This is a genomic window from Flavobacterium sp. PL11 (assembly GCF_035985025.1).
Taxonomy (GTDB): Bacteria; Bacteroidota; Bacteroidia; order Flavobacteriales; family Flavobacteriaceae; genus Flavobacterium.
This window is the reverse complement of the sequence record NZ_JAXCIA010000012.1, coordinates 1-57,671: the sequence shown is the minus strand read 5'-3', so window position 1 is coordinate 57,671 and position 57,671 is coordinate 1. Positions and strand designations below refer to the sequence as shown.

Annotated in this window: 48 protein-coding genes (1 of these 48 running past the window's edge); 23 read left to right on the top strand and 25 right to left on the bottom strand. The window is 31.5% G+C overall.

Annotated features, from left to right (window positions below; all coding sequences use genetic code 11):
• The 8 genes from RCH18_RS08220 to RCH18_RS08185 all read left to right on the top strand — a co-directional run.
• A protein-coding gene (locus tag RCH18_RS08220) for a DUF262 domain-containing protein (RefSeq protein WP_326936271.1) crosses the window boundary here: on the top strand, positions 1 to 21 show its end. It extends 1,401 nt beyond the left edge of the window; 21 of the gene's 1,422 nt are visible here — the last part of the coding sequence; its start codon lies beyond the left edge, outside the window; its stop codon occupies positions 19 to 21.
• Between the two features lies 1 nt (position 22).
• On the top strand, positions 23 to 1,966 hold the full coding sequence (locus RCH18_RS08215) for a DUF262 domain-containing protein (protein WP_326936270.1): 1,944 nt from the start codon (positions 23 to 25) through the stop codon (positions 1,964 to 1,966).
• A complete protein-coding gene (locus RCH18_RS08210) occupies positions 1,959 to 4,988 on the top strand; it encodes a type I restriction endonuclease subunit R (protein ID WP_326936269.1) in 3,030 nt (1,009 codons plus the stop codon). Before RCH18_RS08215 ends, RCH18_RS08210 begins: the two co-directional genes overlap by 8 nt.
• 120 nt (positions 4,989 to 5,108) lie before the next feature.
• A complete protein-coding gene (locus tag RCH18_RS08205) occupies positions 5,109 to 5,507 on the top strand; it encodes a hypothetical protein (RefSeq protein WP_326936268.1) in 399 nt (132 codons plus the stop codon).
• 256 nt (positions 5,508 to 5,763) lie between these two features.
• Positions 5,764 to 6,333, top strand: a complete 570-nt coding sequence (locus tag RCH18_RS08200) for a hypothetical protein (RefSeq protein WP_326936267.1) — start codon at positions 5,764 to 5,766, stop codon at positions 6,331 to 6,333.
• Positions 6,330 to 6,536 (top strand): hypothetical protein, encoded by a 207-nt coding sequence (locus tag RCH18_RS08195; protein ID WP_326936266.1) that lies wholly within the window; start codon positions 6,330 to 6,332, stop codon positions 6,534 to 6,536. Before RCH18_RS08200 ends, RCH18_RS08195 begins: the two co-directional genes overlap by 4 nt.
• 48 nt (positions 6,537 to 6,584) lie before the next feature.
• A complete protein-coding gene (locus RCH18_RS08190) occupies positions 6,585 to 7,160 on the top strand; it encodes a hypothetical protein (RefSeq protein ID WP_326936265.1) in 576 nt (191 codons plus the stop codon).
• Between the two features lie 78 nt (positions 7,161 to 7,238).
• Positions 7,239 to 8,135, top strand: a complete 897-nt coding sequence (locus RCH18_RS08185) for a helix-turn-helix transcriptional regulator (RefSeq protein ID WP_326936264.1) — start codon at positions 7,239 to 7,241, stop codon at positions 8,133 to 8,135.
• 256 nt (positions 8,136 to 8,391) lie between these two features.
• Here the strand turns inward: RCH18_RS08185 and RCH18_RS08180 are convergent, their stop codons facing one another.
• A complete protein-coding gene (locus RCH18_RS08180) occupies positions 8,392 to 8,763 on the bottom strand; it encodes a hypothetical protein (RefSeq protein WP_326936263.1) in 372 nt (123 codons plus the stop codon).
• A gap of 78 nt (positions 8,764 to 8,841) precedes the next feature.
• A complete protein-coding gene (locus RCH18_RS08175; RefSeq protein WP_326936262.1) occupies positions 8,842 to 9,369 on the bottom strand; it encodes a hypothetical protein in 528 nt (175 codons plus the stop codon).
• A gap of 328 nt (positions 9,370 to 9,697) precedes the next feature.
• On the opposite strand from RCH18_RS08175, the gene RCH18_RS08170 reads away from it, so the two are divergent.
• Positions 9,698 to 11,236: a Fic family protein gene (locus RCH18_RS08170; RefSeq protein WP_326936261.1), complete on the top strand. Its 1,539-nt coding sequence runs from the start codon at positions 9,698 to 9,700 to the stop codon at positions 11,234 to 11,236.
• 1,143 nt (positions 11,237 to 12,379) lie between these two features.
• Entirely contained in the window at positions 12,380 to 12,556 is a 177-nt protein-coding gene (locus tag RCH18_RS08165) for a histone H1 (RefSeq protein WP_326936260.1), read from the top strand.
• Positions 12,557 to 13,106: 550 nt separating this feature from the next.
• Here RCH18_RS08165 and RCH18_RS08160 read toward each other — a convergent pair.
• The 6 genes from RCH18_RS08160 to dapF all read right to left on the bottom strand — a co-directional run bounded on the left by RCH18_RS08160 (position 13,107) and on the right by dapF (position 21,128).
• Positions 13,107 to 14,099: an OmpA family protein gene (locus RCH18_RS08160; RefSeq protein ID WP_326936259.1), complete on the bottom strand. Its 993-nt coding sequence runs from the start codon at positions 14,097 to 14,099 to the stop codon at positions 13,107 to 13,109.
• Positions 14,100 to 14,103: 4 nt separating this feature from the next.
• Entirely contained in the window at positions 14,104 to 16,461 is a 2,358-nt protein-coding gene (locus RCH18_RS08155) for an outer membrane beta-barrel protein (protein WP_326936258.1), read from the bottom strand.
• A 931-nt stretch (positions 16,462 to 17,392) separates the two neighbouring features.
• Complete coding sequence (locus tag RCH18_RS08150) at positions 17,393 to 18,034, bottom strand: peptidoglycan-binding protein LysM (protein WP_326936257.1); 642 nt, start codon at positions 18,032 to 18,034, stop codon at positions 17,393 to 17,395.
• A 645-nt stretch (positions 18,035 to 18,679) separates the two neighbouring features.
• Complete coding sequence (gene mltG, locus RCH18_RS08145; protein WP_326936256.1) at positions 18,680 to 19,720, bottom strand: endolytic transglycosylase MltG; 1,041 nt, start codon at positions 19,718 to 19,720, stop codon at positions 18,680 to 18,682.
• A 73-nt stretch (positions 19,721 to 19,793) separates the two neighbouring features.
• A complete protein-coding gene (locus tag RCH18_RS08140; RefSeq protein WP_326936255.1) occupies positions 19,794 to 20,327 on the bottom strand; it encodes a GNAT family N-acetyltransferase in 534 nt (177 codons plus the stop codon).
• 15 nt (positions 20,328 to 20,342) lie between these two features.
• The gene (gene dapF, locus RCH18_RS08135; protein WP_326936254.1) at positions 20,343 to 21,128 is read right to left on the bottom strand and encodes a diaminopimelate epimerase; all 786 of its coding nucleotides are present in this window, start codon (positions 21,126 to 21,128) and stop codon (positions 20,343 to 20,345) included.
• A 139-nt stretch (positions 21,129 to 21,267) separates the two neighbouring features.
• Between dapF and RCH18_RS08130 the strand changes: the two genes are divergently transcribed.
• The 3 genes from RCH18_RS08130 (at position 21,268) to RCH18_RS08120 (ending at position 27,405) form a co-directional block, all read left to right on the top strand.
• Entirely contained in the window at positions 21,268 to 22,668 is a 1,401-nt protein-coding gene (locus tag RCH18_RS08130) for a trypsin-like peptidase domain-containing protein (protein WP_326936253.1), read from the top strand.
• 158 nt (positions 22,669 to 22,826) lie between these two features.
• Positions 22,827 to 24,275, top strand: coding sequence for a glyceraldehyde-3-phosphate dehydrogenase (locus RCH18_RS08125; protein WP_326936252.1), 1,449 nt, complete (start codon positions 22,827 to 22,829; stop codon positions 24,273 to 24,275).
• Positions 24,276 to 24,573: 298 nt separating this feature from the next.
• Complete coding sequence (locus RCH18_RS08120; RefSeq protein WP_326936251.1) at positions 24,574 to 27,405, top strand: M16 family metallopeptidase; 2,832 nt, start codon at positions 24,574 to 24,576, stop codon at positions 27,403 to 27,405.
• A 204-nt stretch (positions 27,406 to 27,609) separates the two neighbouring features.
• Here RCH18_RS08120 and RCH18_RS08115 read toward each other — a convergent pair whose 3' ends face one another.
• The 9 genes from RCH18_RS08115 to RCH18_RS08075 form a co-directional block, all read right to left on the bottom strand.
• Positions 27,610 to 27,969, bottom strand: a complete 360-nt coding sequence (locus RCH18_RS08115; protein WP_326936250.1) for a hypothetical protein — start codon at positions 27,967 to 27,969, stop codon at positions 27,610 to 27,612.
• Positions 27,970 to 28,028: 59 nt separating this feature from the next.
• Positions 28,029 to 29,207: an AIR synthase related protein gene (locus tag RCH18_RS08110; protein ID WP_326936249.1), complete on the bottom strand. Its 1,179-nt coding sequence runs from the start codon at positions 29,205 to 29,207 to the stop codon at positions 28,029 to 28,031.
• A 345-nt stretch (positions 29,208 to 29,552) separates the two neighbouring features.
• Positions 29,553 to 31,049: a carboxypeptidase-like regulatory domain-containing protein gene (locus RCH18_RS08105; protein ID WP_326936248.1), complete on the bottom strand. Its 1,497-nt coding sequence runs from the start codon at positions 31,047 to 31,049 to the stop codon at positions 29,553 to 29,555.
• Between the two features lie 30 nt (positions 31,050 to 31,079).
• A complete protein-coding gene (locus RCH18_RS08100; protein WP_326936247.1) occupies positions 31,080 to 32,444 on the bottom strand; it encodes a CsgG/HfaB family protein in 1,365 nt (454 codons plus the stop codon).
• A gap of 1 nt (position 32,445) precedes the next feature.
• Positions 32,446 to 32,853 (bottom strand): curli production assembly/transport component CsgF, encoded by a 408-nt coding sequence (locus RCH18_RS08095; RefSeq protein ID WP_326936246.1) that lies wholly within the window; start codon positions 32,851 to 32,853, stop codon positions 32,446 to 32,448.
• Between the two features lie 11 nt (positions 32,854 to 32,864).
• Positions 32,865 to 33,611: a CsgE family curli-type amyloid fiber assembly protein gene (locus RCH18_RS08090; RefSeq protein WP_326936245.1), complete on the bottom strand. Its 747-nt coding sequence runs from the start codon at positions 33,609 to 33,611 to the stop codon at positions 32,865 to 32,867.
• Between the two features lie 2 nt (positions 33,612 to 33,613).
• Complete coding sequence (locus tag RCH18_RS08085; RefSeq protein ID WP_326936244.1) at positions 33,614 to 34,156, bottom strand: hypothetical protein; 543 nt, start codon at positions 34,154 to 34,156, stop codon at positions 33,614 to 33,616.
• Positions 34,157 to 34,238: 82 nt separating this feature from the next.
• The gene (locus RCH18_RS08080) at positions 34,239 to 35,087 is read right to left on the bottom strand and encodes a hypothetical protein (RefSeq protein ID WP_326936243.1); all 849 of its coding nucleotides are present in this window, start codon (positions 35,085 to 35,087) and stop codon (positions 34,239 to 34,241) included.
• A gap of 1,387 nt (positions 35,088 to 36,474) precedes the next feature.
• On the bottom strand, positions 36,475 to 38,664 hold the full coding sequence (locus tag RCH18_RS08075; RefSeq protein ID WP_326936242.1) for a glutamine synthetase III family protein: 2,190 nt from the start codon (positions 38,662 to 38,664) through the stop codon (positions 36,475 to 36,477).
• Positions 38,665 to 38,943: 279 nt separating this feature from the next.
• Between RCH18_RS08075 and RCH18_RS08070 the strand changes: the two genes are divergently transcribed.
• A complete protein-coding gene (locus tag RCH18_RS08070) occupies positions 38,944 to 39,894 on the top strand; it encodes a TerC family protein (RefSeq protein WP_326936241.1) in 951 nt (316 codons plus the stop codon).
• Between the two features lie 47 nt (positions 39,895 to 39,941).
• Here RCH18_RS08070 and RCH18_RS08065 read toward each other — a convergent pair whose 3' ends face one another.
• Entirely contained in the window at positions 39,942 to 40,451 is a 510-nt protein-coding gene (locus tag RCH18_RS08065; protein ID WP_326936240.1) for a hypothetical protein, read from the bottom strand.
• An 85-nt stretch (positions 40,452 to 40,536) separates the two neighbouring features.
• On the opposite strand from RCH18_RS08065, the gene RCH18_RS08060 reads away from it, so the two are divergent.
• Entirely contained in the window at positions 40,537 to 41,106 is a 570-nt protein-coding gene (locus tag RCH18_RS08060) for a DUF1543 domain-containing protein (protein ID WP_326936239.1), read from the top strand.
• 182 nt (positions 41,107 to 41,288) lie between these two features.
• Here RCH18_RS08060 and RCH18_RS08055 read toward each other — a convergent pair whose 3' ends face one another.
• From RCH18_RS08055 to RCH18_RS08035, 5 genes are read right to left on the bottom strand one after another with little or no spacing between them, the layout of a single operon-like run.
• Entirely contained in the window at positions 41,289 to 42,161 is an 873-nt protein-coding gene (locus RCH18_RS08055) for a helix-turn-helix domain-containing protein (RefSeq protein ID WP_326936238.1), read from the bottom strand.
• A 4-nt stretch (positions 42,162 to 42,165) separates the two neighbouring features.
• Positions 42,166 to 42,564, bottom strand: a complete 399-nt coding sequence (locus RCH18_RS08050) for a cytochrome C (RefSeq protein ID WP_326936237.1) — start codon at positions 42,562 to 42,564, stop codon at positions 42,166 to 42,168.
• Entirely contained in the window at positions 42,554 to 42,826 is a 273-nt protein-coding gene (locus RCH18_RS08045) for a hypothetical protein (RefSeq protein WP_326936236.1), read from the bottom strand. Before RCH18_RS08045 ends, RCH18_RS08050 begins: the two co-directional genes overlap by 11 nt.
• Positions 42,827 to 42,831: 5 nt before the next feature.
• Positions 42,832 to 43,845 carry a cytochrome c gene (locus tag RCH18_RS08040; RefSeq protein ID WP_326936235.1) on the bottom strand — a complete coding sequence of 338 codons (1,014 nt, stop codon included), beginning with the start codon at positions 43,843 to 43,845 and terminating at the stop codon, positions 42,832 to 42,834.
• A gap of 5 nt (positions 43,846 to 43,850) precedes the next feature.
• On the bottom strand, positions 43,851 to 46,007 hold the full coding sequence (locus tag RCH18_RS08035) for a cbb3-type cytochrome c oxidase subunit I (RefSeq protein ID WP_326936234.1): 2,157 nt from the start codon (positions 46,005 to 46,007) through the stop codon (positions 43,851 to 43,853).
• 356 nt (positions 46,008 to 46,363) lie between these two features.
• Here RCH18_RS08035 and RCH18_RS08030 point away from each other — a divergent pair, with 356 nt between their 5' ends.
• Both RCH18_RS08030 and RCH18_RS08025 read left to right on the top strand, forming a co-directional pair.
• On the top strand, positions 46,364 to 46,507 hold the full coding sequence (locus tag RCH18_RS08030; protein WP_326936233.1) for a DUF2683 family protein: 144 nt from the start codon (positions 46,364 to 46,366) through the stop codon (positions 46,505 to 46,507).
• Between the two features lie 53 nt (positions 46,508 to 46,560).
• Entirely contained in the window at positions 46,561 to 46,785 is a 225-nt protein-coding gene (locus RCH18_RS08025; protein ID WP_326936232.1) for a Txe/YoeB family addiction module toxin, read from the top strand.
• Between the two features lie 112 nt (positions 46,786 to 46,897).
• On the opposite strand, the gene RCH18_RS08020 is transcribed toward RCH18_RS08025, so the two are convergent.
• On the bottom strand, positions 46,898 to 49,591 hold the full coding sequence (locus RCH18_RS08020; RefSeq protein ID WP_326936231.1) for a valine--tRNA ligase: 2,694 nt from the start codon (positions 49,589 to 49,591) through the stop codon (positions 46,898 to 46,900).
• A 161-nt stretch (positions 49,592 to 49,752) separates the two neighbouring features.
• Here RCH18_RS08020 and RCH18_RS08015 point away from each other — a divergent pair, with 161 nt between their 5' ends.
• Complete coding sequence (locus tag RCH18_RS08015) at positions 49,753 to 50,139, top strand: DUF1573 domain-containing protein (RefSeq protein ID WP_326936230.1); 387 nt, start codon at positions 49,753 to 49,755, stop codon at positions 50,137 to 50,139.
• Between the two features lie 53 nt (positions 50,140 to 50,192).
• Here RCH18_RS08015 and RCH18_RS08010 read toward each other — a convergent pair whose 3' ends face one another.
• Positions 50,193 to 51,521 (bottom strand): aspartyl protease family protein, encoded by a 1,329-nt coding sequence (locus RCH18_RS08010; protein WP_326936229.1) that lies wholly within the window; start codon positions 51,519 to 51,521, stop codon positions 50,193 to 50,195.
• 127 nt (positions 51,522 to 51,648) lie between these two features.
• Between RCH18_RS08010 and RCH18_RS08005 the strand changes: the two genes are divergently transcribed.
• The 5 genes from RCH18_RS08005 to lgt all read left to right on the top strand — a co-directional run bounded on the left by RCH18_RS08005 (position 51,649) and on the right by lgt (position 56,943).
• The gene (locus RCH18_RS08005; RefSeq protein WP_326936228.1) at positions 51,649 to 52,854 is read left to right on the top strand and encodes a pyridoxal phosphate-dependent aminotransferase; all 1,206 of its coding nucleotides are present in this window, start codon (positions 51,649 to 51,651) and stop codon (positions 52,852 to 52,854) included.
• 407 nt (positions 52,855 to 53,261) lie between these two features.
• Entirely contained in the window at positions 53,262 to 53,933 is a 672-nt protein-coding gene (folE, locus tag RCH18_RS08000; protein WP_326936227.1) for a GTP cyclohydrolase I FolE, read from the top strand.
• A gap of 192 nt (positions 53,934 to 54,125) precedes the next feature.
• Positions 54,126 to 55,604 (top strand): cysteine--tRNA ligase, encoded by a 1,479-nt coding sequence (cysS, locus tag RCH18_RS07995; protein ID WP_326936226.1) that lies wholly within the window; start codon positions 54,126 to 54,128, stop codon positions 55,602 to 55,604.
• A 79-nt stretch (positions 55,605 to 55,683) separates the two neighbouring features.
• Positions 55,684 to 55,923, top strand: a complete 240-nt coding sequence (gene yidD, locus RCH18_RS07990; protein WP_326936225.1) for a membrane protein insertion efficiency factor YidD — start codon at positions 55,684 to 55,686, stop codon at positions 55,921 to 55,923.
• 66 nt (positions 55,924 to 55,989) lie between these two features.
• Positions 55,990 to 56,943 carry a prolipoprotein diacylglyceryl transferase gene (gene lgt / locus RCH18_RS07985; protein WP_326936224.1) on the top strand — a complete coding sequence of 318 codons (954 nt, stop codon included), beginning with the start codon at positions 55,990 to 55,992 and terminating at the stop codon, positions 56,941 to 56,943.
• Positions 56,944 to 57,671 lie beyond the last annotated feature (728 nt).

The window sequence follows — 57,671 nt, the reverse complement described above, 5'->3', positions numbered from 1 at the left end:
TTAACGATAAATAAGAAATAAAATGGATAGTAAATTTAAAACAGAAGTAGTAAGTTTAGAATCCCTTGATAATTATAACTTTTCAATTCCTACTTATCAAAGACCCTATGTATGGGGAGACGAGCAGTTAAAAAAAATGTTAGATGATTTCTATTCTACTTTTCAACATTCAAAAGATTCCATATATTATGTAAGTAACTTTTTGACTAAAGAAGAAGAAAACCATGCTGAATTAATCGATGGACAACAGAGGTTTACCACGCTATGGCTAATATCCTTTGTCATAAATACTATTAGGCCTGAATCTAATATTACAAAATTCTTAAAAAAGAATAACCAATTACGATTAGGATTTGAAATAAGAAAAGAAGTGAGTGAATTTTTGGAGTCTTTACTCGAAGATGAATCGGTTTCTAAAAAAATATACGATAATCAATTTATAATTGAATACCCTTACTTAAAAAACATAGCTAAAGCGTTGGTTTTCATTAATGGATATATGAAACAAATTCCCGAAAATGAAATAGAGTTATTTGGTAATTACATTTATACTAATGTCAAACTAATCAAAAACACAACTTCAAAAAACACCGATTTAAACAAGTTGTTTTCAACTATTAATAGCGCTGGAATTCAATTAGAACAAACGGATATTGTAAAGGCCAATCTATTAAGTCTTATTGACGACAAAGTGAAGTTTGGAAAAATTTGGGAAACATGTGAAAACATGAATAATTTTTTTGAAAGAAATGCTAGAACCTCTTTTCCATCGTCCGATTGGAGCAACATACACCTTGACAAAGTAGTTTCTTTTGATGATTCTATTTTTAAATATGAAAGTAATTTTGAAAACCTCGACATAAATTCAAAGATATTTTCAATTGATAATTTAGACATAAAATCTATTCCTCAATATCAATTTCCACAGAAAATACATTTAAGTGAAGGAAAAAGGGAATCTGACGAAATTTTCTGTAGATCAATTATAAGTTTCGGTCAATTACTTTTACATACTTATCGTATACATTTAAAGAAAGAAGCACTACAAGATTTTGATGGAACATTTCATGTCTCACGAATAATTGAAATATTCAAAGCTCTTGAAAATCGTAACAACCCTGATGAAATAAAACGTTTTATACTTCTATTGTGGGAAGTAAGACATGTATTTGATAAATATATAATTAAATGGATATCCGATGTTGATACAAAAACAGAATCATTGGAATTAGTTAACGTTAATAGAAATCAAGAAAATTATTACAGTAGATCTAAATATGAAAAATCTGCGAGTCTGATGTTACAAAGTATTTTATATTTTACAGGAGACTACTTGAGACAATACTGGCTTACAACTTATTTAGGTTATCTTTTGAACAAACATAATAATTTAGCTGCGACAGAAAACTTGCATTTGAAGTACTTAGAAAGAATTGATAATATTTTTTCAACTACAAAAAGTACAACGGATAAAGAATTATCTTGGAAATTACTCGAAGATAATGAAACTATCAAACAAGATTTTAACATTGAATTATACTTGGCATCAAGTTTAGGTACAAAATTTAAGCATTATTGGTTTCAGAAATTAGAATATATACTTTGGAAAAATTGGGAATTTGATAAAAATACGATGTTTAATAATTTCAGAATTATGTCTAAAAATTCTGTTGAACATATTTATCCTCAAGATCCAGAAAATAAAATGCAACATCCGGAAATAGATGATGTTTATTTACATTCATTTGGGAATTTGGTGCTTTTGAGTGTATCTCAAAATTCAGAATACAGTAATAAATCTGTAAATGTTAAGCGTTCTATGTTTAATGAAAAAGGAGATTCCTATGACACATTAAAATCTTTTTATATTTTTAACAGTTTTGATTCAGATTGGAATACCAATGAAATTGTAAAACATGAAGAAGAAATGATTAATAAGATATTTAAACATTACAAGAATGACTAACCAAACCAACGAAGCCGCTCTAGAATCTTCCATACAAAAAAAGCTTACAGGTACTTCTCTAGAAGAATTAAAGCAGGAAGGACAGATGCAAAGTCCACCGGAGTTATATCGTTCTGGAAATGGGTATTATATAGGTTTTGCAAATGACTTCAATCCAAAGTATGCGATTGATGAGGTTCGTTTTTGGCATTTTCTGGAAACAACCCAAGCAGAGGAGTTAGCCAAATTGCAAAAACAAAACGACTGGAAACTTAAAATTCTAGAGCGTTTGGATCGTTTGGTTAAAAAATATGGCATCTTGCGTCTGCTTCGCAAAGGTTTAGAGGTCGATGATGCGCACTTTACTTTATTATATGTGTTGCCTTTGGCAAGTAGTAGCGCTACTGCTAAAGCTAATTTTGATAACAATGAATTTAGCGTTTCGCGCCAAATCAGGTATTCGATAACCAATCCAGGAGAAGAAATTGATATGGTCATTTTTGTCAATGGTTTGGCTATCGCGACAATGGAACTCAAAAACCATTGGACAGGGCAAAATGCTAAAGTTCACGGACAGAATCAGTATAAATTTAAAAGAGATATTAGCCAACCCCTATTAAACTTTGGGCGTTGTATCGTGCATTTTGCAGTCGATACTGACGAGGTTTATATGACCACTAAATTAGATGGCGCAGGAACTTTTTTCCTCCCGTTTAATCTTGGACATAATTACGGTAAAGGCAATCCGCCTAATCCCTTTGGGCACAAAACGGCTTATTTGTGGGATGAAGTTTTAACACGTGAAAGTCTCTCAAACATTATCCAGCATTTTGTACGTTTTGATGGAAAAGAAAAAGATGCTTTAAGCAAAAAAAACTTGTTTTTTCCACGGTACCACCAAATGAATGTGGTTCGAAAACTAATAGCTGATGCAAGTAAAAACGGTGTGGGACAAACTTACTTAATTCAACATTCAGCTGGTTCAGGAAAATCAAATTCCATCACTTGGGCAGCCTATCAATTAATAGAAACCTATCCCGAAATTGAAACCACTCCCGGAAGCCGTGGAATTACAAATCCACTGTTTGATTCGGTTATTGTAGTTACTGACAGAAGATTATTAGACAAGCAACTACGAGAGAATATCAAAGAATTTTCGGAAGTCAAAAACATAGTAGCGCCAGCTTATTCTTCCAAAGAATTAAAAGAAAGTTTAGAAAGCGGTAAACGAATAATTATTACAACAATTCAGAAATTCCCTTTCATAGTCGATGGAATAGCCGATTTAAGTGATAAACGTTTTGCCGTAATTATAGATGAGGCCCATAGCAGTCAAAGTGGTTCAGCCGCCGATAATATGAACCGCGCAATGGGAAGTAATACTGTTGAGGAAGAAGAAGATCCACAAGACAAAATTCTTGAAATAATGCGTTCTCGTAAAATGAGTAAGAATGCATCTTATTTAGCATTTACGGCTACACCTAAATCCAATACGTTAGAAAAATTTGGAGAAATGCAAGAGGACGGAAAATTCAAACCGTTTCATTTGTATTCGATGAAACAGGCCACTGAAGAAGGCTTTATATTAGATGTATTAGCGAACTATACGACGTACAAAAGTTATTATGAAATAGAAAAATCTATAGAAGATAATCCTTTATTTGACACCAACAAAGCACAGAAAAAATTAAGAGCTTTTGTAGAACAGCACAAACAGACTATTGCTATTAAGGCTGATATTGTTCTAGATCATTTTATCACCAAAATTGTAAATACAAAAAAGCTAAAAGGTAAAGCGAAAGCTATGGTCGCAACTCAAAGTATCGAATCAGCAATTCGTTATTTCTTTGCCATACAAAACATTTTAAAAGAAAAAGGACAACCTTTTAAAGCTATAATCGCTTTTTCAGGAAAGAAAACAGTGGATGGAATTGAATATAGCGAAGACAGTATTAATGGTTTTGCCGAAAAAGAAACCCGCGATAAATTTGATACTGACGACTATAAAATATTAGTAGTCGCAAACAAATACCTAACAGGGTTTGACCAACCTAAACTAACAGCGATGTATGTGGATAAAAAACTGCAAGGTGTTTTAGCTGTACAAGCATTGTCAAGATTAAACCGTGCCGCTAATAAATTAGGGAAGAAAACAGAGGATTTATTTGTGCTGGATTTCTTCAATTCAACAGAGGAAATGAAAGAGGCATTCGATCCTTTTTATACAGCAACCTCATTGAATAAAGCTACTGATGTCAATGTATTACACGAAATAAAGGCAACTTTAGACGATGTAGGCGTTTATGAATGGTCAGAAGTAGAAGATTTTGTAGATAAGTATTTCAAAAAAGTAGATGCTCAACTTTTAAGTCCAATTATAGATTTGGCCGCCGATCGATTTAATTTTCAATTAGAATTGGAAGATAGTGACAAAGCTGATTTTAAAATCAAGGCCAAGCAGTTTGTCAAAATATACGGTCAGATGGCTTCTATCCTACCCTATGAAGTGGTCAATTGGGAAAAGCTTTTCTGGTTTTTGAAGTTTTTAATTCCAAAACTGATTATTATTGATCCAAGTAGCGATGCTTTGGATGAATTATTAAATTCAGTCGATTTGTCAACATACGGGTTGGAAAGAGTGAAACTGAATGCAGGTATTGGTTTAGACGATTCAGAAACCGAATTAGATCCACAAAATCCAAATCCTCGTGGAGCACACGGAACAGACAAAGACGAAGATCCTTTGGATTTAATCATCAATAGTTTCAATGAACGTTGGTACCAAGGTTGGGATGCCACACCAGAAGACCAAAGAGTAAAATTTGTTACGCTAGCTAAAAACATTCAAGCACATCCTGACTTTCTCGATAAATATTCTGAAAACGCCGACGCTCAAAATAGAGAAATTGCATTTAAGAAAATATTTGATGATGTCATGGCGCAACAACGAAAATCAGAATTAGATTTATATAGAAAAGTAACCCAAGACGATGCATTTAGAATTGCCATGCAGGATACCTTGAAGCGAATTTTGACAGCTTAAAATAATACTTTTACAAACTCCGAAGCAATATACTTCGGAGTTTTTTTTCCACCATCCAAAACTACTCCGTCGTATTATGGCAGTCAGCGCCTTTATCTTTGCACTATAAATCAAAGTAAAATGACTGTAGACGAAAATAAAGACGAAATTCTAAACACCTACTCCTCTTGGAAAAGTCTTGGTGACTCAATCGATGACGATAAATATGCCGAAATTGATGAAGGTTATATCAGAACACTAATTGCTACTTATTGTGAAGAACAAGGTTATGAAGTAGAAGGTTTTCCAACAGAAAAAAGAGAACTCGGTAAAACGAATGACTATTATGATGAAGACTATTTCACGTGGGAACGAGACGAAAAATACATTGATATTTTATGTTTAGAAAAAGAAGATGTGCTGGAATTACGCTTTTTTTATTACAAAACCTTTTGGTCCGATCAAGTGACTTCCAAAGAGCAAATAATTGAAGAAATCAATATTTCGTTAAAAAATAATCATTACGATACTGACTTTTAAAAGTAATAGATTAATTTCAAACCGACACCGTATGTCGTAACAACACCATTTCTTTGTATCAAATAAAAAGCTGATGATGATAATACCAATTGTGTTTTAAATTTACGGCTTTGTATCTTGTCAAATCGAGCCCTTCGTCTGCGCTCAGGACAGGCTTTTAGTCGAGATTATATATGACTTGTAAAAAGGGTTTCGACTCCGCTCAACCTGACAAAAAATCACAAGCTTATTACAGTATATTCAAAGATTAAATGGTATGACAAAAAATACACCTTTTAGATGTCATTCTGGTGGTGCTGTTGGTGCAGATATCCATTTTGAATATTTTGGGGCACTTTATGGTGTAAAAACTTTGGCTTATTCTTACCAAACACCTTATCATAAAAGCATCAATAAAGTGGAAATATCAGAAGCCGATTTTCAAGATGGAATTCAAAAAATAGCGCTGGCTAATCAATCCTTAAAGCGAAAAGTAAATGTAAAACACTTGAATTTGCTGGCTAGAAATTGGCAACAAATTAAAAATGCAGACCAAGTTTTTGCCATTAGTAAAATCATTTTCAAAAATATAGAATGTGTGTCGGGTGGAACGGGTTGGGCAATTCAAATAGCTATTGACCATCACAAAGAAATCTTTGTATTTGACCAAGTTCAAAACGCTTGGTTTGAATGGTCTTATTTGAACTCGAAATTCTGTATCTTAGAATCATGTCCTACAATTACAAGTTTGAATTTCGCAGATATTGGAATTCGGAAAATTACTTTAAACGGTATTAATGCCATCGAAGATTTATATATCAATTCATTTAATAAAGCACAATTATGAAACAACTACTGATCACCTTGACCGACGAACAACACGAAATGTTCACCCAAAAAATACAAAGCGAAGCCAGTAAAAATATGGAGCATAGTACCCTTACTGGATTTTCGATTACTTTAAAAGAAGCTTTTCCAGGAATGTCTTGGCTAACGGTTGACATGAATGGTGAATTGGATTTGGGTGATGTCGATTGGAAAATAATTTAAAAAGTATATATTAGGAAAAGTGATTAACTCATCTAATACATCTAGACTGTGCCTCAAATTAAAATCAACATTTTTGGAGAAGGAATCGAAATTAGGCATCTCCTGCTCGATCCTGAAATTTTAGAACAATGGAATGAAATCGCCTCACGAAAAAACAAAGTTATTACGGACCTAATAACTGATCCTTTTTTCTATCATGCATTACGGAATCCAAACATAAGATCTCTGGAAGATTTGAATGCAAACGTGGTCAAAGCGATGTTAGACACGTCAATGAGCCAAATAGAAATTTGGTTTCAACGTCATAAAGTGATCAAATTCAAATCACATGAATTATTCAACGAAATGGTTTTATTCCCTTTGTTTCAAATCCAAGAAAATCTTGTATTTGGTACAAATGAATTTCATGCTGGATTATATGCTATCAAAAAAGAAAAAGGTTTACTGCGTTCGATTTCGATAGAGACTTTAGATGAAGAACTCAATCTGGATGATTTTATTTTTGAAGTATCCTACTATCAAAACAATCGTATTTTAACTAATATTAATTATAAGAACCAACAATTACAATTGATCAAAAGCGATACTTTAATAATACATCAAAGTGCTTTTGAAATAAAATAATTTTAAATAATCCAATACATTCTGCCGTATTTTGTCGCTATTAAATAGTATTTTAGCAGGATTAAAATTACAATAGACATGGCAAAAGTAGGTTTTTACAAAAGGTATTTATACATCATCGAGCGACTTCAGACGGTTCCAACGAACTTTAAAGATTTACATCAGCATGTATTGAAAAAATTAGAAAATGATGATTTAGGATCTAATTTTGAATATTCAGCGCGCACATTTGATAGAGATAAAAAAGACATTGCAGATTTGTTTGGCATTTATATCAAATTCAATCGAAAAGACAAGGTTTATCACATTGATGAAGAAACAGAAGATCCATCAGTTTCCAGAATGATAGAGGCTTTTTCGATCCATCAAGCAATGAAAGAAAGTACCAAAATTACGCCCAGCATCTATTTGGAAAAAAGAAAATCGTCAGGTACTCATCTGATGAACGGCATTCTCTATGCGATTCAAAACCATTTACAACTGAGTTTTACACATACTAAGTTTTGGGATATGGAAATCACGGAGCGCACGGTAAAACCACTGGCGATCAAAGAATCGCAACACCGTTGGTATTTAATCGCGTGGGATAATAATACTGAAATGATTAAAAACTTTGGCTTTGATCGTATTACCAACCTACGCTTTTTAGATACGAAGTTCAAACCAATGACTGTCAATATTGAAGAGAAGTACCAGCATGCTTTTGGTGTCGAAACTTATTCAGAACCACAGAAAATAATCTTAGAATTTACTTGGCAACAAGGAAATTACATCAAATCATTTCCGTTGCATTCTTCGCAAAATATAATAAGCGATAGTGATGATAAATTAGTGATTGAATTATTCCTGCATCCTACTAATGATATCGCCATGGAATTATTGAAATATGGTGCAGAAGTGAAAATTATAGAACCCGAATCGTTGCGAAATGATATTAAGAATCGTGCAGTGGAAATGATGAAATTGTATGAATAAGAAATGTATTGTTGGAAATTTTTGATTAATGAATACAGCCCGAAACTGCTTTTGAAAATAACGAATTATTCTTAAATACTAATTTTGAGTAATAAGCCACACCATAACGACTATTTTGCTGTTTCGCTGCAAGATTTTGAAAACCTTGCAGGAATTAAGGTCTAATAAGACTTTAAAGTAAACAGATAAACAGTATTTTATTATAGCAATCCTAATTGCAAATTGTTTCGAATTTTATTCTATAAAAATTGAGATATCAAAATCCTGTCGCAAGAATATTAACTGCAATAGCATCTTCTAGCTTTAGATCCTCAGAAACTCCCAGAACAATGTTGGTACAATGACCAGTTTCATTTTGGATATAATCATTTATTTCCCCTATTTCATCAATTGTAATTTTCACTTTTCCAGAACTAATTGCCAATAGAATATTTCGTGCCCCTTCTATTTTGCTGTTTAATAATAGAGGTACTTTTAATGCCGAAATAACAGCCGCTTCTGCTCTTTTTGGTCCTGTGGCTTTTGCAGATCCTACGAAGACGTTAGCGCTATTAGATAATACTGCTCTTATATCATCAAAATCAGGTTCCTTATCATCATCTATTCTCGCTCTACTAAAAACAATCACATTTGCAATTATATTTTTAATTGCTTCATTAATAGTTTCATTAATTTTTAATGATTGCTCCTCAAAACTTAGATTTCCTTATACTTCCTCCAATCTATTAATATCAATAATAAGTAAAGAATCTAGCGAATTAGGCAGTGGACTATTTTGACCAAAAACTAGCTTTGACGTTTTTATGCCTCCTTGCTGTGCAGCTGCAGTCACAATCGCTAAACTAATAACCTCTTTATTTTTAGCAAATTCAGCTATTATTTCTACATTGCTTGGATCAGTATTTTCGGCAATAATGAGGATTATTTTAGTTTTTTCATCAATAATTTCATCCAGATTATTCCCTATATAATACTTTTTACCATTTAAATCGCAGTTCTCTAATACAGAGGTATTCACACCGATATTAAGCTGTGTTTTGTTTGATTTAATACCGCTTTTCGAAGAAACTACACTTGCGTCAAACACCGCTAAACCAAGTCCTATACAGCCAGTTTTGCGTAAGTGATTGATCGTGTAAACCCCTCTATCACCAACTCCTACTACCTTTATCATTCCACTTAGAATTTCGGGTATTTCAATTCCATTCGTTAAGTTTTCTAAGTAATTATCCATAATGTTTCTTTAAATTTTTTTAAAGCTACAATAGATGTCCGCCAAGAGATGACGTTTCAAAATATATTTATAAATGAATCATTATTGAACATAATTAAAACCATTAATATATTTTTTGCCTGTTTTGGGGTAGGCAAAAAAGTTTAATATTGTTTATTATCATTAGAATATTAACGAAATTGACTTCAGTTATTCTCATTTAATAGAATTAAAACTCTAAAACTCTAAAAATATTTATATTGTCTTTAATTTGAAAAAAAATAAGTGATTTTCATCAAGTATAAGTATATTTCACTTACTTTTGAGTAATCATTTTTCACAAATACACATGGATATTAATCATTTTTCACTTAAGATAAGTGTTTTTCACGGCTACAAAACACCCGAAGACGGAACTTTAGTGGGTTATGGTGCTTTAATGGAAGCATTTGCTTTACCGATACCATTACCTTCTCGCTTATCATTAATAAGTACTAAAAAACGTCAATATGAAACTGATCATTGGCAAGTGCTTACTTCACGTCATGAACCGGAAGATACACTCTATAAACAGTTAGTATTTGCTTTAAAATACGAAGGAATAAATTTATTATTCTTTAAAAAACTATTTGAAAAACTATCAAAAGAAACAATAACTTCATTAGTACAAATAGAACCATTAGGACAATACAGCCGTAAAATATGGTTTTTATATGAATGGCTTACTGGTCAGACTTTGGATATTCAAGATTTGAATAAAGGAAATTTCGTTACTTTAGTTGATGAAGATCTACAATTTGCTTTATCCATAAGTGTAAATTCCAGCAGACACCGTATAAAAAACAACTTACCAGGCACGGTTGATTTTTGTCCATTAATATTCAAAACTCCTAAGTTAAGTAACTATATAGCTGAAAATCTTTCGGGTAAAAACAATATGTTTTTAAACGCTATTCGAAAAGACGTATTACAGCGCGCATCAGCATTTTTATTATTAAAAGATTCCAAAGCATCCTTTACCATAGAGGGAGAAGTTCCTACTAATACTAGAGCAACTAGATGGGGGAAAGCTATAGGTCAAGCAGGTTCAAAACCTTTAGACAAAGAAGAACTATTGCGATTACAGCAAATAGTAATAGAAAATAGTCGTTTTCTAAAAATGGGTTTTAGAGATGAAGGTGGCTTTGTAGGAGAACATGACAGAACCAGCGGCGAACCTATACCGGATCATATTTCAGCAAAATGGGAAGATTTAGAAAAGCTAATTGACGGAATACTTGCAAGCTACAAAATTGTTGAGGAAACAGGATTCAATGCCGTTTTAGCTGCTGCAAAAATAGCTTTCGGATTTGTTTTTATTCACCCGTATGTGGATGGTAACGGTAGAATACATCGTTATTTAATACATCATATTTTAACCAAAATGCAATTTGCACAACAAGGAATAATCTTCCCTGTTTCGGCTTCTATTTTAAATCATATTGATGATTATAGAATAGTATTAGAATCCTTTTCCCATCCATTATTAGACTTTATAGAATGGAAAACTACCAATTCGAACAATGTAGAAGTTTTGAATGAAACGATTGATTATTACCGCTATTTTGACTCAACTAAACAAGCAGAGTTCTTATTTGATTGTGTTAATGATACTATTGTAAATGTAATTCCTAATGAGGTTAACTATCTCCAGAAATACGATGCTATGAAAAAATATTTGGATGATACTTTTCAGATGCCTGACAAAACAGTTGCCTTGCTCATTCGCTTTTTAGAACAAAATAATGGAAAACTTTCAAAAAGAGCCCTAGAGAAAGAGTTTAATGTCCTATCTGAAATTGAGATAAACGAAATAGAAGAAAATTACATTTCAATTTTTGATAACTAACTTTGTTCACTACCTTAATAAAACTGGCTTTAACTTTCTTTGTAATGTAGCATATCAACAAAAAAGAATGAGTGAGGAAAACTACAAAAAACAACTACAATTTAAAATACTATTTACTAGTTAATTAAAATTTGTATGTAAGATAGTGTTGGATTTCTTAAATCTAAAGTCACGGATTCAATCGCAGTCTTAGCTACAAGAAGAAACCCTTAAACATCAATTTTACAAGAGTTTTTTAATACGGTACATTTTCTTAAAAACTAGACCTCATTTAAGAGGAGTGACGTATTTCATTTTAAAGAAATGATTTTTTAGTAATATTCATTCAATTGCAGTTGCTGCTTTAGAGCTCATTGTATCTCTTTACACTACCCAATAAATTAATTAAAAAAGATAATTTTACTGGCTTTCGTAATTCTATTCCTCCAGTTTTTATCGTAAATTACTTTTGCAGATTTTTTCTAATCTTATAGTAATACCAATTGTGTTTTAAATTTACTGCTTTGTATCTTACCAAATCGAGCCCTTCTTCTGCGCTCAGGACAGGCTTTTAGTCGAGATTATATATGACTTGTAAAAAGGGTTTCGACTGCGCTCAACCAGACAAAAAATCACAAGCTTATTAAAGTATATTCAAAGGTGGAGTGGTATAAAATCTTAAAGCACTAATCATGACACTATTTATTGAAATAAATTCAAAAATAAGTTTAGAATGTATTAACTGCAATACTGCACTTCATTGATTCGAAAATTTACTGATGATTAAATGATAATTATGAAATGAATTTTAAGGAATTTTAAATAATCGGATTTAAGGTAATTAAGTAATTAGAATAAAATGATGTTGTTCTTTTTTACCATATAAACCTTATAAGTTTTCATTATAATCTTTTGTAAGTTTTCAATTTTATGTTAAAAGGTGGTCGATTATTGTTAAATTAAAAACAAATAAGTTAATAAACTACAAAAGCTAACTACGACAATAATTTGTTCCCATCACCTACAATATAGTAAACATTTTATAGAAATCATATTTTTCATAAATTTTATTCAATAAATGTATTAAATGGTAAAATTAAGTTCTTTTGATCTTTGAATTATGCAATCCTTACTGTATTTTTGTAAATCTAAATCAAAAAAAATATGAAAGATCTTATTGAAAAAATTAATGCCGAATTTGAAACATTTAAAACAGAAACTGATTCATTGACTGAAAAAGGTGTAAAAGCTGCTGGAGCAAGAGCTAGAAAATCAACTTTAGAACTTGAAAAAATGTTAAAAGAATTTAGAAAAGTTTCTATAGAGGAATCAAAAAAATAATTTTCAGAAAGTTATTAAATTATAAAGCTGACCTCCAAAGGGTCGGCTTTATTTTTTTCATTTCTATTAGACTTAATTTAAAATAATATATTATTTATCATAGTGATGATAATGAGTTCCTTCTCTTAAAATAGTATATTGAGATGTAATACGTAGCAGGTTTTGAATTTATAAAATTAAATTAATTTAAGTCTACGTTACTTACAAATTATACCGATTGCGCTTTAAATTTACTGCTTTGTATCTTGTCAAATCGAGCCCTTCGTCTGCGCTCAGGACAGGCTTTTAGTGGTGATTATATATGACTTATAAAAAGGGTTTCGACTGCGCTCAACCGGACAAAAAATCACAAGCTTATTACAGTATATTCAAAAGGTAAAGTGGTATTAATACTTCTAATTAGCGTTTATTTGGATAGAGCAAGGTGATTATCTTACAATATATAGTATATTATAAACATAAAAAAACCCCAACAATCTGTCGATGTTGAGGTTAATATATTTAATTATATAGCAATATGGCAAAACAGTTATCGCTTTATTTCAAAACTTTATCTTACAATAATAGACATTTCTACGCGTCTTGCCTTTTCAGCTGATGATTTAGAATCTTCGCCTTTAAAAGAGGTAATAATTCTACTTGCTTGTATTTTATTATTTATAAAAGCTTTTTCTACTGATTCAGCTCTACGCATTGAGATCTGCTTATTATAAGTCACGCTTCCTACCGGACTGGCCCAACCCTCAAGTAATATTTTAGCCTCTGGATATTCCATCATAATTTTTGTTAGCTCATCTATATATTTCAAATAAGCATCATCTAACATGTCTGAATTATTCGCAAAATAAACTTGCTGTCTAAAATATGTTTTATTTTCGTCAGAAACTTTAGCAGTAGTTTTAGAATTCATTTTTGATTCTAAACTATCCATTTTTCTTCTTACGTCAGTCAATCGACCTTTCATATTTCTCAAACTATCTCCAAAAGCACCATCTGCTTTCAATTTACTTTGATTCGAATCAATATTTTTTAAAGAATCAATTTTCTGCTGTAAATTTTTAATTTGAGCTTTATTAGATGGAATTAATGTAGTAGTACTGTTTCCATTTGGATTATAGCTTGGACTAACACCGCTATTATTTGGCATAATAATAGTGGACTTGTCCCTTGCCATCGATGGAAAACGATTGTTTCCATAATTAGGACTCATGTCATCTATTCTTTGATTCAAATAACGAATCTCGCGTAACAATTGTTCATTTGTAATATTATATTGAGTGTTACTTTCCATCATTGGTCGCTGCTGATATTTCAATCTCAAATCAGATAATTCTGATTTACTTTGCTTATTTTCTCTTTCTTGAAGCTGAGATCTTCTCGCATCTGCCACTGTACTCAAAAATGAGTTTAGTTCAGATTTTGTCATTACAATAGTGCCTTTTTTAGAAGCCTTCTCGTTTTGAGCGAGAAGGCTTACTGTCAATAACAGACAGAAAAAAAGCATTATTGTTTTTGACTTATGTGATTGAATTACTTTTATCATTCGATTAAAATTTTAATTTATATCCTACAGATATTCTATGAATATCAATAAAGTTATGAGCGGTATAATCTGCAAATAATTTACCTCCAAATACATTAAACGAAGTACCTAACACTAAATTTGGTGCAAATGTACTTTCTCCAACAGCGTCATTATAACCCAAACCTAAACCTACATAAGGTTGTAATATCACACCTGCGTCAACATCAAAAGGAATCACAACGTTAGCATTTATACCAAATCCTGTATTTTTTCCTGGCGCTAAATACAAATCAGGCATAAATTTGAAAGGTGAATTAGTAAATGCATAGTTTCCTCTAATTCCAATAATCATAGATACATCATTTGCAATTGCAACACCAGTAAATAAAGACATCCCTTCATTAACAACCCATCCAGTCGCATTTCCTGTATTGTTATTCTCAGATTTAATTACGGTATTACCGTTATCATCTGATGTAATTTTAGTTTGAGAGGGTTGGATAGTTTGTGGTGCAACCGTAGCTGCTTGACCTGAAGAAATTATTACTGTTTTATCTTCATTTTGTCCTTGCGGAACAATATTCAAATTATCCATTCTATCTGTATTTCTATCAATCTTTCTATCAAGTTCATTCAACTTATCTAAGATTTTTTGAGAGGCGTTTTCTTGACGTTCAGGTGTGAGATTTTCTCTGTAATTACCTGTATTAATCTCTAATAATAATTTCTCTAAACGATCCATACGTTGATCAGTTGTTTGAGGCTTACGAGAATCTTCGTCCACTCCTTGAATTACTTTTTCAATTAAATTTTCAAGTTCTTTTGGTGTCATTTCAACTCTAGATTCTTTACTCATTTTTTTATCATTAGATACGTCTTTAGATTCTTTAGTATCACGATCTTTATTGCTGCGTAATTTATCTTGCTTTCTATACTCTTGTTCAGTATCTTCTTGCTTTTCTTCTTTTAATTTACGTTGCAAGTCTTTTTTCTCTTCGATAACTTCTACAGCTTTTCTAGTGTCATTATTTTTGTAAGCTTCAGACAATTCAGACTCTAATTCATCAATTCTGTCTTGATATACTTCTGTTCTATCTTCCACTCTTTCATCTATTCTTCTTTGTAGAATTTCGTCTGTATTATCAGCAGTTTTACCTAGTTGAAAACGAACACCTACTGTGTACATAGTATGTTTTTTCAATTCATCTGGGGAAATAATGTTTTGTAAATCATCGCTATTTCTTCCTGAGGTGTATAGTAAGTTAGCATCTCCAAAAAGTTCTAAGTTTCTACCTAAAGGAACATTTAATCCTAGACCACCTTTAGCAAAGTATCCTGAAGCAGCTCCTGTTAGACCATCTTTACCAGTATAACTGTTTTGATTTACGTTTAAATAACCTCCACCAACACTAATATAAGGAACTAAACCACGTGAAACATTTAATTTTGCTATGAAATCACCACCATACATAGCCATGTCATCAAAGTCAAATGATATTTGCTCATCCTTAGTAGCTTGATAATAATATCCTCTAATACCAACATAATTATTCAAATCAAATCCAACTTTACCACCTAAGAAATAAGTATCGGCAAGATTTGTGCTGTTATCAAAATCCAGATAAGATCCAGAAGGTTCAAATATTAATTTAAAACCACCTAAGCCACCTGAAAATTTATTTCTGTAAGCTCGATCTAATGGGCTCATTTCTTCAGGAGAACGACCTCCTAAATAAAGTTGTAAACCTGCTAAAACTGACCAATTGTACATTCTGGTATTATCATTGTCATTTAACCAATTTTCAATGTCGCTTTGATTTTGTCCTACCTGATATAAAACCGAAGCTGGATTCATATTAAAAATGGTGTTCTTAGCCTCCAAATTCAAGAATAATCTATTCCCTAATTTGATTTGAGTACCTAATCCTACTCCAAGATAAATTTGTTCTGACTTTAATTCATTTGATGGTGTATTTACTGCCGCAACATCAACCTTTAATTTTTGAACACCAGCACCTAACGTTACATAAGGTACGAACGTGCCTCTTGTTGGTATATTGGCTTTAAATTCTCCACCAATACGCTCAACATCTACCGATCTTGAATTAAAATTATTTACGAAATCATTTGAGAATACGTTAAAACCATCTACTGTATTTTTCAAATCCGCTGATTTCTCGTAGACTCCTCTTAATTCAATTGCTTCACCAAAACCAAAACCTACGCGACCTCCATACATTACTCCGTCTTCGATAGCAGTGTTTTTATCAAACCAATTGTAACTAGCTGTTGGTTGCAATGTTACAGTAACGTCTTTCATTTGGGCTTGAACATTGGATCCAAATAGAGCCAAAGCACAAATAGTAATCATTTTTTTCATATCATTTGATTTAGATTAATAAAAAGATAATTCGATTATACTTATTTTTTATAGTATTTAGAGAACTATCAATTTAATTAGTTAGTTGCACATTAAAATAAAAATTAAAAGGAAATTATATTAAGTTATTTATTCTAAAAAAATTGGGATGGTTTAATTAAATAAATGTTTTCAACCCAAAATCAAACATTTTAAAAAGTGTATTATGGACTCTTTTTTATAACTATTGAAAACTTAAATATTCATTTATACCCCTATTTTAAGTACTCTACAAAGGTATTGGTTCACTGGATTTTGTGTCTTACATCATTATCCTAAATCCTTATAGAATTTACTTATATCACCTTTTTACATCAAAAATTCAAAATGGATTAACTGATTTTCCTAACCAATAAGATTAATAATTATTTATCAAAGCGTCACAATGATTATCAAATAATACACTTATTCATATGTTCGTAAATTGTGCATTAAGATATGTGTTAGTTAAGAAAAAAAATAGGCATTCTAATTCATAAATCAGTTAATATTTATATTTCTCATTAGAAATCAAATTTATAATCATTAGGAATGCAAATCTTAACGCTAAAGTGGAAATTGATAATGGTTATATAGTTGCTGGATAAGTTTTAATAAGAGAGATTAAAAAAGTTCATTAAAATGAATTGACGTACGAACCCTTCTTAGTGATATTATAGAATATAAATAAATTCTAAATTGCATTATTTAGTAATGATAATTATAAAATCCAAGGCAGAAAGAAATATTATCATTTATACCATCAATTAATCAGGATTAAATTTGATTACAATAAATAAAAATGTGGTAAAATTGAAAAAGAACTTTTTTAATTTTACCACATCGTAATTAGATCGCATTAAAAGCTTTTACAGCTACATTATAAAATAAGGTATCTATTTAAATAACCATTCTATATTGTTCTGGCTTTAGCATTGATATCTGGTTTTATAAATGAAGTGTCATAACCGCCAAACATTTTGATATAAGATTGAATTGAAGTACCGTATGCATCAGTGAAAGTGCGTTTCCCTTTATATTTAAAAAACTTTTTAACAGATCCTGCACCTCCTAAATGTGCAGCTGCCAAAATCCCTGATTCAGTGATATGAAGACCATTAATTACTTTGCCTTCATACTTTTTTATTTCTCTTTTTAACTTCCACTTATTTTTAGCTAAAAGAGCTAAAAATGCCTTTTCCTGCAACTCTGGACTATTTAAAAAAGTTGACTTATCATAAATTCCAACAGACTTTAAAGTTTCAATACCAAACTGGTATTTCCCCATATATCCTAAGGAATTAATCTTTTTATATTTACTTTGCGATTCTTTGTAACCTAACGCTTCTCTAAAACCTACAAAGAAATTTCCAGTAAAAGGGATGTTTAAGTTATCGTATTCTGCCTGTTCTTGAGATGGATATAGGTAGTGTGTACCATCTTGTTCATTAATAAGAAACCAAGGACTAGTTTCTAAATTTAAGGGTTTAAAACCTGAGCTTAAGAAAACTGTAATTACAGTCAAACTTGTATAAAAATACCACTTCTTTATCATAAATTGTTTTTCTTCAAAACGCTGTCCCGTTAAGAAATTTCTACGCGCAAAGATACAATAAAAACATTTACGCTGATTATCAGATAGTTAAAGTTTTCTAAAAATGGATTAAGTGCTATTTTTTATCGGTAGATCGTAAAAATAATAATTTATATATAAATATAATACCACTATTTAAATCGGAAAAAATTATTATAAATATTGAAGATACGCATTAAATCTTAATTAAATTTCAAATAAAAGTTTATAAATTAAGTAAATTTATGATTTAAAATTAAGTGAATATGTCACTATTTATGAAAATTGCATTAGCTGCAAAAGTCTATAAAAATCAATTATTAAATTACTTTATAAGTCTTGGGGAAAACAATTAAAAGCCAACAAGAAGATTATTACCCTATCATAATGCGCAACATAACATTAGTAAAAGCAATCCGTAAAGGACTTTTTACATAAATTTTTTTTTAGTTTTTTGATGAATGGTATATAATACGTTAAAAAAATTACAACTATTTAATTATAGATTTATACTATGTTTCTGTAGATAAAAATTCTCAGCAAATGTTATAATGGAAGAGTATTATATTTCAGAATGTTGCTGTAAAACGTAATTAGCATTAAATTAATATCTGTTAAATTTCAATATTATCGTTTCACCCCTTTACTGTTAATCCAATCTGAATATTTTTTTGCATTTTTATTATGTTCCTCTAAAGTTACCGCAAACTCATGGTAACCAAAGCGATCAATGCTTGCACAAAAATAAATAAAGTCATTTTTTTCAGGATTTAATACTGCTTCTAATGCCGTTATATCTGGCATTGCAATAGGTCCAGGAGGTAATCCGACGTTCATATACGTGTTATAAGGATGTTTCGTTAATAAATCATTGTAAAAAACGCGTTTAATTATTTGTTCAAAATCATTTGATTTCTTTTTAAGTGCATAAATAACGGTTGGATCGGCTTGAAGTGGCATTCCAGCTCTTAACCGATTCAAATACACACCTGCGATTCTAGGTCTTTCATCTTTTTTTACTGACTCTTTATGTACAATCGAAGCAAGGGTTGTTACCTCAATTGGTGTGAAACCTTGCTTTTCCGCTTTTGCAACTCTTTCTTCTGTCCAAAAATTACGATACTCCTTAATCATCTTATCGCGGAACTTTATTGCAGTTGTATTCCAGTAAACTTCGTAAGTATTTGGAATAAACATTGCCAAAATATTATCTTCATTAAACCCATTTTCATTCATAAAAATAGAATCCTTGATTGTATTTAATAATAAGGTACTGTCAGGTTCAATTTGTGAACCGATGCGACCGGCTAAATCCTCAATTCGCTCTTGATTATTAAAGGCTAATTTAACAGCAGAATTAAGCCGCATTGCCTTAACTAATTCATAGCTATTCATGTCCTTAGTTATTAAAAAACGGCCAGGTATTACATTAGTAGTGTACCCTCTTTTATCAGCTACCATATCAAAATGATCCATGTTGTCTATATATGGTGCAACTATATTCTTGACATCCGTATATCTCGAATCAGTAGGTACATAAACATATACTTCACGTTCCGTAAATTTAGTGTTTGGTGAAAAAATTTGTCGTAAAACCACAATTCCATAAATAAGTAAAATTGAAATTAAAACGACGGAGACTATTGTGATAATTTTTTTAATGTTCATGTTTTATATTTTTTAAAAAAAAATAATGATATTCTGTATTTATATTTTGGATGTTCTTGCTTGAAATTATAGCCTAAAAATAAGGATTAATTAATTGGTACATAGCTTCATCTTTATACTTTCCTTTAACTAAAATCCACCCTGTTTTAACGCCAATTTTTTTAAATCCAAATTTAGTAAAAAGTGCATTACTTGCTACATTTTCGGTGCCAATATTTGCGAATAATTGATGTAAATTTAAATTTGAAAAGGCATATTCAATTAATAGTGCTAATGCTTCTGATCCAATATTTTTATTTTTATTTTCATTCCCTCGGATTACAATACCAACTCCAGCCCTATTATTTTTTGGATCAAAATCAAATAAATCGACTAATCCAACTGCGGGAAAATCTTGATCCTGACAAATTGCTAAGCGTAATTGCTTAGCTTCATAAATATCTTGATGCGCATTTTCTAAATATTGTTTCACTAAAAACCTACTGTATGGCGTATGAGTATTACTTACCTCCCAAATGTTTTGATCATTTTCTATGGCATAGATAAATTCCAAATCATTAGGTTCCAATGCGCGAATATATATTTTCTTCCCCTTCAATGTATTCATTTTATGTTTTATGATTTAAGAAATGGAAATTACACCTTGGAATACATATTCAGCTGAACCTGTAAGAGTCACTTTGGTAAACACTGATTCATTTTTATCAAAAGAAACAATTAGTTTTCCACCTTCAACGTCCAAATTAATCGTAGTAGAGTTAGTTTGGCCTAAAACATTCATGGCAATTGCAACAGCTGTAGCGCCAGTGCCACAAGAAAGCGTTTCATCCTCTACTCCCCTTTCATACGTGCGCAAAGCAAATGTATTTTGATTAATTTGCTCGACAAAATTGACATTACTTCCTACTTGTCCGTACACGACTCCATATCTTATTCTTGCTCCATTATTTTTGACATTGTAATTTTTTAGGTCATTTACTAGCTCAACGTGATGAGGAGAACCGGTATTTAAAAAAACATATTTCTCATTTACTTGTACATTATCAACATCTATCATTTGTAATGAGACAAGTCCGTCATCGCTGATAGCAGCATGATGCAAACCGTCTGTTGCTATAAAAGTAGTACTACTTTCAATAATATTTAGCTTTTTCGCAAAAGCCACTAAACATCTTCCACCATTTCCACACATTGAACTTTGATTTCCGTCAGAGTTATAATAAACCATTTTAAAATCAGTTACTAAATCATTTTCTAATAAAATTAACCCGTCAGCACCTACACCAAAACGTCTATCACACAGATGCGCGATTAACTTATTATTTTCTTTTGGAAAAGAATTAATTCGATTGTCAATCATTACAAAATCGTTTCCTGTACCTTGGTATTTATAAAATTCTAATTGCATTTTAAATTGTTTTTAAAACCGTAAAAGTACAAACTATTAACTAAATGTTAATCATTGTTAAAGAGCGTTAAACTATATTTTAAAAAACGTTTTTAGTGTTAATTTTACAAATAAATAATTTTTTTAATAATAATTGAATATGAAAAAATTTTCAACACTCTTTTTGGTGTCGCTTTTAAGTGGTGCTGTTACACTTGGAGCATACAAACTATTATTTGATACTAACGGCTATTTTGCAAACAATAATAATTCAGGAATTACAACGGCATCAAATTTTCAAGGTAAAAAAGTTGGTTTATCCGCTGAGATTTTAGATTTTACTGAGGCTGCCGAAAAAACGGTTCATACGGTAGTTCACGTAAAAAATGTTTCTAGACGTACCGTTAGCAATCCAATTCTAGAATATTTTTACGGTTACAAAGGTGGTCAAACACAAGAACAAGTAGGTACTGGCTCAGGAGTAATTATTTCAGAGGATGGTTATATCGTGACTAATAATCACGTGATAAAAGGTGCTTCGGAAATTGAAATCACTCTAAATAATAAAAAAACATATCAAGCAAAACTTATTGGAACTGATTCTAAAATGGATATTGCATTGTTAAAAATTGATGCAGGTGAAAAACTTCCTTATACCGCATTTGCTAATTCTGATTCTGTTAAAGTTGGTGAATGGGTTTTGGCGGTTGGTAACCCTTATAATTTAACTTCTACGGTAACTGCTGGAATTGTATCGGCAAAAGCCAGAGATTTAGATACTAGCGGAATTCAATCTTTTATACAAACTGATGCTGCCGTAAATCCTGGAAATAGCGGAGGAGCATTAGTAAATACGAGAGGTGACTTGATAGGAATAAATACAATGATTTCATCGATGACCGGGTCTTATGTTGGATATTCATTTGCTGTTCCATCTAATATTGCTAGAAAAATTATTGAAGATCTAATGGAATTTGGAAATGTGCAACGTGGAATTCTGGGTGTTGAGGGCGGGGAACTAAATGGAAGCGCTTCAAAAGAATTAGGTATAGCGCAAACTCAAGGATTTTATATTAGCAGAGTCACTAAAAACTCTGGTGCAGAAAAATCAGGATTGTTGAAAGGTGATATTATCGTAAAATTAGATGAATTAAATATTGCAACATTTGCTGATCTTTCAGGATATATTAATACTAAAAGACCAAATGATAAAATTCAAGTGACATTTATTAGAGATGGAAAGTCTAAAACTATTCCAGTAATTTTGAGTAAAAATGAATTTTTTAGCACAGAATTTAAAGGTATTGAGTTAGAAAATATTGAAGCTACAGACAAGAAAAAATTTAAAATCGACTATGGTGTTAGAATTAAAGCTATAAATAGTCAAAGTTTAAAACAATACGAAAGTGAGCTCGTAGGGAATATCATTTTAAGTATCGATAATGTAAAAGCTGTTGATGTGGAATCAGTAGCAAAAATTTTAAGCAAAAAGGAAGAAAGCCAAACAGTAAGAATTGAAATGATCAATAAAAACGGAGAAATAATGCGAGTAATTTTATAATCCAATTTTAGTAGAATAATATAAGGCCATCTTGAGATTCAAGCTGGCTTTTTTATTTTTGAGATAGTTAATAAAATAAGCTACGAAATCGATTGAAATAGGTATTTTTGCAGCAAATTTTAAAAAATACATTAAATTATTTTCATTAAATTTTCATTATGGCAATTACAACTTTATACGAAAAAGAAGTTTCTTTTCAAGCTGACAGACGACGTGCAGGCGTAAAACTGATTAAAATTATTAGCGATTTATGGTATGACAAATCCATTGAAATGGTTTTATTCCGCAATCAATTAATTGATCGAAATGTTAGTGATATTATAAATCTTCATGGTTATGCAGCCGAATTTGTGGGTAAGCCCATTTCTATTTTTAATTCGGTAAAAATTGCAAAAGCTATATTAGAGTTAGACCTTCCGCCAGCTAAATTAGACATTGGTAAGTTAGCTTATGAATATGCTTTAGAAGAAGATAATTACCAAGACGTAAAATACTTTGTAATTCACAAATTAAAAAACGCTAAAAACTGTGAAGAGATTTTTCCAAAAGATGTTGTGCTTTATGGTTTTGGACGAATTGGGAGATTGCTTGCTCGAGAATTAATGTCCAAAACGGGAAAAGGAAGTCAGTTGCGATTGCGTGCAATTGTAACTCGTGATAAAAATGATGCTACCACCCTTGAAAAAAGAGCATCATTGTTGCGCTACGATTCCATTCATGGCGATTTTGAAGGATCAGTTATTGCTGATGTGAAAAATAATGCATTAATCATTAATGGCACAACTGTTCATATTATCACAGCTAATTCTCCGGAGGAAATCGATTATACCCTTTACGGAATAGCTAAAGCTTTAGTTATTGACAATACAGGAGCATTTACAACTCATGAAGCACTAAGCCGACATTTAGTTTCTAAAGGTGCTGATAAAGTACTACTTACTGCACCAGGAAAAGGAGTTCCCAATATCGTTCATGGAGTAAATCAAAATGAGTACAATCCAGATGAGATTGATATTTTTTCGGCTGCATCTTGCACCACTAATGCTATTACACCAGTTTTGAAAGCAATTGAAGATACTTTAGGAGTGGTAAGAGGACATTTAGAAACGATTCATGCCTATACTAACGATCAGAATTTAGTTGATAATATGCATAAAAAATACCGTCGTGGTAGAGCAGCAGCCTTAAACATGGTTATTTCTGAAACTGGTGCAGGAAGAGCTGTAGCAAAAGCATTGCCGTCGCTGGAAGGAAAATTGACCTCTAACGCTATTCGAGTGCCAGTTCCTAATGGCTCGCTTGTAGTGCTAAATTTAGAAGTTTCGAAAGCAACTTCAGTGGAAGAAATCAATGCCATAATGAAAAAATACGCTTTAGAAGGTGAGCTGGTAGAGCAAATAAAATATTCTTTGAATAATGAATTAGTTTCATCAGATATTGTGGGAACACCGCAACCTGCTATTTATGATAGTAACGCCACAATAGTTTCTAATAACGGGAAAAATATTGTTCTTTATATTTGGTATGACAATGAATATGGCTATAGCCATCAAGTAATAAGATTAGCAAAGTATATTGCCAAAGTAAGGAGATTTACTTACTACTAATATTGAACTAAAATCAATAATAAATTTTAAAATTATTCAACTGCACTTTAATCTAAATTGATAAATGATAGCCGTTTTGTTGAAAAGCAAAAACGGCTTTTTTTTAGCTTTATATTAATTTTTATAAATAAATACTCAGATAAATGTAAAAATGAAAGCACTTTTTCACAAAAGCAATTGTTACTTATTTAAATTTATTGTTTAAAACATTGCAAATATTGTTTCTCAATTATAAAATTATTTTTATTAATTTAGATGCATAAAAAAGTTTTATTAATTACAAAATGTACTAATAATTATGAAATATATAAAATCATCACTATTCTATCTTCTATTATTTGTTTCAGCAATTGCGTATTCGCAAAATGAAAAATCAAAAGATTTTAAAGTAGAGTTCGAAAAATTTACTTTAAAGAACGGACTGCAAGTCATCTTGCACGTCGATAGATCAGATCCTGTTGTAGCTGTTGCGTTAACTAGTCATGTGGGTTCAGCAAGAGAAAAAGTGGGCAGAACAGGATTTGCACATTTATTTGAGCATCTACTTTTTTTAGAATCAGAGAATTTAGGCAAAGGTGGATTAGATAAAATGAGCGCACGTATAGGTGGTGAAGGAGCAAATGGATCCACGAGTCGCGACCGAACTAATTATTTTCAAACTGTTCCAAAAGATGCGTTAGAAAAAATGATCTGGGCCGAAGCCGATAAATTAGGTTATTTTATCAATACGGTAACAGAACCCGTTTTAGCTAAAGAAAAACAAGTGGTAAAAAATGAAAAAAGACAGAGTTATGACAATAGACCGTATGGACATACCTCTTCTGTGATTTCTAAAAATTTGTATCCTGAAACGCATCCGTACAATTGGGAAGTAATTGGTTCACTTGAAGATTTGCAAAATGCTACTCTTGAGGATGTAAAAAATTTTTATAATCGCTGGTATGTTCCTAATAATGTAACATTAACTATTGCAGGAGATTTCGATGTAGATCAAACTAAAAGTTGGGTCGAAAAATATTTTGGAGAAATAAAGCGAGGTGAAGATATTCCAAAAATGGAGAAACAAGCAGTAAGCTTGACAACAACTAAAAAATTATATTACGAAGATAATTTTGCACGATTACCGCAACTTACGCTCACCTGGCCTTCTGTTTATGAATATCATCCTGATAGTTACGCGCTAGAAGTCTTGGCAAGTTATCTATCTAAAGGTAAAAAAGCACCTCTTTACAAAACACTTGTTGAAGATAAAAAGATCACTGATGCCGTAGCTATTTATCAGTACAATTCCGAAATTGCTGGTCAATATATGTTAAGTATAACAGCATTTGAAAAAATAAATCTTAATGCTGTAATGGATGGCATCAATGAGGCATTTAAAAACTTTGAATCAAAAGGAATTTCGCAACAAGATCTTGATAGAATTAAAGCGGGACAAGAAACTGCTTTTTATACAAGCTTATCGAGTGTTCTCGGGAAAGGTTTTCAGCTGGCTCAGTATGAGATTTTTGCAGGAAATCCAAATTATATCATTCAAGATGTGAAAAACATCCTTACAGTAACTACGCAAGATGTGATGCGAGTTTATCAAAAATACATTAAAGGGAAAAACTTTATTGCCACTAGTTTTGTTCCAAAAGGAGAATCTAATCTTATTTTAACTGGCTCAAAACTGGCAACAGTAATAGAGGAAAAAATAGTTGAAGGTAAAGAAGATGCTTTTGATGCGAGTATTGTAGCAACTTACGAAAAAACACCATCGTCATTTGACCGAAGTGCTGAACCTGCTTATGGAGAAAGTCCTGAAGTAAAATTACCTAAAGTATGGAAAAGCAAATTATCATCTGGCTTAACCTTAATAGGAATTGAGAATTATGAAGTACCGTTAGTACAATTTCAACTACAAATAAAAGGAGGAATGCAACTTGAAAAATCAAATAAAATTGGAGTTTCAAATATGCTAGCTGATTTATTGACTAAAGGCACAAAAAATAAAACTCCAGAACAATTAGAAAATGCTATTGAAAGTTTAGGAGCTACAATTAGCGCTTATTCTTCTGATGAAGGAATATTTATTGCTGGGAGTTCACTGGCAAAAAACTATAAAGCAACTGTTGCATTAGTAGAGGAGATAATTCTTCAGCCTAGATGGGACGTGAAGGAATTTGACTTAATAAAGCAAAGCACGTTGAGCCAAATTCAACAGCAAAAAGCTGATCCGAATAGCATTGCTAGAAATGAGTTTAAAAAATTAGTTTACGGAAAAGAATCCATTTTATCTCACAATAGAATAGGGACTGATAAAAGCGTAGAAAGTATTTCAATTGATGATTTGAAAAATTATTATACGCTAAATGGATCGCCATCAGTTTCAAATTTTCAAATTGTAGGTGCCGTTTCAGAAAACGAGGTCATAAAATCAGTTTCTACTTTAAATAAAGAATGGAAATCTAAAGTCGTTGTATTTCCTATGATGCCAGCTACTACTGTTGTTACCTCATCTAAAATATATTTTTATGATGTTCCTGGTGCAAAACAATCCGTAATTAGAATAGGATATCCTGCGCTTTCAGCTACTGATCCTGATTTTTATCCGGCTACTATTTTAAATTACCGTTTAGGTGGTGGAGGATTTGCATCACAACTTACACAACAATTGCGTGAAGGAAAAGGATATACGTATGGAATAGGATCGTCATTTACAGGATCTAACAATAAAGGTCCGTTTAGTATTGCTAGTGGTGTTCGTTCTAATATCACATTTGAATCTGTAAATTTAATTAAAGAAATATTGAATGATTATGGCAAAAATTTCAATGAAAATGATCTCGATATTACTAAAGGATATTTAATAAAGAGTAATGCTAGAGAATTTGAAACATTAGGTGCAAAATTAGGTATGTTGTATAACATAAGCAATTATGGGTACAGTGATTCTTATGCAAAGGAACAAGAGGGTATTGTAAAAAATATTTCGATAGCAAATATAAAAACGCTGTCAGATAAATATTTAAACGCAGATAAAATGATTTACTTGATAATAGGAGATGCTGAAACACAACTAGGGAAACTAGAACAAGTTGGTTTTGGCAAACCAATACTTTTAAATGATTCTGCCGTAAAATATTAAATTCTCAGCTAAAAATGCTGGCGTATAATAATACGAATCGTTTTTAGCCCGGAAAGAAGTGAAAAGCCCGGACTACAAAAAGATAATTTTTCTTATCCTGAAAGAGCGAATCCCGAAGTTTCGGGAGAAGCTCTTTCAGGATTTAGAAAAATTTTTTTTTAGGGAGGACTTGCAACGGAATGCTGGATTTAGCTCCTTAAAATATTACTCAGCCATTTCATCATAACGCTGCGGAACTTGCGGGTCATAGAGCGCACAATTGAATTCTTCCATTATATTGACTAGCGTGTCCATTGTTTTACCTTCGGTACCGTAGCAGTCAATTTTTATACTTTGCGGCGTAGTTCTAATGTGAAAAGCACCTACTCCATCGTTGTTTTTCCAACTTCTGTCATCTACTTTTTCCCACTTTAAAAATACTTTTATGATTCTATTTAGAATAACCTGAATAGGAAGCACCTCTAGTCCATCAATTTCTGATTGTTCTTCGATAATAGCTTCGTACACTTCGTGGTGATTTAGGTAAATTCCTTCTAGATAATTCCAAAAAAGTAATTCGTACATGTTAAGATCTTTAAAATTGAAATAATTAGATTGAAATCTAAAACTATTTAATCGGTTAATTAATATTCAAAAGTTCCGTATTCACTGCTAATCGTTAGCTTTTTACCATCTGATGCGGTTACTCGGCCTACAATTTGAGCATCAACGTTAAACGATTTTGAAATTGAAATAACATCTTGAGCAATAGCTTCGGGCACGTAAATTTCCATTCGGTGTCCACAATTAAAGACTTGATACATTTCTTTCCAGTCGGTTTTTGACTGCTCTTGTATCAATTTGAAAAGTGGTGGTATAGGAAATAAATTATCTTTTATGATGTGGAGATTTTCAATGAAATGTAAAATTTTGGTTTGAGCACCGCCACTGCAATGAACCATTCCGTGAATCTCGTTAGGACTATATTTATCTAAAATTTTCTTAATAATAGGCGCGTAAGTTCGTGTTGGCGAAAGCACTAATTTTCCAGCATTGATAGGTGAATTTTCTACCTCATCAGTCAATTTCACTTGACCAGAATAGATTAAGCCTTTAGGAACAGCTGCATCATAACTTTCTGGATATTTCGTAGCTAAATATTTTTCAAAAACGTCATGTCTCGCTGATGTTAATCCATTACTTCCCATTCCGCCATTATAGCTTTTCTCATAACTTGCCTGACCAAAAGAGGCTAAGCCTACAATTACATCACCAGTAGTAATATTTGCATTGTTGATGACTTTACTGCGTTTCACTCTTGCAGTCACAGTTGAATCGACAATTATAGTGCGCACAACATCACCTACATCGGCAGTTTCGCCTCCCGTTGAATGTATGGTTACACCAAAGGTTTCGAGTTCTTTTATAAGTTCTTCGGTGCCGTTTATAATAGCAGAAATAACTTCGGCAGGAATCAAGTTTTTATTTCGACCAATAGTCGAAGAAAGCAAAATATTATCAGTTGCACCCACACACAACAAATCATCAATATTCATGATTAAAGCGTCTTGTGCGATACCTTTCCATACTGAAATATCACCCGTTTCTTTCCAGTACATGTATGCTAAAGAGGATTTTGTTCCTGCCCCATCAGCATGCATAATTAGGCAATAATCACCATCTTGAGTTAAATAATCTGGTACAATTTTACAGAAAGCTTGTGGAAACAATCCTTTATCAATATTTTTTATGGCATTGTGTACATCTTCTTTGGATGCGGAAACGCCGCGAAGTGCATATCGATTTGAAGTATCTGAACTCATGTAGTCTAGTTGTAATATCTGTTTTTAGGCAGTTAGTTATTAGGCAAAGATACTTATTTTTTAGTTTTATGAAAAATGATTAAATAATAGAGTTTTAAAATAAAGATGTATAATAATTATGGCCTTTTTTAAGGTTTAATAGTATATAAAATAAAAATTTAGCGTTTTTAAAACAAGTAATAATTTATCGTTTAAAAAACATTTAATAGAAAATCAAACTGTAGACTATAAGATGCATTTAGATTGATCTTTAATTTTCAGTAAAGTGATTACGACAAAAAATACCTGTCCGTGTAGACAGGTATTCCCTTGCAAAATTTCTTTATACTAAAGATTAAAGAGTTATTATTCCCAATCTGGCATATAGCTATTAACAAATAAAGATTCTCTCTTAAATGTATTTGAGCCTGAAGGGTTAACGTCAGTTTTAAAAATAGTTCTTTCAGATGTTCCATCATTAGATGTATTTACAAAAACAACTTCAGCTTCATTAGGAGAATAACGGGCATCAAAATCATTTGTTCCAGCTATTTTTTCCATACTGAGTTGTATTGACTTTGCTGTATCAAAGTTATATTCAAATATTCTATTATCTAATTGTCTATAATTTGAACTTTCATACTGTGATACATCTTTTGTGTAAAGCAACTTATTTCCAGTCACTGAGAAATCTAAGCTGCCAAGAGCTCCTGTTTGTTCAGATAAAACTGTACTGATTACAGATCCAGTTGGACTAATAATATAAATTGCGGCGTTATATCCATCACTATCATTAACCTTTATTGCAATTTTACTACCATCGGCACTCCAATCACATTCAGAAATGAATTTGCCATTTGGCGTTTGATAAATCTTTTTTAAGCCACTTCCGTTGCTATTAATTTCATACAACTTATCAAAATTTGGATAAATTATTTTATCTCCAGTATCATTCCATGAAAATCCAATATAATCTGGATTAAATCCTGCAATAGGAACAGAATTAGTAATTTTCATTTTATTAGAACCATCTGGATTCATAGTGTAAATATGACTTTGAGTTCCATTTGATTGAATATAAGCAATTTTGCCTGATTGGTTATTTTTTCTTGGTCTCCAACTATTATTTTCTGAATTGGTGATTTGATATAAAGTTTTGTTTTGATCAGCGGCATAAATAACATTATTAAAATTAACCTTTTTGACAATCAAAAATCTTGTGATTGGAAACTCAAGAGTTGAAAAGGTAAAAACAGCGCTTAACACGGGTTTACTTTTTGAATCAGTTACAGCAACTTGCCAGAAATATTTTATTCCATGTAATAGATTTGTTAACAAAAATTCCTTTTCTTTTATATCACTATACACGGAAACGGTACTGTTTTTATCATTACGTAATGTGACTTCATAAGTTAAAACATCACTATTAGGATCAGTAGCATTCCATTCTATTTTCGTACTTAGATTTTGTCCTACTGCACCATTTAAAGGTGCAACAACAGTTGCTTCTATTGGAGGTATATTTGTTCCGGTACTTTTTGTTAATTCAAAAATCACTTCACTAGCTAAATTTTTATTGATTGTTACAGCCTCAAATTTAGATAAGAAACCTTCTTTTTGTGCTTGAATTGAATATTCTCCAACTTTAACATTAGGTATTGTAAATTTACCTTCCGCATCTGTAAAAACAATACTTGAAGTAGGACTAGAAAATACTTTTACATTTTCTAATGGTTCAAAGGTTTCATTAGAGACTACCTTTCCAGAAACCGAACCATACACATCAGCACCACCGTTAATTTTATCTTCCGCACACGAAGAGAAAACAAACATAATAACTAATAAAAAGATTAAATTTTTCATTTATCTATTTTTTAAAATTTTAATTTATAATTAGTTACCTCGGTTTTTACCAAAATAATAAGTAAGACCTACACCAAATTTATAATAATAATCATCTCTAATTCCTGATATTAAATAATCAAGATTATCACTAAAACTGATATTATATTCACCAAAAATCCTTATTCCTAAATTTCGTGTGGGTAAATATTCTAAACCAGCACCAAATTGAACTTTAGTAAAATTATTTTCTGCTTTTGAATTAAAACCATAACCTCCTCCAGCATAAATAAAGGGTGAGAGCTTATCTTTAGGTAATAGTATCCATTCCGTATTTAGATTTAAACTTACGTAGGAGGTATCGATACTATTTTTATTAGCTAATGCAAATATATTTGTAGATGCTGACAACAAGAAACTAGGTGACAATGCTAATTTAATACCTGCTGCAGCAAATGGCCGAGCTTTTGGACTTGAATAATCACCATTTATTAAAGCAGCTCCTCCAGAAAGTTCAACACCAAAGCTTGCTCGTTTGGTATCTAATATCCTATTATAAATTTTTGAATTATCCGCAATTTCATTATCTTCTTTATATTTTTCAAGCAATGCTTCTACTTTCTCTTTAGGATCATCAGTCATTAATATTCCATCACTAATCCCTTCTAAAACAATCGATTCTACTGCTTTTTCAATAGCTTCGCTTACAGCCATTTGAATAGGTTCATTAGTGGTATAACCAGTTTCAACTTCTAAAAGTCTTTTAAAATTTACATAACGAAATAAACTTTGGTCAACAGCTTGAGATAAAATTGTTTTAGAAATATAAACCGATTTTAGAATTTTTCCATTAGAGGTAGAAACCATTCTTAGGTAGATAGTCACTCTATCTTGGCGATATTTTACAGATCCGCCAGCGCCAAAATAACGGGCGCCGAATCCACCCGTTATAATATTAGAATCATAAGATATTATTCCACCTTCTAATAATACACCGGCATATAATAACGGGGTCAACTGAGGATCGTTTGGATTTGCATTTTTATTATATTCCTGTCGTGTGGAACGAATTAAATTTCGTTCTTGAAGTAAATTACCAACATTTTCCCTTTCAATAGGTATAAACCATTTAGAATCTTCCAATGCTTTTATTAAAATTGAAGTAGCACCTTGAGTTACAGCAGTACTAAAACTGCTCCCATTCTCTTGAGGTTTATATTGTCCTGTTTGATCTCTAAATTTATAAACACCTACAACAACTTGTTCTTTAGGGGTTGGTAAATTTTTTAACAAGGAGGATGCAGCTGTTCCTTCTCCAATAACTGCTTTCTGTAAACCAGTGGGTTGATTATAAAAACCTGAACAACTGGATAAAAAAAGGAACATAAATAAAGAAACGTAGGTTAAGATTCTCATATTATTTGTTTGGGATAATGATTTGGGTTTGTTCGCCTGTTTTAGTATCAAGAATATTTAAGGACAAGCCTTCTGAAGTTGGATATATATCTATCGAGTAGCTACCAAATGTGTATGATCCCTCCGATAATCCATTTGTTCCAAATTGCTGTTTATACAATAAACTAGAAATTTGACCTAATAACTGTGAATTTAAACTTTCTTTAAATTTTTCTAAGTCAGTTTTCTGTACTTTTTCAGGAATTTTATCTTTAAATTTATTCTGATTTTCCGCGCTACTCATCAGCCATTGATAATTAAAAGTATCGCCACCAAAAGCAGGATTAACAGGCTTATAAACTAAAGCTTGAGCTTTACTTTGATAGGAGCAAAAGAGCATGATTGTCAGAAGGGATATGTATTTTATCATAAATTCAAAACTTAATATTGTGTGAAATATTTACGTTGTTTCTCCTTTTCCTTAAAATAAAAATAAGTTATTTTCGCAGATTCAGTAGCTACGGCATCTAAAAACTCATCATCAGGTCGAGCCATAAATTCATAAATAATCTCATTATTGATCTCTAATGAGATTCTAATATTTCTGCCAAAACTTAACTCTTCATTTATAAAAACTATTTCATTTCCATTTATCCCGATATCATTATAATAATAATAATATTTATCGTAATAATCCTTACCAATCTTTGTTTTAGTATTATCAGTCACTATTCCTTTCAAAATAAAGTTTCCGTCAGGTGGAATTATTTGGGTGTTATTTTTTTTTTTATCATTATTAAAAACTAATCGTTCTTTACTAATAACTTGCATTTCTTCATTAAAAAATAATAACATAATAATGATTTCATCATCTTCATTGATATTAACCTGCGTTGATGATAACTTTATTTTCTCACCTGGTTCAAGTGTTAAAAGACCTTCTTGTACATTATTTGATTTATTATTTTTAGTTGACATACTATTTTTAATAACAGATAACGTGTAAGAAGCACTTTTTGTAATATCGATCAAATTTTCAGCAGTCCCTGTAATTTTAATACTGTTCTCAGTTCTTTCTATATCAATTTTAGCTTTTATTTGATCTTGCGGTACATTATTTTGAGCATAACAAAAATAATTACTTAATAGTAAGATAATTAAAGTGTAATTTATGCTTGCTAACTTCATCTCTAATTTAAATTATTTATAATTATTACAGACGCACCATTACCGGATTGACTCACTTTAAGATCTTTGGAAATGGAGTTTGTTCCAATACTTTTTATATTTTGATTATTACCGTTTTGTAACATCTCTGTGTTTACATTATAATTTGTTCGATAAGAATAATCATTTATAGTATTATTGATGCCATTTTGATAAATGGAAGCAGTAATAGTTTTAGCATCTTTGATTAAATTATATTCATTGTTATCACCATTTTGATTCACATTCACTGATGATAAATCTGATTGCACATTTAACAGCGTTTGATTATAATTTCCTATCTGTTGAATAATTACAGCACCAGTTTTATTTTTTGATAAATCTGTTTTTACATTATTATTAGTACTATTGTTTGCAGCTAAAAGTATATTAATAGCTAAATTCCTTTCAGTAAGCGATTTACCACTATTTTTATTTAATGCAGAGTATTCCTCATTATTTTGAGACAATATGATTTGAGTAAAAGATAGAAAAATCACACTGAGTATAAGATATGTATTTTTCATTTTTTTTGTTGTTATTATTAAAAAGATGAGACGGTTATAAAACCATCTCATCTAATTAAATTATTAAGATATAGATATGATCTTAGTTACCTTGGTTAACAATTATTGTATTTGCAGTTCCATAAGAGAAATTAACAGCTGCATGACCCATTCCATTTTGAGTTACAGTGGCGCTGTTAGCTACACCAATTTGTAAAGTATCGTTTAACAATTGATTACCGTTTTGCGTGTTACTTGCCATATTGCCGGTACCATATTGATAATGATTTGAAATATTTCCATCTCCTGCAGACTCACCTCCTGAGGAAGTTTGTGTTTGATATGATGTGTTTTCAACTCCACCTTGACTAGCATAAGCTACATTAAAGTCGCCATTCTGAGTTTGAATCGCATAGTTATCAGAATTTGGAGTAAATGGAACAGGAACTGCCGCTGCTGCTGCTAATTGGCTAGGACTAAATACTGATGGTCCAACGGGCTTTTCGTTTCCTGAAGTCCCTTGATCAATAGTTGCCATATTTTCGTTTCCTGTTTGAATTTGTGATGCCCAGTCTCCTCCTTGTGTTGCAAGTGGTGCACCCGCTATTTGATCTTGCCAGATCGTAGCATTATTCTCATTACCAAGTTGATTTTGAAAAGCCTCATTATCCTGATTGCTTTGAGATATGAAAGCTACATTTAACTTTCCGTTTTGCATAACATCAGCGCTATTTCTCATTGCTGCATAAGATCCTGGCAAAATTCCTTGATACACTTTAGAAGAGTTTGTAGATCCATCCTGATCAACTTTAGAACTGTTCAGTCCACCAAACTGATCAACAAAAGATGATTGGTTATCACCAAGTTGACTCACACTAGACGTATTACCCTGAGCAAATGATACTGCTCCTACAAATAGCATCGCTGAGACGCTTAAAATTACTTTTTTCATAATAAATATATTTAATTGGTTGTTAATACAAATTATCATGTAGGTTAAAAAAGTGAGCAGGGGATACTCCTATTTTTCGTAAAATATAACAAGAAAATTAATATGATTATTATTTTTTCTTTTCCTTTACATGTCAAAGATAGGTAAGAATGATTGTTATAACCAAGCGTAAACATTAGGTTTTTAACAATTTAGCTAATTTTTCGATAAACTGTAATTCAAATACGATGAACTACAAGGAAAGGAATTTTTTTTGTAGGAATAGTTTGTTTGTCAATTATAGGATTATAGAAATAAGTTATATATTTAATAGTTTTTGCTAGAAAATGAATTATTATTTATGAAATGTATTTTCAATGTTGTGCTAATCAATTACTATTTTGTAGTATTCATCCATAAATTTAGATAATAAACTCAAAAAACAATATGGAATAACGTTTTAGGCATAAGCATTAAATAAAAATTACTTCACAAAAAAATACATTGTATTAGTACAAAAAGCTTCCAGCTATCTTAACTAATTACAGTCTCTGATAAATAATACAACTCAATAGTACACGGTAAAATTTCAATTTAATAATACTACTAAACACTTTAAAAATGAATTTTTGATGATTACCACCTAAAAACATATTGTCATATTTTAATCTTAGTTCCTAAAAATTTATATCCACAAAATTTCAATTTACAAAGGAGAGATAAGGAATGATTTAAAATGCTTTAATTTGTTATGCGGCGGCATTTTAATGATTAATAGAAGTATTACCATCATTATTTTGTGAAAAATCATTAACAACTCAACTCTATTTTATTTTTAATAAAATGACACCATTACTGATTGGAAATGGTTACATACTTTAAAACTCCACATAGATGATTTTTTACATTAAGTTCTTGATTGAAAGATTTTTTTACTCTGCAACTCTGACTAGTGTCAATTATGTTTTAATCACTACGTTAAGTTTTAATTTTGAATTTACAAAATTTGTAAAAGAATAAACTCAATTAACACTTCAGCTGCTAAATTGCTATTGCTTTATGAAAATTATAAATTAGATATAACAGCGTACCCTAACTTACGTTTTATTGGCGTAATAAAATTTATATCTATTTACAATTATATTATCTTCCTACATTAGCCACTTTTTTACAGTTCATAAAGTCCAATAGTTGATTTATCGTACATTTTCAATTATTTTGATAAATTTGAGCACCTTAATTGCGTTACAATTTGAAAATTTATTATTTACTACACATATCTAAATATCTTTAAAATTTGCTTCTGTACTAAGTATTTAAGTGATGCAGTAAATTTATATTAATATCTAATGCTGTTAAAATTAAAAAATGCCCATCCAAATTAAGGACAGGCATTTATAAATAGTTATTATTTAGTAAAAAGTAGTTCTCGATACTTTGTCAAAGTCCAAATTTCATTATCGACAAGTAACTCTAATTTATCACAATGTTTTCTAATGATTTCAAAATAAGGCTTAACCTTATTACAATAAACTTCTGCCATTTCTTGAGCATCAGTTAGCGTGTTAGCCTTTTTTCTTTCATTAGTCATCTCAACAACATTAAAGTTAATGCCTTCTATATGTTTAGAAATTTGTTTAATAAGAATGATTTGCTCTTTAGCAATGTTTTCAAAATCATCTCCAAAAATATCCTTTAACCCTTTGACATTCGCTATCAATGTATTTTGGTACCGGATAGCAGTTGGAATAACATGATTTTTAGATATATCTCCTAAAACTCTACCTTCGATTTGAATTCTCTTAGTATATTCTTCTAACTCTATTTCATACCGTGCTTCTACCTCAATATTGTTCATAATATTAAGCTCTGAAAAAAGATCCAAAGATTTTTTAGAAATTCGAGCTTTCAAGGCTTCAGGAGTTGTTTTAAAATTACTCAATCCTCGTGCTGCAGCTTCTATTTCCCATTCCTTACTATATCCATCCCCTTCAAAAAGAATTTTTTTGGAGCTTTTAATATATTCTCTTAAAACATTAAAGATTGCATCATCTTTTTTCATGTCTTTTGAAAAGATTAAAGCATCAACTTCTACTTTAAAATCTCTTAGTTGTTTTGCCACAATGGCATTTAAAGTGGTCATTGAATTAGAACAGTTAGCTGTCGATCCAACGGCCCTAAATTCAAATTTATTTCCTGTAAATGCAAATGGAGATGTTCTATTTCGATCTGTATTATCTAAAAGAACATCTGGTATTTTACCTACAACATTTAGTTTTAAGTCGGTTTTCTCTTCTGGTGATAACTTTCCAGCGGTTACACCCTCTAATTCTTCTAATACTTTTGTTAATTGGGCACCAATAAAAACTGAAATTATAGCAGGTGGTGCTTCATTTGCGCCTAATCTATGATCATTACTTGCCGATGCAATTGCAGCTCTTAATAAAGATTCATTGTCATTGACTGCCTTAATCGTATTTATAAAAAAAGTTAAAAACTGCAAATTACTCATTGGAGTTTTACTTGGACTTAATAAGTTAATTCCAGTATCTGTAGCTAACGACCAATTATTGTGTTTTCCAGAACCATTAACACCTTTAAAAGGCTTTTCATGAAATAAAACTTTAAAATGGTGACGTTCGGCAACTTTTTGCATTACATCCATTAATAGACAATTATGATCTACTGCAAGATTAGTTTCTTCAAAAATAGGTGCTAATTCAAATTGATTTGGTGCCACTTCATTATGACGTGTTTTTACTGGAATACCTAATAACATACATTCTTGCTCTAAATCTCTCATATAAACAAGTGCTCTAGTGGGTATCGATCCAAAATAATGATCATCCAACTGTTGCCCTTTAGCAGAAGTATGTCCTAATAAAGTTCTACCTGTCATCATTAAATCAGGACGGGAGTTTGCTAAAGCACTATCAATCAAAAAATATTCTTGCTCCCAACCTAAGGTAGCTGTAACTTTTTTTACATTTTTATCAAAATATTTGCAAACCTCTGTAGCAGCTTCATCAATTACAGTAAGTGCCCTTAATAAGGGAGTTTTAAAATCTAAAGCTTCGCCGGTATAGGAAATAAAAACAGTTGGAATACACAAAGTAGTTCCAAAAATAAATGCTGGAGAAGTGGGATCCCATGCAGTGTACCCTCGTGCTTCAAAAGTATTTCTGATGCCTCCATTCGGAAAGCTTGAAGCATCTGGCTCTTGCTGAACTAATTGTGCCCCACCAAATTTTTCAACAGGGTCACTTCCATCAGGAAAAGTTTCAAAAAAAGCATCATGTTTTTCAGCAGTTATACCTGTAAGTGGTTGAAACCAGTGTGTATAATGAGTTACACCTTTTGAAAGTGCCCATTCTTTCATTCCCATTGCAATATAATCAGCTAATTTTCTATCTATTTTACTGCCATGCTGAACTGCACCTTGAACACCTTTGAAAGCGTCAGAGGTTAAATATTGTTTCATTGTTTTATCGTTGAAAACATTTGAACCAAACAAAGCTGATTTTTTATCTGATTCTTCAAATTTTACCGGCTCTCTAGTGGATGCTTCTCTTAAAGCTTGGAAACGCAATGTTGACATAAAAATTAGTTTAAATTTAATAGACCCTGTTATTTTGATGCAAATATAAAATATTTGATACTTTCTCAATGCTATACCATCATTTTTTATGGGTATAGATATAATTTTTATCACATTACCATAAAAAGAGTAAAATATTTGATAATTGTAAAACCAATTTTATTATTTTTTTTATGATGTTGTAAATATGAATTAAACCAGATGTAACAACTTTCATTTAAAACGTAATAAAATTTAAAAACCAAAAAGTATCTTTACCGTCAATACAAAAAACTATTTATGATTGTCTGGATTATTTTTTTGACTGCTGTTTTAATCTTTTTAGCGCTTGATCTTGGTGTTTTTAATAAAACTCCGCATGTTATCAGTACAAAAGAAGCTGGTAAATGGACGGCAATATGGGTAACATTATCTTTTCTTTTTTCAGGAGTAATTTATTGGCTCTATAATACTAATTATATTGCAAACCCTGATAATTTAGAGCCAGCAACAGCGGCAATAAAATTCATTACAGGTTATTTAATTGAATTATCGTTAAGTATTGATAACATATTTGTAATTGCCATCATATTTGCCGCTTTTAAAATACCCCAAAAATACCAGCATCGTGTTTTATTTTGGGGAATATTAGGAGCTATAGTATTTAGAGGTTTAATGATATTTTTTGGAGTAATGCTTATCAATAAATTCACGTGGATGACTTACATATTTGGAGCATTTTTGATATATACTGCTATGAAAATGTTATTTAGTGGAGCTGACGAGCAATTCGAACCTAAAAAATCATTTGTTTATAAGAGTTTAAAGAAAATTATGCCAATATCGAACAACATTGACGGGGAACATTTCTTTGTAAAAAGAAGACACATTACTGCAGCAACACCGCTTTTTGTTGCTCTTGTTGTCATTGAAGTGATGGACGTAGTCTTTGCGATCGATAGTGTTCCAGCAATTTTAGCGATTACTAATGATCCCTTTTTAGTTTTTAGTTCTAATATATTTGCTATTTTAGGATTACGATCCATGTATTTTTTCTTAGCTAATATGTTAGCCAAATTCAGTTATTTGGAATACAGTTTAATTGCGATATTAAGTTTTGTTGGATTAAAAATGTTGCTTCATGATTTTATCAAACTACCAGAGTGGGTTTCTTTAGCTTTTATAGCAGTATCTTTAATTTTAGGAATTGTTATTTCATTACGAAAAAATAGTAACGCTTCTGTATCATAAAACATAAAAAAGGGAAATCATAAGATTTCCCTTTTTTAATTTAAAAATTAAAAATCAATTTTCTTGATTTTTTGTTGATCAACTTCAAGCGCTTTCATTACCGATTCAATATTATTTTTATCGATCGTTTTAGCAAATCCATCTGGTATAATTACCACTCTAAATGTTTGATTTTGAGTCCAACTAGCTTCTAAAGAATTCAAATTAAAATTAGCAGAAAGATAAATTTTAGCACTATTCCTTGTAAAATCAAAATTATAATCTAATGCTCCATTATTGTCAAAATAATATGTTTGTGGCATTAATCTCCAAACATCTTGACCATTCACAACATCATATAAATGATACATTAAAACGGAATCTGATGAACGCAGAAGCGGATCAAATAATACAATTTTACTATAATTGTTATTAGCATTAAATGATGCAGTAATTTCAAAAACTTCTGTTTTAGGAATATTGATAGGAGAATCATACACCTCAGTAACCTCAGTTACTTCGCAACTTTGTAGCATCGTTATCCCGATGAAAACTAATAGTAAGGTAATTTTTTTCATGATTGATAGATTAAATATTTTATAATTTCTCGATATTCATTAACTATGCCAAAATTTATTTTATAAATATTCTTAACTTTGAAATATGGAACAAGAACTAAAATTATATATGGTTATGCTCGGCTGCACACCTATAGGAAGGATTACAGAGCAACATGATATTTTCTTTGGAATCGGAAATTCGTTAAAAGAATTAGTCCAGAGCATGATTGATTTTTGGCCTGAAGCCAAAGGAAAAATACATATTGATGCGTGGAGGGAAGTCACCACTATTGATGATTTTATGATTACCATAGAACCTAAAAATGCCTCAACTAATACAGCTGTAGAAAAATTATTTTTTATAAATTTAGGTGGCTATAAAGAAAATGAATTTGAAGAGTATCATTATAAAATGCTTGCTGTTGCTGAAAATTTAGGATTAGCTTCTAAATTATCTAAAAAATCAGCCTTTTATAAACATTTTGGTTTTAAAGGCGCTACTTCTCATATAGATGAAAAATATGGAATTGATGTGGATGATATTTATAATGTGGCAGATATACTTAGTGAAAGCGTTAAAAACAAATATGCTATCAAAATTTCAAAATCAGAAGGTCATCTGCTGGAAGATCACTTACATATTGGATATCTCAAGATTGATAAAGTTAAATAAAAGCTAATTATATAATAGCATCCTTTTTAAAAAAGTCGATAGACTAATTAAAGTAATTTCTCAATAAGTGCAATTAAGTATTTATTTATAGCTATTTACCACGCATTGTCGAAAATTATCAAACTTCGCAAAAAAAGGGGTGCTATCAAGTTTGTTTTTTATTACTTAAACACTTTTAAAATTTAAGTTAAAGAGCTTAAAAACATTTTTTTAAAGCCATCAGGGGTAGTATTTTCGTATTTTTTGAAGAACCTTCCAAAATAGGAATTATCAGTAAATCCCAATTCATAAGCAATCTCTGATGCTGTTTTTTTCTCGTGGATTAATAATCGTTTTGCTTCTAGAATAATTCTATTTCGAATTAAATCCCCTGCTGAACTCTTCGTTACTTCATTGCAAACGGCATTAAGATAATTAGGACGGACGTGTAATATTGACGCGTAATCTTTTACAAAATGTTTTTCTCTAAAATATTTATCAATCAGTTCCTCAAAATGATAAATTAATTGCAGCGATTGACTTAACTCAGTGTTTTCATTGTTTGTTTTAAATAAACGATCCAATTCCAATAACATTAAGTTAAGTAAAGAATATAAATGTTTATCAAAATTATTTTCTTTTCCAGTAAACTCTTTTAACATCCAAATTGCAATCGATTTTAAATTTTCAAATTGCTCTTGTGAAACGGTAGCGTAAGGAATTTTGTGTCTGTATGTTAAAAATGAAAATTCACTAAGTTCATAATTTTGATGGCGCAGTGCAAAGAAATCATTTTCAAATACAATTATATATCCTTCAATTTTATCGTAATCAATCCATTGATGAATTTGCCCGTAATGCAAACATGTAATAGAAAAAGGTTCTATTACACACTCTTCAAAATCAATTAGTTGTTTACCGGAATTGTGTTCGTTCAACAAAATCATATTATAATTATGACGGTGCGGAACATCTAATTCTTTAACATAAGGGAGAAAATCAATCGTTTTATAAATAGAAAATTTCAACTTGTTTAGGGTTATCGTGGCAGAGTTGATATTTTTTATTTCACACATAATTTTATCCTAAAGAAGTAATTGTATAATATATAGCCCAAGCTGCAAAAGCGATAATTCCAGCAATAACCCAAGAAGGAACACTTTTGGGCGTTTCAGAACTGTCAATTAAAAACTGTTTTTGATTTCCTTTACCATAAGCATTAATCATCAATGGCAAAATTCCATCGACTTCATCATTTGGATCTAAACCATCAATAGTAATTGAAGGTCCATTTCTTACCATAAAGGGAATGATTTTAATACCTTCTTTACCAATTGGGTCTTTGCTTACTATTTTTAAATGATGTAATCCATCAATTAGTTTTCTAGTGTCTAAATCGAAATTTACGGGCGTTATAAATTCGCCTATTGGCAAAACGTCCTCATCAACAAATATAATCACTTTTGTTTTACTGTCCATATTCGTCAAAATTTAGGATGGTTCGTTTGATGTGATTGCTGTTCGTTTCTTTAGGTTGAACAATGTATTTCACTGAATAAAAAAGTGTTATCAAAACGATAATACTCATTCCAATCACTATGGCATAATCCAAATTTCCGTCTGGACCTGCGCCGTGTGCAATACCTTGTAAAATTTTTGGCTGCTGTTTCTCGCATACTGGACAGGCAAAAAGACCCACCGAAAAAAGACTAAATAGCGTTAAAAAGATTGATTTTTTCATGATATTTATTGTACTGGTGCAGTTGCTTTTGCAAGCTCCATTAATTTTTTCACTTCTTCTACTGTAACTTTTTTAGCATTATTACCCCAACTCGTTTTCTCGTGATTCATAATGGCTGTTACTTCTTCTGCAGTAAGACCTGCATTTAATCCAACGGCGGGCATAACACCATATTGTTCTTGAGCGTTGTAGCCATTCATAATAATGGCAACCATAATTTCAGAGTCGTCATTGAGCACAACTTTGCTTCCTTTTAAAGTTGGAAATGCACCAGCAAGTCCTTCACCGTTTTGCTGGTGGCAAGCCATACAATTTGCTGCGTATAAATCGCTTCCGTTTAATTCTGGTTCAACGCCACCTGCTGCACTCACTGCCTCTTTTTTCTCTTTCTTGTATAAAAATTTTGGATCTGGCGTACCATCTGGTAATTTAACTTGTTTTAAACTTTGTAAATAGGCCACTAAATTTAAAGCATCTTCTGTAGCCACCACGACTCCTTTTTGTCCTCTCATAAATGATTCAGGAACGGCAACCGTGATTTCGCCTTTTTCTGCTTTCTCTTTGACTTCAAATAGCCATGGATAAGGTGCCATAATGGACTGTGGCGTTACAATTCTAGGATTGTATAAGTGGACTAGATGCCAATCTTGACTTGGCTGACGTTCTCCAATAGTCGTTAAATCCGGACCAGTACGTTCGGTTCCCATCAAGGTTCCGGCATTTTGCCAAACGCTTGGTCTTGTACTTAAAGCATAATCCGCTGCAATTCCTGGGCGTTTTCCCCATGTTTTATCCATATCTACATTTCGGACTTGCTGCGTGTGACAGCCTACACACCCATTACTAATATAAATTTGTCTTCCTGCTTCTTGAGCCTCTGTCAGCGGAATAGCGCCGTATAATGGAACGCTGTTTTTTTGGTTGTACAAACTCGGAAGTACCGCTACAAAAAGTGTGAGTGTGCCAAATAGAAGTGCGACCGACGTAAAGAGTTTTTTATGATCGTGAAATATACTCATCGTAATTAAATTTTAGGTTTGGCCAAATTTGTTTCCAAATTTTGATTGATAATTTCAAATGCTTTTTCCTTTACATCAACATCCACAGTGGGTTGCAGCATTTTATACATATTGTAAACCAATACAATATGCGAAAGCCACATTAGAGTTCCTCCGATAGCTCTCCACAGCCAATACGGACCCATCATGACAACACTATCTATAAATGGAGCACCTTCAGCCCACATTAATCCTTTTAAAGTTCCACCAATCATTAATGGAATAGTGTAAAATTGCAATCCTATCAATGCCAACCAGAAATGAGCTCCAACCCCTAATTGAGGTGGTTCTTTTCCTGTAAGACGAGGGACAATAGCATAAATGCCTCCAAAAAGTAAGAAAGTTATAATTCCGTACATCGTAATATGCGAATGTGCTACCGTAAAATCAGTAAAGTGCCAAAGCAAATTAGTAGAACGAAATGCCTCTGCTGTTCCTTGAAAAGAACCTGTAAAATAATATATAATCCCTACTAAAAAGAACGGCAGAGAGTAACTGTTACTTATTTTACTCCAAGAACCTCTCATCGTCATTAGATAATTCGTAGTTCCAGCCACAACCGGAATTAACATTCCCACACTTCCTACAATCGCAACCGTTTGCAACCACCAAGGTATAGCACTAAAAACAAAATGGTGTGTACCAATAACCGTATAAAATAAAATTTGAGACCAGAAAGCCAGAACCCCTAAGCTGTAGGAGTAGATGGGTTTGTTCAGTTGTTGTGGCAATAAATAATAAAGCACGCCCAACATAGAAAACATAAACCACATTCCCACTGCTTGATGCATATAGTAGCCTTGCACGATAGTTTCACCAATTCCATCTTGTCCCATTGGGATATAACCAATAAATGCAACTATTAGAATAAAAATGTACGCACCAACGATGAACCAATTAGATATGTAGATTTCAGTAGTTGTTCGCTTGGCAATGGTCTTTATAAAATTAATTAAAGTAAGAATTAATCCAGCAGCCCAAATTGCCATAATAGGCCAAATAATCTCGCGGTATTCACCACCTCCATTATTGATTCCTGCCATGATGGTAATAGGTCCCACCAACATCGCAACATTTACACAAATTAGTGCTATCCAACCATTTTTTATACTATTTAACGGAGCATTACTGACCATAGGAACGATATAATAACCCAAGCCCATAATCCCAATCGTCGCCCATGCCCAAAAAACTAAATTAGTATGAACAGCACGAAGTCGTCCAATACTTAACCAACTTTGCGTATCAGCATCTGGGACTATAAATTTTATTCCTACATACTCCCCAACAGAACTACCTATAAAAAGCCAGACAACAGCTGAACCTAAAAACCATAAAACCAATTTTGTCAATGCAGGATCAATTTTTGGCCGTTTTATTGGCGGTCTTTTAGTGGCAAAAAATCGGTAATTAGTTTCAGAAGTGATGTTTTTTAGTAACCCTTTAGAATCGTGTGATACTTTGCCAGCAGAAATTTCGTTAGGTACTACTTCATAAGCTGATCTTTGTTTGATTTCCTCTAATTCTGTATCACTTGGCATATTTTGATCGTCAGATATAAATGCGGCAAATGCTTCAGCTTCTTTTAGTTTTTGAAAATTATTGTAGTTTCTAAAACTGGTAGTCACTTTTGAAACTAAATAAATCAAAGCGAAAAATAGCGGAATAAAAATCAATACCAAAGTAATTACAATTCCTGGCTCAGAGAAAATATCTTCTCTTTTTGCTGGCCCAGTCTGGGCAAAAATAATCTGGGGTGCTAGATAAATCAAACCTAAAATAGTTAGAGAAAGTCCCTTCCTGTCACTTTTTCTTTTTCTTTTTAATAGGTCAATTTCATTAGCATTAAGATTACTAATATGTTCTTTGAACTTGCTTTTTTGATGTTCCAGTTGGTCTTTGGCTGTCTTATTAGTGTTGGAAATCAGCGTTAGCAACAACACAATAATGGAAGCGACAGTGATTAAAACAACTGTTATAAGCACGTCTATGAATTCAATGGATTTGCCTGGAAAAAAACTAATGTCGGTGTCGTTTTGAGCAATAGCGAAAAATGGCTGGAAAAAGAGCAGCAACGTTACAGTAAATGGCTTTAGCTTAGATTTGAATAAAAGGTTTATCATTTGGAATATCATATTGACTATTTTGAAACACTACGTAAAAATAAAAATTGTAAAATGGTATTTTATGGTGTTAAAAGTTGTAATTGTGGTACTATTTACTGTTAACAATATTAATCAATTATTTGACTAAAGATTCCCAGTTCTGAAAATTTTCAGAATTGAGATTTTTATTATTGAATAAGAATTCAATCTTGTTTTCAATCCAGCTGAACTTTGTTCGATTATTACAATCTTAGCTAATGAATCTGCTTTTTTGTCTTCAATTTTTATAACTTCTTGCAATAGTAGTCTTGAGCTATTAGCACTATCTACAGTTTGCTTTTTTTGTATATTTGCTTAAAATAAAATTAGTTGCTATGACAACGATAACAATTAATGAACATACCAAAGCAGTTAAAACATTGCTGGAATTGGCAAAACTATTATCTTTAAATAATAAAACAGTTGAAATAATAGAGGAAAATCCATATAATCCTGAATTTGTAAAAAAAATTCATTAGGCTGAGAAAAATATTCTAGGCGGTAATTATGAAACTATTGATCCAAATGATTTATGAGGAAGTTTAAGATTGAAATAACACAAGTAGCAGAAAAAGATTTAGCCAAGCACTTTAAATCTGGTAATAAATCTAATATAAAAATGATTCAAAAAATATTATGCGAACTTGAACATTCTTCATTTCAAGGAGTTGGAAGACCTGAAAAATTAAAATATCAGTTTATAGATTTGTGGTCAAGAAGAATAAATCAAAAAAATCGATTAATTTATAGTTATTAAAAGTAACGTGACCATCTTTGTGATATTAGCAACCGGTCATTATTCTGACAAATAAAAAACCCCAATCTAAAAATTTCAGAATGGGATTTGCTGTTTTTAAAAGAATTCAAAACTATTTTAATCCACTTAAACTTTGTTCAATAGTCGCAATCTTCGCTAATGAATCCGCTTCTTTTTGTCTTTCATTTGCCAAAACTTTCTCTGGCGCACCAGCTACAAATTTCTCATTCGTCAGTTTGTTTTGAACTGATTTTAAAAAACCTTGTGTATAAACTAATTCCGTATTGAGTTTAGCGATTTCTGCCTCAAGGTCAATATTGCCAGTGATTGGAATAAAATATTCATTCGATTTTACTCTAAATGATAATGCACCATCCACTTTATCAGATACATATTCTAGTGTAGTGATGTTTCCTAATTTGATTACAACCCAATCAAAGTACTTCGAAGTTTTATCGTTATTGATCACCTTTAATTCGATTGCGTCTTTAAAAGCAATATTTTTGTCTTTACGAATAGTTCTAATTCCAGAAATTATTTCAATTGTATGATCAAAATCAGTAATTAATCCCGCATTAAAAGGTTTAATTTCTGGCCAAGTCGAAACAATTAATGCTTGGTCGGTTGTTCTTTCTGCAATAATTTGCCAAATTTCCTCTGTCAAGAAAGGCATAAAGGGGTGCAATAACTTCAAGTTATTTTCTAGCATTTCTATTGCTTTCGCAAAAGTTAAACTGTCTATTGGCTGCTGGTAACCTGGTTTAATAATCTCTAAAAACCAAGAACAGAAATCATCCCAAACCAGTTTATATATCGCCATTAAGGCATCAGAAATTCTATATTTTTCAAAATTATCTTCTATTTCTAAAAGCGTTTGTTGAAACTTAGCTTCGTACCATTCTACCGCCACTTTTGATGATTCGGGTTGCGCAATAGCATCTGAAACTTCCCAACCTTTTATTAGTTTAAAGGCATTCCAAATTTTGTTAGTAAATGCTTTTCCTTGGTTACACAATTCTTCGTCAAACATTATATCGTTTCCTGCAGAAGCACTCAAAAGCAAGCCAACACGAACACCATCGGCACCAAACTTTTCAATTAAATCTAATGGATCGGGAGAATTTCCTAGTGATTTAGACATTTTACGTCGCTGTTTGTCACGAACCAATCCAGTTAAATAGACATTTGTAAATGGTTTTTTGTCCGTGTATTCATAACCTGCAATTATCATTCTCGCCACCCAGAAAAATAAAATATCTGGACCGGTCACTAAATCATTCGTTGGATAATAGTATTTAAAATCTTCACTTTCTGGATCCATGATACCTCCAAAAACTGACATTGGCCACAGCCAAGAAGAAAACCAAGTGTCAAGAGCATCCACATCTTGAGTTAAGTCCGCAATACTTAGTCCATAGTTTTTGGTCTTTTCCTTGGCTAAAACCAAAGCATCATTTATGTTTTCAGCAACTACAAAGTCCTCCTTCGCGTCACCATAGAAATAAGCTGGAATTTGTTGTCCCCACCACAATTGACGCGAAATGTTCCAATCGCGAATATTGTTTAACCAATGTGCATAGGTGTTATTGAATCGTGCTGGATGCAATTTAATATCCCCATCAACCAAAACAGATTGAATGGCTGGTTTTACTAAATCCTCCATTTTCAGGAACCATTGATCTGATAAACGAGGTTCGATAACCGCTTTTGTTCTTTCGGAAGTTCCCACTTTATTTAAATGAATCTCCGTTTTTGCTAAAGCACCAATCGTCTCTAATTCTTTAGCAATTTCTTCACGAACTATAAAACGATCTTTTCCTTGATAATGCAATCCAAAACTATTCAAGGTAGCATCATCATTAAAAATATCAACAATTTCTAAATTATGTTTTTCTCCTAAAGCCATGTCATTCATATCGTGAGCTGGTGTTACTTTCAAGCAACCAGTTCCAAACTCGATGTCTACATATTCATCTTCGATAATAGGAATTACTCTTCCACAAATAGGGACAACAGCTTTTTTCCCTTTTAAATGAGCAAATCTTTCATCATTTGGATTAATGCAAATCGCGGTATCTCCAAAAATAGTTTCGGGACGTGTAGTTGCAATAGTGATGTATTCCTCCCCCAACGCCTTCAAAGGAGGTGAGCTATCGGTAACGGCTCCCTCTCCTTTGGAGAGGGCTGGGGAGAGAATTTTATATTTTACAAAGTATAATTTTCCTTTTTGCTCTTCATAAATAACTTCCTCGTCAGACAAAGTTGTTTTGGCTTCTGGATCCCAATTTACCATTCGGAATCCTCTGTAAATGAGTCCTTTATTGTACAAATCCACAAATGATTTTATTACAGAAGCTGACATATCAGGATCCATAGTGAATTTTGTACGTTCCCAGTCACAGGAAGCACCAAGCTTTTTAAGTTGTTCGAGAATTACGCCACCATATTTATCAGTCCACTCCCAAGCATGAGTTAAAAATTCGTCACGTGTTAAATCATTTTTATTGATTCCTTGGGCTTTTAATTTGGCAACTACTTTAGCTTCTGTCGCTATCGAAGCATGATCTGTTCCTGGCACCCAGCACGCATTGAAGCCTTTTAGACGAGCTCTTCTAATTAAAACATCTTGAATGGTATTGTTCAGCATGTGACCCATGTGTAAAACTCCAGTCACATTTGGTGGTGGGATTACAATAGTATAAGGAGTTCTATGATCTGGTTCAGAATGAAAATAATTATTCTTCAGCCAGTAATCATACCATTTATCTTCTATACTTTTAGCGTCAAATTGTGCGGGAATTATCATATAATGCAACTGTTAAAACCAAAATATTATGTTTGGTGTGATATTTGTAATTGGGATAGGCAGCAAAAGTAAATAATTCTGTACAGTATAAAAAGAGAAATAAAAAATTGTACATTAATTAAAAGAAACTATTTTTACTAAATGATTTTAAATAAATAAAAATGAAAAAAACTATAATTTTACTTGCATTAGTACTAATCAGCAGTATCGGTTTTGCTCAAAATGGACCTAAAATAGTATTTACTGCAAAGGATAATACCATAGATTATGGCACAGTTAAAAAGACAGATGATGGTTCACGTGATTTTAATTTTACAAATACTGGCAATGCACCATTGATAATCACAAATGTATTGTCAACTTGCGGATGTACCGTACCTACAAGACCGAACGAACCCATTATGCCTGGAAAAACGGGTAAGATTACTGTAAAATATAACATGGCTCTTGGGCCTATTAGAAAAACAATTACAGTAGAATCAAATGCTATTAATTATGATGGTGGAAGAGTTGCTTTGAAAATAAAAGGTGACGTTACAGCTAACTAAAAGATAATTTAAGATTTAAAAGTGCTTTTGAAAAATATTCAATAGCACTTTTTTTATAAAACATCATTAAGTTCAAATTTAAAGTTTAAGATCACATTATTCCGCTCTACTTCAAGAATAATCCATCTCGTATTTTCAGATCTAAAAATGGAATTGATATTTTGTAATGAATATTTATGTGTTGTTGCATTGTTTATTTTAATGATAATATCGCCTTTTTTTAATCCAGCAGTGGCGGCGGGAGAATTTTCACGAACATAGGCGATTTGGTAAACTGGCTTGACTTGAAACTTATATTTAAAATCTGCTTTAGTATTATAAGCACTATTTTCACTAAACTGTGAATTTACTTTAATTGTTTCTACTGGCACTGTTTCTTGAACCCATTGCAAGCCATTATGCTGTATATCTACGCCACTTTTATTATATGTAAATAGATCTGAATAGGCTTTATTTTTTTTTAAATATAAATTTTGATTATGATAATCAAACACAACATCAAATCTCTTGATGATTTCACCACCCACTGATCCCATTCTATCTGGAACCATCGTTACATGCTTAGTAGAAATAGAATCTGGAAAAGCCGCCATAAGATTTTTAAATTCAAATTTCTCCATCTGAAACTTTTCAATTCGCGCTCGCTTCCCTTCAATATCACCACTAAAACCCTTTCCTAAAAAGTCATTAAAATTTTTAGCAGGAACTTTTACCAGTTTAGATCGATCATCGAACAACCATACAGCATCACTATTTCCAATATCTATCAATAATTTTACTGGAATTTCTTGATCGTTTAACGTTACTTTGCTTAATAGATATGGTTTGAATTTCTCAATAGAAATAGGGATGGTACTAAACTTTTTTTCAATTTTTTTGCGGTTCTTTGGAATATCTTTATATACCACAATCTTTTTTCGACTATAATTTATTTCAACTAAATTATCTCTAAAAAATTGGTAACCAATAATACCATTTACCGGAATGCCTACATGCGAAGACAAGTTAAAGTCAGGGTCTAAAACAATGTAAAGCATGTGGTTTTTTATCTGTAAACCACTAAATTCTAAAGTATTGCTGGTGGATTTCAGTCCTTCAACAGCAGTTTGATTTCCCAACCCTTTGAGCATAATTTTTTCAGCATTAAAAAAACGCACTTCTTTTTTATCATCCAAACTAAATAAAATTGTTTCAGAAACGCCAGTGTCTAATAGAAAATTTAGTTCTATTCCATTTACCTTTATAGGCACAAAAACTAAATTATTTATTATTTTAAATGGGATTTTTATTTTAGTGACATCTGCATCAAACTGAAATCCTTTTTGGGCAAAAACTGGGGTAATAAAAATGGAAATGAAAATTAAAACCACTACTTTAATCATTGTCTTTGTTTTCAATAAAAATAATAATTTATTCCCAGTACAAATGTAGATTTAACAATTTATACACTTATAAAGTGCAATAAATTCGAAAAAAAAATCGCAAATTTGCAATTCAATAATTACGACTATGCCAACAATATCAAACAAAGGCAAATTGATGCCTGAATCTCCAATTAGAAAATTAGTTCCTTACTCAGAAATCGCTAAGAAAAAAGGAAATAAAGTATATCATTTAAACATTGGTCAGCCGGATATAAAAACGCCAGAGGTTGCTATGCAAGCTGTTAAAAACATTGATTTAACAATACTTGAATATAGCCACTCAGCTGGAAATGAAAGCTACAGAAAAAAACTAGCCCAATATTACAGTAATCAAGGTATTCCTGTAAGCATTGAAGATATCATCGTGACTACTGGAGGATCAGAAGCCTTGATGTTTGCCATGGGAAGTATTATGGATCAAGGCGATGAAATCATTATTCCAGAGCCGTTTTATGCTAATTATAACGGATTTTCAACAGCTTCTGGAGCAATTGTAGTTCCAGTTATTTCTTCTATAGAAACGGGATTTGCATTGCCAGCTATCGCCGATTTTGAAAAGTTAATTACTTCAAAAACAAAGGCAATCCTTATCTGTAATCCTGGAAATCCTACTGGTTATTTATACTCAAAAGAAGAAATTATGCAACTGGCTGATTTAGTCAAAAAGCATGATTTATTCCTTATTTCTGATGAGGTTTATCGTGAATTTACTTATGATGGTGATATTCATTATTCAGTAATGAATATTCCTGGCCTTGAGCAACATGCCATTATGATTGATTCAGTTTCAAAAAGATACAGTATGTGTGGCGCTAGAATAGGATGTATTGTTTCTAAAAATAAGGAATTGATGGCAACGGCAATGAAATTTGCGCAAGCGAGACTGAGCCCACCAACTATTGAGCAAATTGCAAGTGAAGCAGCATTAGATACTCCGCAAAGTTATTTTGACGAAGTCATTTCAGAATATAGAGAACGAAGAGACACACTTGTTGAGGAATTAAATAAAATTGATGGTGTTGTTGTAAGCAAACCAAAAGGTGCTTTTTATTGTATAGCACAATTACCTATTGCTAATGCTGATGCATTTGCACAGTGGTTATTAGAAAGCTACGACTTAAATGGCGAGACTGTGATGGTAGCTCCAGCAGCTGGTTTCTACTCTACTCCTGGAATGGGACTAAATCAGGTTCGAATTGCTTATGTATTAAAAAAAGAAGATCTGATAAGTGCTGTAAGAATTTTAAAAGCAGCTATTCCTGTTTATAATGATTTGCAGTCCAAAAAATAGAACACTTAAATTTCTTATAAATAATATTGTTTAATAAGATTAAGAAAAGCAATAGCAGCAATGTTATTGCTTTTTTTATTGTTTAAAATATCGAATGGATTAATCTCATTTTACATATAGTACAATTCTTGAGCTATAATTATGAATCGCTATTACTTTAAACTCTTTTACAAAGTGAAGTTTGAATTTGAAAGGTTATCATTTAATTTATTCGATTTAAATAAACTCAGATTAACAATTTCCTCAAATGATTGAATAGTTATGTATAAATTGCGACCTAGTTATTTCTAAATTCCTATAAAACGCATCTCGATACCACAAATAGTAGAAGCCATAGAAATTCTTTAATTTTTATTATTTATCTTTGCCCCTTAAATAAAATACACTCAATATAATAGTTAGTTTTAATGATAGATAAAGAAAAATTTCAAGAAGAAATAGGAGATAATCATTTTAGTTTATCCGCAGTGAATCCACTTAGAGATGATGCATTTGACATGTCTGATGATGAAAAAATTGAAAAAATAAAAAAAGACTTTGAAAGCATTCTTTTAACTCTGGGAATGGATTTAACAGATGATAGTTTAAAAGGTACTCCTAATCGTGTTGCAAAAATGTTCGTAAAAGAAATTTTTGCAGGTTTGAAGCCAGATAATAAACCAAAGGCATCCACTTTTGAAAATAATTATAAATATGGTGAAATGCTGGTTGAAAAAAACATAATTGTTTATTCCACTTGTGAGCATCACCTTTTACCAATTATTGGAAGAGCTCACGTGGCTTATATTTCTAATGGTAGAGTAATTGGTTTATCAAAAATGAATCGAATTGTTGAATATTATTCAAAAAGACCACAAGTACAAGAGCGGTTAACGATGCAAATTGTACAAGAATTGCAAATGGCTTTAGGAACAGAAGACGTAGCTTGTGTTATCGATGCAAAACATCTTTGTGTAAATTCAAGAGGGATCAGCGATATCGAAAGTAGCACTGTAACTTCAGAATTTGGAGGGAAATTTAAAGAAGCTCAATCGAGAAGAGAGTTCTTAGATTATATAAAAATGGAAACAAAATTCTAAATATCCCTAACCTCTAAAGAGGAATTATAGGGATAATGAATAATAAAATTAATTGAATTTTTGATAAAACACATTATCACAACTTATAGTTTAAGTCTCAAATATGATTTTAAAATTATTTAAAGAATTCAATAGAAAGCAAAATACGAGTGCGGTAAACTGAAGAAGTACACAGCTCTAAAAAAAAATACAATGCCTTTATACAAAACGCAACATTTAAAAATTTACAATTCACTTTCAAGAGAGAAAGAAACTTTCAAACCTATTCATCAAGGAAATGTGGGAATGTATGTTTGTGGACCCACGGTTTACAGCAATGTTCATCTTGGTAATGTGCGAACATTTATGTCTTTTGATGTAATTTTTAGATATTTTTTACATTTAGGGTATAAGGTAAGATATGTTAGAAACATTACTGATGTAGGACATATTGTAGATGATGAAGATGAAGGAGAGGATAAAATTGCTAAAAAGGCAAGGTTAGAGCAGCTAGAACCTATGGAAGTGGTCCAGCGTTATACGGTAGATTTCCATGAGATTTTAAAAGCTTTTAACTTTTTACCACCAAGTATAGAGCCAACTGCCACAGGTCATATTATAGAACAAATTGAAATCATAAAAACGATTATCGATAAGGGAATAGGTTATGAAGTAAATGGATCTGTTTATTTTGACGTCGTAAAATTTAGTGAGACCAATAATTATGGAATACTGAGCGGTAGGAATATTGAAGATATGTTGGCTAATACACGTGACCTCGATGGACAAACTGATAAGAGAAATCCACAAGATTTTGCGCTTTGGAAGAAAGCAGAAGCACAACATATAATGCGATGGCCTTCACCATGGAGCGATGGGTTTCCAGGCTGGCATTTAGAATGTACTGCAATGAGCACTAAATATTTAGGGAATCACTTTGATATTCACGGTGGTGGAATGGATTTGAAATTTCCGCATCATGAATGTGAAATAGCTCAAAATGAGGCGTGTACGGGTCAATCACCAGTTAACTACTGGCTTCATGCCAATATGTTGACATTAAATGGTAAAAAAATGGCCAAATCTACAGGGAATAATATCTTGCCTAGAGAAATATTAACAGGTGAAAACACTATTTTAAGCAAGACTTTCTCTGCATCAGTAGCGAGATTTTTTATGTTGCAGGCGCATTATAGAAGTATTCTTGATTTTTCTGACGATGCTATTGTAGCTGCTGAAAAAGGATATAAAAGGCTAATGGAAGCAATGAGTTTATTAGCTGAAATAAACCCTGCTGAGAAAAGCACCATAGATATAAGTAAATGGCAGCAGTCATGCTATAACGCAATGAATGATGATTTTAATACACCAATATTAATTGCACAATTATTTGAAGGAGTTAAATTTATAAATCTCTTAAACGACGGCAAAGAAAGTGTAACAGTTGCTGACTTAGAAATTTTTAGTAAGGCGATGACTATATTCATTTATGATGTTTTAGGACTGCAAGCTGAAAAAATTTCCGATGGCAATTCTAATAAATTAGAAGGAACTGTAAATATGCTTATCGATATGAGAAAGAAAGCCAGAGAGGATAAAAATTTTGCACTCTCTGATCAAATACGCGACCAATTAATAGCCTTAGGTATACAATTAAAAGACAGTAAAGAAGGAACTACTTTTTCTTTATAAATAAAAATTAATAAAAATGAGATAATTAAAAATGTGTTAATTATCTCATTTTCTATTTAACTATTTCCCTAAATAGACCATGAAAGTAACGGATCCATTTATAATCTTAGTTCGTTTTTATCAAATTGCAATTTCGCCTTTTACTCCCGCGGTTTGTCGCTTTGAGCCCACTTGTTCAACTTATATGATAGAAGCATTAAAAAAACACGGGCTATTTTACGGTGGTTTTTTAGGTTTAAAAAGAATTCTGAGCTGCAATCCCTGGGGAGGAAGTGGTTATGATCCTGTCCCCGAAAAGAAATGCAATCACCAACATTAACCTTTTATTGGTAGGAACTTTTCTTTTATTATTTATTTTTACAATCGATTAAAAAAACAACTATAAATGACACATGCTTTACACATCGTTTGGAATCCATCAGAAGGAATTGATTTAGGCTTTTTTATGATTCGCTATTACAGTTTAATGTTTGTAATTGCTTTTGGATTAGGCTGGTATATCATGAAAAAGATATTTGAACGTGAAGGTCAATCTATAGAAAAATTAGACTCATTATTCATTTGGACTGTATTAGCGACTTTACTTGGTGCCCGATTAGGACATGTTTTCTTTTATGATTGGGAATATTATCGCAATCATTTAATCGAAATCCTTTTACCAATAAGAGAAAACGCCAATGAGTCCTTATTCAATATAATTCAAGGTTGGGAATTTACTGGATTTCAAGGGTTAGCGAGTCATGGAGCGGCGATTTCTATTATAATTGCTATGTATTTTTATAGTAAAAATGTATTGAAGAAACCACAGCTTTGGATTTTAGACCGTGTTGTCATTCCAGTAGCAAGTGGTGCTATTTTTGTACGTTTAGGAAACTTTTTCAATTCGGAGATTATAGGTCATGAAACAACTTCGCCTTTTGGCATAAAATTTTTAAGAGATCATTTTAGTCCAATAGATGCTGTTAATGCTACGCAGATTCCCAATCCTACTGCGGCGTACGCAGCTATAGCAAATAACCCTACGTTTGCCAACTTCTTAGCGCAAGTACCAGCTAAACATCCAACTCAGCTATACGAAGCTTTTTTATATATTTTTGTCTTTGCCGTACTTTATTATATGTATTGGAAAACAGATAAGAGAAATTATACTGGCTATATTTTTGGAATGTTTTTAGTACTTTTATTTACCGTTCGCTTTATTGTAGAATCTGTAAAAGAAAGTCAAGGTGGTTTTGAAAGCGCTTTAGGGTTATTCTCAACAGGTCAATGGTTAAGTATTCCCTTTGTAATTATTGGATTATATTTTGTTTTTACTGCTAAAAAACAACATGTAAATTAATTAAAACAAGCTTTACAATAATATAAGCGTTGTCTAAATTTAATAGGTAACGCTTTTTTTTGAATTGGATTTTATAATGTTCCCACACCTTTTGCGTTTTTAAACTTACTAAAAAGCTAATTTCATTGTAGTATAATATTTATGCACTTATCAAAACAACTTCATCATAGGAAAAAAGAAATCATATAACATTAACTATTTTATTCTTTTAGTTAATTTTCATACATACTCCTTTATGATCATGTAAAAAAGTACTCATATTATCAATTATTTTTAAAGTTTTATTATTTAAATATGAGGATGTCAAAGAGGAAATACAGCACTATTATTTCTTAAAAGCTATAGCAAATTTAAAAAGTTATGGATTTAGCTCTACGCTTTTACGAATTAATCATTTGCAGCATTAGTGTAATTAACAAAATTTAAGTGCTGAAGACGAAGACCAATATTTTATACTGACTCTGCGAGACAAAGTTATAATGATGTACTTTAACTCTATAAATGAAGTTAAAATAGTTATAATTGTGTGGTTAAAAATTCGCTTAGAATAATAAGTTATAATAATTTAAAAAATAACCTACCATCCATTATCACTATCCGATTATAAGGTAAATTTAGTGGTGTTTATACTAAGGCGGATTCAAGTCATAAATGCAACTTTTTGCTGATTTATCAATTTATGTAAATATACTTGGTTTGGTGTTTTAAAACCAAATCTTTTTCTCGGT

Excerpts from the sequence above, each read along its gene's own strand:
- RCH18_RS08215 (WP_326936270.1), top strand. The coding sequence starts at position 23 with ATGGATAGTAAATTTAAAACAGAAGTAGTAAGTTTAGAATCCCTTGAT.
- RCH18_RS08210 (WP_326936269.1), top strand. The coding sequence starts at position 1,959 with ATGACTAACCAAACCAACGAAGCCGCTCTAGAATCTTCCATACAAAAA.
- RCH18_RS08205 (WP_326936268.1), top strand. The coding sequence starts at position 5,109 with ATGACTGTAGACGAAAATAAAGACGAAATTCTAAACACCTACTCCTCT.
- RCH18_RS08200 (WP_326936267.1), top strand. The coding sequence starts at position 5,764 with ATGACAAAAAATACACCTTTTAGATGTCATTCTGGTGGTGCTGTTGGT.
- RCH18_RS08195 (WP_326936266.1), top strand. The coding sequence starts at position 6,330 with ATGAAACAACTACTGATCACCTTGACCGACGAACAACACGAAATGTTC.
- RCH18_RS08185 (WP_326936264.1), top strand. The coding sequence starts at position 7,239 with ATGGCAAAAGTAGGTTTTTACAAAAGGTATTTATACATCATCGAGCGA.
- RCH18_RS08175 (WP_326936262.1), bottom strand. The coding sequence starts at position 9,369 with ATGGATAATTACTTAGAAAACTTAACGAATGGAATTGAAATACCCGAA.
- RCH18_RS08170 (WP_326936261.1), top strand. The coding sequence starts at position 9,698 with ATGGATATTAATCATTTTTCACTTAAGATAAGTGTTTTTCACGGCTAC.
- RCH18_RS08165 (WP_326936260.1), top strand. The coding sequence starts at position 12,380 with ATGAAAGATCTTATTGAAAAAATTAATGCCGAATTTGAAACATTTAAA.
- RCH18_RS08160 (WP_326936259.1), bottom strand. The coding sequence starts at position 14,099 with ATGATAAAAGTAATTCAATCACATAAGTCAAAAACAATAATGCTTTTT.
- RCH18_RS08155 (WP_326936258.1), bottom strand. The coding sequence starts at position 16,461 with ATGAAAAAAATGATTACTATTTGTGCTTTGGCTCTATTTGGATCCAAT.
- RCH18_RS08150 (WP_326936257.1), bottom strand. The coding sequence starts at position 18,034 with ATGATAAAGAAGTGGTATTTTTATACAAGTTTGACTGTAATTACAGTT.
- mltG (WP_326936256.1), bottom strand. The coding sequence starts at position 19,720 with ATGAACATTAAAAAAATTATCACAATAGTCTCCGTCGTTTTAATTTCA.
- RCH18_RS08140 (WP_326936255.1), bottom strand. The coding sequence starts at position 20,327 with ATGAATACATTGAAGGGGAAGAAAATATATATTCGCGCATTGGAACCT.
- dapF (WP_326936254.1), bottom strand. The coding sequence starts at position 21,128 with ATGCAATTAGAATTTTATAAATACCAAGGTACAGGAAACGATTTTGTA.
- RCH18_RS08130 (WP_326936253.1), top strand. The coding sequence starts at position 21,268 with ATGAAAAAATTTTCAACACTCTTTTTGGTGTCGCTTTTAAGTGGTGCT.
- RCH18_RS08125 (WP_326936252.1), top strand. The coding sequence starts at position 22,827 with ATGGCAATTACAACTTTATACGAAAAAGAAGTTTCTTTTCAAGCTGAC.
- RCH18_RS08120 (WP_326936251.1), top strand. The coding sequence starts at position 24,574 with ATGAAATATATAAAATCATCACTATTCTATCTTCTATTATTTGTTTCA.
- RCH18_RS08115 (WP_326936250.1), bottom strand. The coding sequence starts at position 27,969 with ATGTACGAATTACTTTTTTGGAATTATCTAGAAGGAATTTACCTAAAT.
- RCH18_RS08110 (WP_326936249.1), bottom strand. The coding sequence starts at position 29,207 with ATGAGTTCAGATACTTCAAATCGATATGCACTTCGCGGCGTTTCCGCA.
- RCH18_RS08105 (WP_326936248.1), bottom strand. The coding sequence starts at position 31,049 with ATGAAAAATTTAATCTTTTTATTAGTTATTATGTTTGTTTTCTCTTCG.
- RCH18_RS08100 (WP_326936247.1), bottom strand. The coding sequence starts at position 32,444 with ATGAGAATCTTAACCTACGTTTCTTTATTTATGTTCCTTTTTTTATCC.
- RCH18_RS08095 (WP_326936246.1), bottom strand. The coding sequence starts at position 32,853 with ATGATAAAATACATATCCCTTCTGACAATCATGCTCTTTTGCTCCTAT.
- RCH18_RS08090 (WP_326936245.1), bottom strand. The coding sequence starts at position 33,611 with ATGAAGTTAGCAAGCATAAATTACACTTTAATTATCTTACTATTAAGT.
- RCH18_RS08085 (WP_326936244.1), bottom strand. The coding sequence starts at position 34,156 with ATGAAAAATACATATCTTATACTCAGTGTGATTTTTCTATCTTTTACT.
- RCH18_RS08080 (WP_326936243.1), bottom strand. The coding sequence starts at position 35,087 with ATGAAAAAAGTAATTTTAAGCGTCTCAGCGATGCTATTTGTAGGAGCA.
- RCH18_RS08075 (WP_326936242.1), bottom strand. The coding sequence starts at position 38,664 with ATGTCAACATTGCGTTTCCAAGCTTTAAGAGAAGCATCCACTAGAGAG.
- RCH18_RS08070 (WP_326936241.1), top strand. The coding sequence starts at position 38,944 with ATGATTGTCTGGATTATTTTTTTGACTGCTGTTTTAATCTTTTTAGCG.
- RCH18_RS08065 (WP_326936240.1), bottom strand. The coding sequence starts at position 40,451 with ATGAAAAAAATTACCTTACTATTAGTTTTCATCGGGATAACGATGCTA.
- RCH18_RS08060 (WP_326936239.1), top strand. The coding sequence starts at position 40,537 with ATGGAACAAGAACTAAAATTATATATGGTTATGCTCGGCTGCACACCT.
- RCH18_RS08055 (WP_326936238.1), bottom strand. The coding sequence starts at position 42,161 with ATGTGTGAAATAAAAAATATCAACTCTGCCACGATAACCCTAAACAAG.
- RCH18_RS08050 (WP_326936237.1), bottom strand. The coding sequence starts at position 42,564 with ATGGACAGTAAAACAAAAGTGATTATATTTGTTGATGAGGACGTTTTG.
- RCH18_RS08045 (WP_326936236.1), bottom strand. The coding sequence starts at position 42,826 with ATGAAAAAATCAATCTTTTTAACGCTATTTAGTCTTTTTTCGGTGGGT.
- RCH18_RS08040 (WP_326936235.1), bottom strand. The coding sequence starts at position 43,845 with ATGAGTATATTTCACGATCATAAAAAACTCTTTACGTCGGTCGCACTT.
- RCH18_RS08035 (WP_326936234.1), bottom strand. The coding sequence starts at position 46,007 with ATGATAAACCTTTTATTCAAATCTAAGCTAAAGCCATTTACTGTAACG.
- RCH18_RS08030 (WP_326936233.1), top strand. The coding sequence starts at position 46,364 with ATGACAACGATAACAATTAATGAACATACCAAAGCAGTTAAAACATTG.
- RCH18_RS08025 (WP_326936232.1), top strand. The coding sequence starts at position 46,561 with ATGAGGAAGTTTAAGATTGAAATAACACAAGTAGCAGAAAAAGATTTA.
- RCH18_RS08020 (WP_326936231.1), bottom strand. The coding sequence starts at position 49,591 with ATGATAATTCCCGCACAATTTGACGCTAAAAGTATAGAAGATAAATGG.
- RCH18_RS08015 (WP_326936230.1), top strand. The coding sequence starts at position 49,753 with ATGAAAAAAACTATAATTTTACTTGCATTAGTACTAATCAGCAGTATC.
- RCH18_RS08010 (WP_326936229.1), bottom strand. The coding sequence starts at position 51,521 with ATGATTAAAGTAGTGGTTTTAATTTTCATTTCCATTTTTATTACCCCA.
- RCH18_RS08005 (WP_326936228.1), top strand. The coding sequence starts at position 51,649 with ATGCCAACAATATCAAACAAAGGCAAATTGATGCCTGAATCTCCAATT.
- folE (WP_326936227.1), top strand. The coding sequence starts at position 53,262 with ATGATAGATAAAGAAAAATTTCAAGAAGAAATAGGAGATAATCATTTT.
- cysS (WP_326936226.1), top strand. The coding sequence starts at position 54,126 with ATGCCTTTATACAAAACGCAACATTTAAAAATTTACAATTCACTTTCA.
- yidD (WP_326936225.1), top strand. The coding sequence starts at position 55,684 with ATGAAAGTAACGGATCCATTTATAATCTTAGTTCGTTTTTATCAAATT.
- lgt (WP_326936224.1), top strand. The coding sequence starts at position 55,990 with ATGACACATGCTTTACACATCGTTTGGAATCCATCAGAAGGAATTGAT.